A 41,216-nucleotide genomic window follows, 5' to 3' on the forward strand; every position below is an offset into this window, starting at 1 on the left:
GGCTTGTTCCACCATGGTCTGGATCCGTTCTTCCTGATCTTTAAGGCGGGTCTGGATACGTTTTTCATGCTGGCTGATCTTCATATGCAGTTCTACATCTTGCTTGAGCAGTTTTTCAAGCACACCGTCAGGTTCAACTAACGCAATAAATTCTTGCAATAATTGCCGATATGAAATCGTAGAAGGGTAGTGGTGCAGTGTTTGACTCATTTCTCTGACTTCATTGGTTTTGTAACCAATAAAGTAGAACGCATTACTGAGATCGCGTTGTTGGCGTTGCTGAATGATCTCCTGAACCAATTGGTGAAGTTTGTTTTCATTAATGGTGATCGCTTGGATCAGCGAAAACTCGGTCATGACACCTGCGATGGCTTCACTGTTAATGGCATTGGGTAACATTCGCGTTAATTGCCATTCCACCTCCTGGCGCAGTGGGGTCAGTTCATCGACCAAATCCTGATGGAGCCATCTGATGGTGTTTTCGGTTTGTGTTAGCGAGTACAAGTGTGTGTTACGCTGGTTTACTAAATTAGCATAAGCATCGATATCTTCCCGCAAGATTTCATGTTCAGTCTTTATCGATGGGTATGACTTTAGGCCGGCCGTGTCAGTGATCGCATTGGTGATCTGTTGCAGCTTGATGTTGATGTTCTGCTTCAGATCGTTATGCATGATGGGGTCAGTATTGTGGCTCAACAGAGAAAGGGTGGCCTGCAGGCCAGAGGTATTTCTTTCTAGCTGGTAACTTGCCTTGAGAGTTGGCATATTTTTGTCAACGATCGCCTCAATCTGGTTATCGATGGCTTCCCAGTTGACTACCGCAATCAAGCTTACGCTGACGGTGAGAAAAGCCATAAAGGCAATCGCGGCAATCAGGCGATATCCAATTGTTTTCCTGCGAAGCATCATTTGCTCCCTTCGCGCTCGGCAATGATCTTCTGGCTGAGAGCGATCGATTGCTCAAGTTGACTACCCATAATACGGCGCCAGGCATTAATGCATCTTGCAGTTTGCACGTCCGTACGGGATAGCGACAGTTCATGATACATATCGCTATTGGCCTGAGTTTCAGTGACCGGTGGGGTCGAAGCCAGACGGATCGCTAAATTGAATTGGCGGCGGTGTTCGTCTGTCAGGTTTTGCACCGTGTTGAGCTTGTGGATAAGCTGCCAAGCCTGGTTTAATAATACTAACTGGTGACTGATAGTTTGTTCAAATAGTTGTTTTACAAGTGCTTTCCGGTGACGCATAAGGGGCATATTCAGCGGTTGGCGTGTATAAGATGGTACTGTTTTCTGCTTTAAGCCATATTTGTGCAGCGAACTCGTCGGCAGTTTTGCCTGCACCTCATCAGAGAGTAAATATTTAATCAATGCCAGGCTATGCTTGGATTGATGGGTATTGTTGACGGCTGCGATATAACTCGGGATCTGCGGACTGTGATTCTGGTAATTGAATCCTATAAAAGGGAATTGTCTCTGGCTTTCGTAGGCGAAGCTGTCAATAACGGGACCAATACCTGCCAGACCACGAGAAATGGCATCGCTCACCCCAAAACTACGGGCAGAAATTGAAGCTAAGTTACCACCAATTTGTAATAGAAGTTTCCAGCCATCTTTCCAGCCATATCGTTGCAGAATGTTTTCAACCATCAGATGCGTGGTACCAGAGCGGTATGGGCTGCTCATGATCACATGCCGGAAATATTGGGGGTGGGTCAGATTTTCCCAATTGACCGGTATATCAAGATTATGCTTGGCTAGGTAATCTTTGTTCCACATCAAGCCATAGCCTGAGTAACCGAAGATAACAATGTTCGCTGACTGACTTTGCCTAAATGGCTGTATGAGTTGTGAATGAGTGATGTCAGCTGTAAGTTCAATTAGCTTATTTTGTTCAATCAAAGGTTGGAGTGTAAATTGCGATGATGAAATCACAATATCAATATCATGACCGTTTTTTTCCAGCAAGCGAACACCTGATTCTCCCCGGCGGTGAAGAACTTTGATCTTTGCATCTGGGTATTGCTTCTGAAACTCCAGAGTTATTGGTGTAATTGCTGATTCAGTAAACGTTGTCAGAATAATTAAATGATTCGTTGGTGCAGCAATGCAACCTGGCGAAATAATTAGCAATAACAGAAGCAATCGAATCATGATAGTTAATACTATATCCCTTTATTGGTAGGTTTTATATACAAGGTTAATTCGCGAGATTATACCTAAATAATGTCACTTATTTTCAATCTTCTAAGATGTTGGTGATTTTTATAGATGGGACGATCGAAATGTGTCATTAGTGACTCCTTGCTGGTGTGGGTATATACCCAAGTAACCTCAAGATGCTCGTTTCAGCGAGAATTTCCAGCTGCTAAGGTCAGGCGCTAATTTGCATTGTTAGTAGGTGTTTGTGGGCAATAAAACCGGAGTAGGGACTCCGGTTTTTAAATATATAGAAGAATATTAAGTGCAAATACTGCTAAATATAAATAGCACTAGGCATTCAAAATTTGTTGAATCTCAGTAGCGGATAAATGATATTGGCGGGGACAGTTGCGCCAAGTTTGCAGCATACGTTGGTATTTTTCTAACATTGGCACCTGACTGTTGAACTGGTGCTCAGATTTATCAAACTGAGGATACAGACCTTCTTCGTCAGTTAAGAATCGCACATAGTGAACCAGTTGTGATTCTGTGGCGGCATCAAAGCCCAGAAATTGCAGGCGGCGTGGCTCAACCAGTTGCTGGTTAGCCTCATCGAGCATTTTATAAGATTCCTGCAGCGCGTGATGCATCTCCATGAAGTCAATAACATTGCGGCAGGTTTCTTCAGGAAGGCAGCCGAAGTCTTTGTTCAGTTCGCGCATTTGCAGGCCATAACCGCGCTCAACAATGGTTTGAAGTCGGCGATATTTTTCTGCGTTTTCAGGGTTCATCTGAGACATCAGAGAATACTGGTTAGAAAGAATAAGACGTTGAGCGTTTGTCATTTCCATAATAAAAGGCCTTAATATTGTTATGTTCTGCGGTTGAGATTATCAGGTTAAGTTTAAAAAAGCTTGATCTGACGAGGCGTAGCCGTCGTTTTTGTACTAAATATAACCGAGTGATGAAAGCTTAAGCAATAAATCGATATATTGTTGATTTTTATGTATTTAACCTTATATTTTTTGGGGGTTTGTGTTGATCTTGCTTTCTACAATCGTAGTTTAGGAAAAGGGGGTAAGGCAATTGATGTGCAATGATAGTTTTACAGTGGGGAGCTATACCCAAACCACCTCAAGATGCAAGATTCAGAGCTTCCTCTGGGAACTCAATTCGAATGAAATGTGTGTAGGAATGGCGAGCCCTTTCAAACACATTTTGTGAAGAAGTGATTTTCCAGAGGAGCTCCCAAAGGGCGTGTTTCATTGGCTTTTATTCTGTGTTAGCCATTCTCTAAATAGATCTACTATTCACTCAAATGGCTGCCTTGACTAAAAGCCAATGAATTCTCGCTGAACTCTGCATTTTGAGGTGGTTTGGGTATATAAGAAAGAGCCACTAAATGTAGCCCTTTCGTGTTTGGATGACAATAAGCGTTCTTTGAATTTACTTGCTTAAAGGCGGTTAGCTTAAGCCTACAATATTGCCATTGTCATCCAGATCTAATGCCATATAAGCTGGCTTTTCGGGCAAGCCCGGCATGGTCATGACATTACCGCACAGCGCATAAACAAATCCCGCTCCCGCACAGAGTTTTAGTTCACGGACCGGCAGAAGAAAACCTCTCGGTGCGCCTTTCACGCTGGGATCATGGGTGATTGATAATGGTGTTTTTGCCAGACAGACCGCTAAATTATCATGGCCCTGAGCTTTCAGTTCTGCCAGTTGTTGTTTGGCCCGTTCAGACAATTCAATACCTTGGCTACCATACCCCACCTCGGCGACCGTCATTAGTTTCTCTTCTAAAGTCTGTGACAGGCTGTAAAGTGGTTTAAAGTCAGCCGGTGTTTCACAGGCTGTAACCACGGCTCGAGCCAGTGCAATGGCCCCGTCACCGCCTTTACCGAAAGCTTCGCTGATCGCCACATCAACATAAGTGCCAAAGTCCTGGGCATTAACCATTGCTTTTAGCTGTGCAAGTTCGGCATCGCTATCTTGCGGGAAGCGGTTAATGGCAACCACAACCGGTAAACCGTATTTGGCGGCGTTACGAATGTGCCATTTCAGGTTCTCAAAACCCGCGACGAGTGCTTTTTCATCCGGGGCGAAAATAGCTTCGGGCAGTGGCTGACCCGGACGTAAATCATACAGTCCTGAGTTGGCTTTTAATCCGCGCAGTGTTGCAACCATGACCGCACAATCAGGGCCTCGTTCGGCTTGTTGTGCTTTGATGTTACAGGCTTTCTCTAACCCCATATCAGAGCCAAAACCGCCTTCGGTAACGGTGAATTCACTTAATTTCAGCGCGATACGATCGGCAATGATGGATGAGTTTCCATGGGCAATATTGGCGAATGGTCCGGCATGAATAAGGGTCGGCACACCTTCCAGCGTCTGCATGAGCGTCGGCTCAATGGCTTCGCACAGAGTAACGGCCATGGCACCCGCAACGTGAAGATCGTCGGCAGTGATTGCCTGGCCATCAATATTATAAGCCAGTACGATGCGGCCGATTCGCGCACGCATATCAGCAAGATCTCTGGATAAGGCCAGAATTGCCATTAACTCTGAAGCAGCAGAAATATCAAAACCGTCTTCACGTTCCAAGCCATTAATGGTTTTTCCCGGCTCATTAAGTCCCACGGTGATCTTGCGCAGCGCACGGTCATTGTGATCCATGACTCGCTTCCAGACTATACGGTTAATATCGATACGCAGCGGTGTCAGCTCGGTTCGCCGGGCAAATTGCTCATAACCGTGGCGTTCTTCATGGTACAGGCGGGCATCAATTGCTGCCGCCGCAAGGTTATGGGCGGCGGTGACAGCATGAATATCACCAGTTAAATGCAGGTTTAGCTTTTCCATCGGGGCGACCTGGCTATAGCCTCCACCAGCCGCGCCGCCTTTCACGCCAAAGACCGGCCCCATCGAAGGCTGGCGAATACAGGCAATGACTTTTTTCCCCACTTTGGCTAACCCTTGCGATAAGCCAATGGTGGTGACCGTTTTACCTTCACCGAGAGGCGTCGGGGTGATGGCTGTCACTAGCACCAACTTCCCTTCAGGTTTATCAGCCAGGCGTTTAAGAATTGAAGGTTTAACCTTGGCTTTCAAGGAGCCTTGTGGTGTCAGGTCTTCAGGTTTAATACCTGTAACTTGGGCAATCTGGTCGATAGGAGTGAGTAGGGTGTCGCGGCAAATTTGAATGTCGCTTTTCATATGGGCTCATTTCCTCATAGCGATGACAACAGGGAATAGTGACAACGGATATACTGCATCAGATTGGATCAACAGGCTGCGCAATCGTTTGCGTCGTGTTTATACCATAATTTTATCATGGATAAATAGAGTAATGGCGAGATAAATGTTGGTATTTTACATGGGGCGTTCTGTGGCGGTCGAGGTCTGGGTTAATTGTGGCTGCTGCGGCCGGAGAAATTTTAGGCTGGTGTGATTTCGCTCATCGGTTCGTAATGTGGGGAGAGCCAGACGATTATCCCGAGAGGGACAATCGTCTGGCGGGTTTGTTTATCAGGCTACTTCACACTCTTGGGATGTATTATCTGAGGCTATAACGGGGACTTGTTTGCCATAGACCGGGCGAAGCGCTTTGATAATGTCATTACGGGTGATCATACCAACGAGTACCTCATCTTTTACAACAGGAAAACTGTGCGGACGGTTTACCACCATAGTACGGGCGCGTTCATTCAATGAAAGCGTGGTCAGTCGGGTTGCAATGCCGCCGCTTGTGACCGGGTACAGAATATTTTTGTCGATACTCATGTACTCAGCAATATCAAGAATCGTGTTATCCGGGCTAACGGTCTGGATTTCATGCTTCATTAAGTCTTGCACTTTGCTTTCAGCATTTGGCACATAGTCACTACACCAAAGGTCAACCAAGGTGTCATGGACAGAGAAGAAACCGACTAGACGCTGGTCGCTTGATAGTACCGGCGCACCTGAAAGCTCTTTGTTAATCAAGATATCAAGTGCTTCTGCAACAGGCATGCCTGGCTGAAGGGTCGTCGTTGCAGGGTGCATGTGGTCGTTAACAAGCAGGTTGTCCTGAAGCATAGTAGTGTCCTTATTTAAAACGGCAGAATTTGAGAAATCGGGTGTGATGATGGTAGCTGTTGCCTGGTGTTCTTTCGGCGAGCTGAAAATAGCCCAGTAGCTAAGCCCGACGAGAACCCCGCCGCCGACGATATTGCCCAGCGTAACGGGGATAAGGTTGGCAAAGATAAAGTTGTGGATATTGAGATCAGCATATTGTTCCGGTGATACACCGAGGTTTAGCCAGAATGAGTCTGGGGCGATGTTCTGGATAGTGATGCCCAGCGGCACCATAAACATGTTGGCGACGCTGTGCTCAAAACCGGTGCTGACAAACATGGCGACCGGTAAAACCATAATGGCCATTTTTGTCATCATGTTGCTTGAGCAAAACGTCATCCAAATGGCAAGACAGACCAATAGGTTACATAAAACACCCAATGAGAAAGCTTCCAAAGGCTGGTGGTGCAGTTTGTGCTGGGCAACGTTTAGCGCATTTAACCCCCACTGGCCGCCGTCGAGCTGGTACAGGCTGGCCATTGAGACCAGAAGCAATAGCAGCATCGCGCCCAGGAAGTTGCCGAAATACACTTTTGCCCACGTTTTTAGCATGTGTCCGGTGGTGATATGTTTATTGGCTCTGGCGATAGAAGACAGCACCGTACTGGTAAACAGCTCACCGCCACAGATGACGACTAAAATCAGGCCCATGCTAAAGGCTAATCCACCAAATAAGCGGTTGATCCCCCAGTTTATTTCGCCATTACCTGTCGTCACCGTGAGGTAAAAAACAAAGGCGAGTCCAATGAAAACACCGGCAGTGATCGCTAATGCGATTGTTTTACTCGTCGACTTTGATGCTTTACTCACGGCATATTTTTCAGCCTGTTTCATCATTTCCATCGGACTGTAATTGGAATCTGTATTTATTGCCGAGCTCATCGATATGATCTCCATTTCGATTCGACGACATTGCCGGGTGAATTAAACAAAAAGAGGGGTAACTGAGTCATTGCTTCTCCTTATATCGAGATGTATGTGTTTAACGTGACTTCAGCTTAAGGGGGGATAACGGTGTGAGTAAAATTGATTTTTTTCTTATTCCCAATCATAAAAATTGATATCAGATGATGGTAAAGTTCCGGTTAATCATAGGGTTCAGGAAGAAAGGAGTCGCAATGCGATATTCTTTGAAGCAATTGGCGGTATTCGAAGAAGTAGCCAGCTCGGGCAGTGTCAGTAAAGCCGCTGATGAGTTAGCGCTCACTCAGTCTGCAGCCAGTATGGCGCTAGCTCAGTTAGAGAAATTACTCGGCAGGCCATTGTTTGAGCGCCAGGGAAAGCGAATGGCGCTGACATACTGGGGGACATGGTTAAGGCCAAAGGCGAAACAGCTATTATTTGATGCCCAGCAGATCGAATTAGGTTTCTACGAGCAGCATTTAATCAGTGGCGAAATTACGCTGGCAGCAAGCCAGACAGCCGCAGAGCACTTGCTGCCTGAGCTTATCAGCAATATTGATAGTAACTTTCCGGAGTTACGTATTAACTTCAAAGTAAAAAATACAGAGAAAGTCATCGATGGTATAAAAAACTTTGATTATGAGTTTGGTGTCATAGAGGGGCGTTGTGATGATAGCCGTCTCCAGCAAGAAGTGTGGTGTCACGACCATTTAGTGATTATCGCATCTAAACATCATCCGTATGCGAAGTATGAAAAAGTCAGTTTTGCCCAGCTGGAGCAGGCCAAATGGGTCTTGCGTGAACAAGGGGCCGGCACGCGGAAAATTTTCGAGAGTGCAATCCATGGTGTCATTGATGATCTTGATGTCTGCCGTGAATATGAACAAGTCTCCGTTCTTCGTACTTTAGTCGCGAATGGTCTGTACTTGAGCTGCTTGCCATACCTCGACGTTGTCAAGTTTATTAAACGCGGTGAATTGGTTGCCTTGAATGTGCCAGAACTCAACATGGAACGGACATTGTCGTTTATATGGCGGGCTGATTCGGTCGAAAACCCGTTACGTGACTGTATTAAGCGTGAAGCTTTACGCATGATTAGAGAAACCAAAAGAGATATGTAATCCGTATCAATTTAATTGATATGCATCTATGCATTTGATTTATATGCACTGGTGTTTTATCGCAGACATTTGACCAGTTCTGCCATCAAACGTCGTCATTCCGTAAAGTGAGGAACGTATATATACGGAATCTAGGGAGCTCACGGCTAGAACTGGATCCCGGATACATTCCTCAATTCCGGGATGACATGTCGAGGTGTTTCGAAGAGTGGGTTTCCGTGGCTTCATATACAGGGTTAGCCACACCCCAGATAGAACCTCAACGTGTTCATATGGCGGGCTAGCATAAAGGCCGCGTCTGCATTTTTGGTCTGGTTTTGCTGTGAGAATAATGTATATAAAATTAATTGCCTATTGGTATTAGATCTTTTGATGGTTACTTGGGTATGACATTTGAAAAAGCGGTGCAGGAAGTTGAGTGAAAAATTCCTGCAAGTGGTTCAGCAATAAGCGCATCTTCTTGGAGTTGGCAGCTCTCGGCGGATAAACACCGTAAATATTGATATCACTCAGCTGATAATCTTCCAGGATCGGGGTGAGCTGTCCCGACGTTATCAACGGCAGGGCATCGTAAATGGGTAATCGCCCGATGCCATGGCCACCTAACACAAAAGCCGTTCTTGCCGATGCACTGTTGGTGGCAATGCTGCCTTGCATTCTGACATTGTATGAGCGGCTGCCTTTCGACAGCGTCTGAATACGAGACGCTTGTTTGTAGACGACCCATTCATGATTAGCCAGCTCTGCCGGTGTGCGGGGCAGGCCATATTGACTAAAATAGCTCGGGGCGCCACACAGAATATTTTTCATGGTCATTAGCTTACGGGCATACAAGCCCGAATCTGCGAGCGGTGCTCCCCGAATCGCTAAATCGACACCTTCCTGAATGATATTCACTACCTCATCGGTCAGGTTCAGATCGATTTCAATTTTGGGGTATTGTTTTTTGAAGGTATTCAGAGCCGGTACAATGGTATACATGCTGATATTGACCGGGGCGGTGATGATGAGTTTTCCTTCCGGCTCCTCGCGCAAATTTTCGATTTGCTGGTTGGCTGCGGCAGCTTCGTCACTGATATTCTTGCAACGCTGATAATAACGCTGGCCTGCGTCGGTCAGGCTAATACTGCGAGTGGTACGGTTTAGCAAGGGGATCCCAATATGAGTTTCGAGCTTTTTTAAATGGTAACTCACAACCCCGCGGGACAGGCCCAGTTGCCTTGCTGCAGCCGAGAAGCTGCCTTGCTCAACAATTTGTGCGAATACCACCATGCTTTTTAGTTGCTCAAAGGAAACATCCATTTTTACTCGACTTTTATCTGTTATTCATTGAATGAGTGATTGCGTATGTGTTAACAGTATCTACTGTTCGAATTATTAAAACAATGATTCTCAATTTATCACCATTGTTAGATTAATCGTTCAGGCATAGACTTTCATCACGCTCTTAATCGAACAAGACGAGGTTGATAATGAAAATTTTAATGGTGCTAACATCCCACGATAAGCTGGGTGATACTGATCATAAAACGGGTTTTTGGGTCGAAGAATTTGCCGCGCCGTATTACTGTTTTTTAGATGCCAATGCTGACGTTACTCTCGCTTCACCTGCAGGTGGGCAACCTCCGATTGATCCGAACAGTGAATTAGAGCAATCACAAACCGATGCCACAGTGCGTTTCAATAACGATGAGCAAGCGCAGCAGGTGTTAGCAAATACCTTAAAGTTGGCCGATGTAAATGAAAAAGATTACGATGCAATCTTCTACCCTGGTGGTCATGGGCCATTGTGGGACTTGGTGAGCGACAGCCATTCAATCGCGTTGATTGAAGCCTTTTGGCAAGCAGGAAAACCCGTGTCGGCGGTGTGTCACGCACCGGCCGTGCTGTTAAATGCGAAGACTCAAGACGGTGAATATATCATTTCCGGCAAAGCGGTAACCGGCTTTACAAATTCAGAAGAAACGGCTGTTGGTTTAGCCGAGGTAGTACCCTTCTTACTGGAAGACGAATTAAAAGCCCGAGGCGGACAGTTTGAATCGGCACAAGACTGGAACCCGCTCGCAATTCAAGATGGTATGTTAATTACAGGGCAAAATCCTGCATCATCAGAAGCGGTTGCAGAAGCACTTCTGAGCCTGTTAGCTAAATAAGCGAAGCGAATAGCCAGATAAACGATAGAACAATTGAGACAAATACTAATTAATCCCTTGGATACAAAGGAACGAGCAATGCTTAACTTCACGTTTCATAACCCGACGCAGATCTTTTTTGGCGAAGACCAAATAGCAGCTATCGCAAAAGAGATCCCCGCGGATGCTAAAATTCTCGTCACTTACGGTGGGGGGTCTATCAAAACCAACGGCGTATATGAGCAAGTCAGCAATGCGCTGAAAGAGCATAATTGGATTGAATTTTCAGGCATCGAGCCTAATCCGCAATATGACACTTTAATGAAAGCAGTTGAAGTGGTTAAAACCGAGCAAATTACTTATTTGCTTGCAGTTGGTGGTGGTTCAGTCGTTGACGGTACTAAATTTATTGCAGCGGCGGCCCGTTTTGAGGGGGATGAACCTTGGGATATTCTGGCGAAACATGCACAAGTAGAAGACGCTGTGCCGCTGTCGTGTGTGTTAACCCTGCCGGCGACAGGCTCGGAAAGTAATATCGGTTCCGTGGTCACCCGGGGTACGACCAAGCTGGCATTTATGTCGCCTCATGTGCGTCCGATCTTTGCCGTACTGGATCCTAAAGTGACTCTTAGCCTCTCTGAGCGACAGGTTGCGAACGGCGTGGTTGATGCTTTTGTCCATACCATGGAACAATACTTAACGTTCCCGGTGAATGCGAAAGTACAAGATCGTTTCTCTGAAGGTTTGCTGATGAACCTGATTGAGGAAGGACCCAAAGCTCTGGCAACACCAGATGATCTCGACGTGCGCTCGAATGTCATGTGGTCGGCAACGATGGCACTGAACGGCCTAATCGGTGCGGGCGTACCGCAAGACTGGAGTACCCACATGATCGGCCATGAGCTGACAGGTCAGTACGGTATGGATCACGCGCGTACATTGGCGATTATTCTGCCTGCGGTAATGAAAGTACAGCGTGAGCAAAAGCGCGGTAAATTAATCCAGTACGCACAACGTGTCTGGCACCTGTTTGACGGTACTGAAGATGAGGTGATTGATCAGGCTATCGCGAAAACAGAAGTATTTTTCAAAGCGATGGGCATGCCGGTACGTTTGAGCGATGAAGATCTGGATGCCGCAAGTGTTGAAACTGTGCTGGCGCAACTTGAACTTCACGGTATGACAGCATTGGGTGAACATGGCGACATGACACCAGAAGTTAGCCGTAATGTACTGGAAACCGCGCTGTAAGCATACTCAAATTCCCCTGAATTAATTAAGGCCTACCAGCGATATGCTGGTAGGTTTTTTTAACCAATTGTTTCTACTGATTTAAGGTTGTTCCGATTTTTGTGCCCATCCTCTTAGCGGTATTTTTTGAGACATTCAGCCCATTCCGATCTGCATGCCAACGGAGTTTTTCACCTGCTAGCAGTGTCGCTGGTGCTTGGGCTCTCAGGAAAAAGAGGTTGCTCCCAAAGACTGAAAAAAATGAAAATACATCTATTTGATTTCATTTGCCGTATCAATAACCGCTTAAAAAGTGAGCGTTCGATCTATGGACAAGGGGACAATTATCTATAAAATCCGGCCGTAATTGATACTGCTAGGGAAGATAAAATGATCATCAAAGGAAAGCCGGTAAGGGACTTTTCCCTCAAGCTTAATACTTTGTTTCGTGGGCTAGGGTGCCTGCTGCTACTGCTGCTGTTGATTAACTTGCATACGATTACTGACAATTTGTCTAACTCTGCTTTTGCGCTTCAACAGTTGACGGTACCGGCGAGCTCTGGCGAAGCATTGCCACCCATATCGGAAGATCCGTTAGCGACTTCTTCCGAAGCGAGTGCACAGCCTGGTGAGGCAACCACATCCGCTGAAGATGAGATTGTCGAGCTCAGGCAAGCGGCATTAGCGCGGTTTGCCAATAAGTTTAATTATCCTGGTTCGGTGGAATTCTATAGCCTGGCCAGCAACGAGAACTGGATGTTTAGCCCTGCGACGGTGATGAATAAAGACAATGTACTTAATCTCACGACCTGCGGCTATTATTCGGCGAAGAATGCCATGGGGGTTGCCGGGGAAAGGGTGCCATTTATTGTTGATCTTATTTATGATTTTTTAAATCAAAAATACAGCGTCCACGGTTATTTCGAAGATGAGAGATCTCGCTATTATCAGTTTGACGGTAGCAAAAAACCGGTTGAGTTAAACCGTAACCGGTTCAGAAATAAATGGGATGTAGCCTGTAAGCCGCTAAAGGTCGATAAGTACGACGATATACTTTCGCTCGCCACGGTCGGACGGTTCGAGCCCAGAGATGACACTACCTTCAAGCGACAGCTTAATGCGTTTGATGACAAGGTACAGGAAGAAATCGCAAGCTGCGTCGAAGATGAGGTACTCACCGCATCAGTGTCAGGTTTGTCTGCCCGTCAAAACCTTTGTCTGTTCAATGCCCAGTGCAGCATTCTGGAAGGGGTGGCCAAAAGTAAGTGTGACTTGGTTAATCAGACCTGTTCTGGTGATGATAAGTCGCTGCTTTGCAAAACAACGAGCAAGGCCCAGATAGCCAGTTAGCCTTAATATTCATCAGAATAAAAATACCCTTCGGAATAAGTGCAGAAGCAAGGCTGGGGATGAACGTCTTCCCGCTGCTCCTGCACTTTTAGTTTTCAGGCCGTTTCGCGTTAGTACATCACCTTGTGGCCATAGCTGGCGAGGATGTCTTTCATTTTTTCCATGGTTTCTTTTGATGGCGGGTTTACACCAGAGAGCGGGTAGTCATAACCCATGGCTTCCCATTTATGTTCGCCTAGCTGGTGGTATGGCAGCAGCTCGATTTTCTCGACGTTGTCCATATCTTTGATAAATTCACCCAGCATATGGGCAGAGCGTTCATCATCGGTATAACCCGGAACAATCACGTAGCGAATCCAGGTTTTTTGCCCACGCTTGTGCAGATGGCGGGCAAAATCCAGAACGCGCTTGTTAGGAACACCAACAAGATTTTGATGAATGGTATCGTCCATTTGTTTTAGGTCGAGCATGACCAGATCGGTTGCGTCCAGAACTTCATCAACGACATCGGTATGTTTACGGATATAACCGTTAGTGTCGAGACAAGTATGAATACCTTCTGCCTGAGCTGCCCGGAAAAAGTCGCGAATAAATTCAGGCTGAAGCATAGCCTCACCACCCGACGCTGTGACACCACCACCAGAGGCATTCATAAAATGGCGGTAAGAAACGGCTTCCTTCATGAGTTCTTCAACAGTGATTTCTTTCCCGCCATTAAGATCCCAGGTATCGCGGTTGTGGCAATACTGACAACGCATTAAGCAGCCTTGCATGAATACGATAAAACGGATGCCTGGTCCGTCGACGGTTCCGCAAGATTCGAAAGAGTGGATACGGCCTTTTACTGACATTGCTTAACTTCTCCGCATGGGGCGTGTTTTATACCTGTCATTTTATTACAGAATGGCAGGCTAAAGTAGCAATAATACAATGAGGCTGCTGTTGTCTGTTATAAGTAGACCTAAAACAAAAAAAGCCGGTCAGAGACCGGCTTTTTAACTTACTTTTAAGTGGCGAGTTTCGAGTATCTAGACTCTAGTTTCTCGCCACTCGTCACTAGCTCTAAATTATAGAGACTCAGTGAAAGTACGTGCGATAACGTCTTTCTGCTGTTCAACTGTCAGAGAGTTGAAACGCACTGCGTAACCCGATACACGGATAGTTAGCTGTGGGTACTTCTCTGGGTGCTTAACAGCATCTTCAAGAGTTTCACGGTTAAGAACGTTGACGTTCAGGTGCTGACCGCCTTCAATGCTGCCAGCTTCATGGTGGAAGTAACCATCCATCAGACCTGCAAGGTTAGCTTTTTGAGACTCAACTTCTTTACCAAGTGCATTTGGTACGATAGAGAAAGTATATGAGATACCATCTTTAGCGTCAGCAAACGGTAGTTTACCTACAGAAGTCAGTGAAGCTACCGCACCTTTCTCATCGCGACCGTGCATTGGGTTAGCACCAGGAGCGAAAGGAGCGCCAGCACGACGACCGTCTGGAGTGTTACCTGTTTTCTTACCATATACCACGTTTGAAGTGATAGTCAGGATAGACTGAGTAGGTACTGCATCACGGTAAGTCTTAAGCTTACGGATTTTCTCCATAAACGTTGTAACTAGTTCACAAGCGATGTCATCAACGCGAGCATCGTTGTTACCGAATTTAGGGTAATCGCCTTCGATTTCGAAATCGATAGCAATGCCGTCTTCGTCACGGATTGGTTTAACCGTCGCGTACTTGATTGCAGCTAGTGAGTCAGCAGCAACAGAAAGACCAGCGATACCACAAGCCATTGTGCGCTTAACGTCACGATCGTGCAGAGCCATTAGAGACGCTTCGTAGCTGTACTTGTCATGCATGAAGTGAATGCTATTTAGAGCAGTCACGTATTGCGTAGCAAGCCAGTCCATTAGCGTATCCATGCTTGCCATTACTTTATCGTAGTCAAGCACTTCGTCAGTCATTGGCGCTGCTTTAGGAGCAATCTGAAGCTTCAGTTTCTCATCAACACCACCGTTGATAGAGTAAAGCATCGTTTTAGCAAGGTTAGCACGCGCACCGAAGAACTGCATTTGCTTACCAACAACCATTGGCGATACACAACAAGCGATTGCGTAGTCATCTGAGTCCATGTCAGGACGCATCAGATCATCGTTTTCGTACTGGATTGAAGAAGTATCGATAGATACTTTTGCACAGAAACGCTTGAAGCCGTCAGGTAGCTGCTCAGACCAAAGAACAGTGATGTTCGGCTCTGGAGATGGACCCATAGTGTACAGGCTGTTTAGGAAACGGAAGTTAGAACGCGTTACCAGTGTACGACCGTCAAGGCCCATACCACCCATTGATTCTGTTGCCCAGATTGGGTCACCAGAGAATAGCTCATCGTACTCAGGCGTACGTAGGAAACGAACCATACGTAGCTTCATTACGAAGTGGTCAATCATTTCCTGTGCTTGAACTTCAGTGATTGTGCCAGCAGCAATATCACGCTCAAGGTAGATATCCAGGAACGTAGAAGTACGACCAAGAGACATTGCAGCACCATTCTGTGATTTAACTGCAGCCAGGTAGCCGAAGTAAGTCCACTGAATCGCTTCTTGTGCTGTAGTTGCAGGACCAGAAATATCACAGCCGTATTTAGCGGCCATAGTTTTAATCTGACCTAGTGCACGGTGCTGCTCTGCAATCTCTTCACGAAGTTGCATTGTCATCTGAAGGTCTTCGCCTTTCTCGAAACGCTCTTGCAGAGACGTAAACTGAGCGAACTTGTCCTTCATCAGGAAGTCGATACCGTATAGTGCAACACGACGGTAGTCACCGATGATACGACCACGGCCGTATGCATCTGGAAGACCAGTCAGAACACCAGACTTACGGCATTTCATGATATCAGGCGTGTAGATATCGAAAACGCCCTGGTTGTGTGTCTTACGGTACTCAGTGTAGATCTTTGATACCATAGGATCTAGTTCACGACCGTATACCTTGCATGAACCTTCAACCATACGGATACCACCGTTAGGGATGATTGCACGCTTAAGCGGAGCATCAGTCTGCAGACCAACGATAGTCTCTAGATCTTTGTTGATGTAGCCAGCATCGTGTGAAGTGATGGTAGAGATAACAGAAGTATCAAAATCAACAGGAGCGTGAGTGCTGTTTTCCTGTTTGATGCCTTCCATTACTTGAGCCCAAAGCTTAGCTGTTGCCGGCGTCGCTTCAGATTCTAGGAAAGACTCGTCACCTTCATACGGGGTGTAGTTTTTCTGGATGAAGTCACGAACGTTAACATCGTTCTGCCATTCACCTTCAGCAAAACCTTCCCAAGCTTTAGCAAATTGCTCTGCCATGATATACCTACCTTTTTAGTAGAAAAAATACGTACTGATTTTGAAGCCGTTGAGCTAATCACCATCGAATGGTGGACAGTACACTTCATTAACAATAATACGGATAACCAAATCTATCCGTTCAACGAAAAAAATGATTTCATTATTCGTATTAGTACTAATAACCAAGTTAAGAGAGGGCAGTGCAGCGCACTGCCCACATCACATTATAGTAGTGCTGGAATGCCGTACTTGCCTTCAAGCATACCTACCGCCAGCATCGCCATTAGACAGATGATAAGCACAGAGGCAGGGATAACAATACGGTCCATGAACGAAAGCTTCTTCGCGCGTTCTTTGTCACCAATCAGGCCGTTGTTATCTAACAGCATGGTTAGTGCCCATGCCAGTACCGGGTTGGCAACTGCAGAAGCAAAGATACAGATACCAGCAGATTGTGAATCTTTGGTGTCTTTGACCATTTGCATACCGGCTTCCAGTAGCGGCAGGAATACACCCACTAGCAGAGCAATACGCATTACTGGTGGCCATACTGCAACATCCATCGGGAAACCAAGGATTGCGATAAGCATTACCAAAGAGCCCAGAATGATAGCACCGCCAGGGATAGGACGCTTAGCGATTGCCGCCGGGATCATGTACGTACCCCAAGACGATGTGATGTTACCACCACCGACCGCAGTACCTACCATCTGACGGATAGAACACATAGTCATAGTGTCATCAACATCCATCAGTACTTTGTCAGTACCTTTAGGGTAGTTAAGTTCTTGGAAAATACGGTGGCCCAGGAAGTCAGGTGACCACATTGCTACCGCCAGAATGGCAAATGGCAATGATGCAATGAAGTGCTGCAGGTTTGGCAGACCAAGCATCCAACCTTCTTCCGTGCTGCCCCACCAGTATACAGGGTTCAGGTTTGGCAGGCCCATTTCGGTTTCGAAAGTAAGGTCAAAGCCAGCACCAAATGCCAGAGCAACCAGAAGTCCTGTTACGGCACAAGCCGGGATAGCTAACCAGCGCTTGTTGATACGGGCAAGGAATGCATAAAGCACGATGTTAACCGCCAGTACAACCAAGCCAATATAGCCTAGGCTGCCTTTGGCAATTTCGGCAGTTTCCAGGCCGGTTGCCCAAGTTTGGATCTGGCCGATTTGGCTCATTGCTCCGGTAAAACCAAGGAAGACCAACAAGCCACCGGCAACACCCTCACCGGTCAGATTGACCAGTTTAGAGCCGCCTTTGAAATAACTAAGTAGCAGACCGAATACACCAAGAAGGAGAGCAAGAGCAAGAGGGTGTGCACCGGCTAGGGCAATGGTACCGATCAACGGGATCATTGGACCGTGGTTACCTGCCAGGTTGGCGCGGGGGTTGATAAATCCGGATGCCAGAATACAGAAAAGAAATGCAGGAATGAGCATTTCAACGCGTGAAACTTCAATGGCGAACTCTTTGCCAAGGGTGATGTGTGGCCAAGCTTGAGTTAGACCTTCAGCCCAAGACATCATTACCGCAGAGTACATTGCGATAATACCGATAGTACCGGCTAAAGCGGGAACCAGATCTTCCCATTCAAAGCGGAAGTCACGGCCTGGCAGGTTTAAGCCAAAGCGGCGTGGTTTCATTATCTTGAGTTCGTTGTCAAGATAGTCAGATCGACTTGAGAAGTCAGAGGCAGGACGGTGTTGCTCCTGATAACTTCTTTCTTCAGATGACATAATTGCCTCGTTCTACGTTATAAAATAATTCTTGTGTTTATTACTGTAATCTAGCGTTCTTACCTGAGAACAAATTCTTCACTTCAGGCTCGAGCTATTTATTAGTGTAATATTATTTCACCAAATTTTGCTAAATTCTACAGCTTGGTCTCTTTAATGCAATTGATCTCGATCACTACGCTTAAAAAAATGTAGGAAAATCACTAAAAAAAATTGAGCGGAAATAGCGGTTATTATGATTAATGAAAGAATCCGTATCACAAAAATAAATATGTGAATGAGTTCATAGTTGATGGTTTTTTATTTAAGTGTTTATTTTATAATAACTTACGCCTTGTATCTCGTAATTTTCGGGTTACAGGTTTCCTGATACCAAAGGTGACAGGGGGAGTACAAAGTTTGAACGCCACGTTAGGAGGGTAGAACCAGAAAGAGGAATACCAGCAAAAGTTTGCTGGCATTGACATTGCTGGTTGGAATTAGCCCTTTGCTAACATAAATGTAATAAAATTACCGAATGTTCATTTTTTTGCGACTTGAAGTTTATGGTATGACGCCAGCAGCTGTTGATGTGCCGGGAATTGACTCATGGTCAAATCACCAGCCGTTAGACCATAAAAGCGTACCGTGCCTTCAATTGAGCCCCAAACAGCGGCCACAGTCTCTGCCCCATACTTGCGTTCGAATTCAGCCTTAACTTGTGCCGGATCTCGGTCTTCATCGAGTGCCAGCTTTAAGCTCGCAATAACACAGTGGAAGAACTGTGTTCGTGCCGGGCTGTAGGTTGATACGTTATAATCAATACACCAAGCGGCGATTTCTAAGGCCAATTCCAGATCACCGCCAGCGAGTGCCAATAGGCATTTCAGCTCACCAATTCGCAATGTCTGCCACGCTTCACCGGTTTGAGATACCAAACCAATAATCTCATGGAGAAGGACGGTATCATCGAAGCCTTCTTCGTCAAGAATCGCGTACATTTCAGCGTATTGCTCGCCTTCCCAATCCACACTTGGTAAAGCCAGAAGAGTCTCGCGTAACTCCAGCGCGATATTGTTGTTACTTTCGATCAGTACCTCGATAGGGTAAATTTCAGACCAGCCAGGAACGATAATACGACAGCAATCCACGCCCAGATGGTCGTAATCTGCAATATAAACGTCAGCTCTGTCTTCAGTTAACATCCCCATCAGATGAGCAAACTCTTCTTCCGAGCTACCCGTGAAGTTCCAGTCTGAAAATGCATTATCAGCATCGGCTTTAAACAGATCGCAAGAAACCATCGCTGTTGAATAACTAACAAGTGTAGCTTGATTATGGTGAATGGCGACTTCTTCAGTGTTGACACCAGGCTGTGGAACGGCCCCCGCATCGTTTGTTAGAGCAAAGGTTAGGGCTCGGTGCTGCAGTAATTCTGTCACCGCTCGTTCAAGGGCAACGTCAAAGCGAGGGTGGGCGCCAAAAGCGGTCAGGCACAGATCATTGCCGGGGATTGATAGCATCGCGCAAAGAACGGGGTATTTACCGCCGAGCGATGCGTCATAACAAACAACGGGGAAGCCTTTCGCAGATAATGTATCAATCGTCTCTTTGATGGCCGGAAAGCGATCCATCACGTCAGTAGGAATCTCAGGCAGGCTGATACCTTCGGCCATAATGCGGTTTTTGAGCCTGCGCGCAAATATTTCAGACAGGCATTGGCTACGCGCTTCGGTTTTAGTATTGCCTGCTGCTATACCGTTAGACTGGTACAGATTACCGATGATGTTCACCGGAATATAGACGGTTTCGTTATCGGTCTGACGCTCGAAGGGCAGGCTGCAAACCCCACGTGCCATATTACTTGACTGAAGATCAATCAGATCTGTGCCTAGCAGCTCCAGGGTTGGATCGTAAAACTGCGTTAAGCGCTCATCTAAAATACCTTCAGGCGGCAGGTTATCTTCATCAATATCAAACCACTTTTCATTGGGGAAATGAACAAATTCACTCACCGCAATGCCCTGGCCCAGATAGTAATCGGCATAGAAATCGTTGGTAGAGAGGCGCTCGAAAAATTTCCCCAGAGCCGATGCCAGTGCTGCTTTTTCCGTTGTGCCCTTACCGTAGGTGACGTTCATCGGAGCATCGACGTCACGGATTTGTACTGACCAGACGTTAGGTGCAGGGTTTAGCCAGAAGGCCTCTTCGATGTTGAAACCCAAATTATTTAATTGAGTCTGGTAACGTTCAATCGATTCTTCAAGCGCGGCTTCTTTACCCGGGATAAATGTTTGCATTATACGTCTCATCAGTAAAAGCTTTCCTCAGTATTGAGTGGCGCAAAGTATATACCCAAACCAACCGGGCGTCAGAAAGCTTAATGCAATGAGGTGGCCATCCAGTGTTAGAATCAGAGAGTTAATGGATTTGGTATGAAGTAGGGATCAAAGGTAAGTGATGAATGGTAAAGGCAAATCATTTCCACATAAGGGAATCGAATTATCTCCGCTGGGTAGGGTAAAAACGGTCATGAGTCGGTTTTTTATCGAGAGCCTGAAGCTGGGTGGTTTAATCAGCGTTGTTATGCTATCCAGTTTCAGGCTTCATGCCGAAGTCTCTGCCGAGGTGTATCAGGCGCTGACAAAAAGTGAACGCTATTTGCAGCGCAACCAGCTCGCCCTTGCGCTGAACATCCTGAATCAGCTCCAGCCCGGATCTGCCAGAGGCTATACAAACGAAGACAAGGCAAATATAGCCCGCATGAAGGGGATCATTTATCAGAATCAGCATCAGCCCAAACTGGCTTATGCTGCCTACCATCAAGCCTTATCCCTTAACGTGTTTCAAGGTGATGACCAGCTTATTCTCAGGCGGGCATTAGGCGGTCTGGCGTTGCAACAGGGTAAAAACCGCGAAGCCTATCACCATTATCAGGCCTATTTAGATGAATACCCTGATCATGCCCCGACGTTAGCGAATCAGGCTCAGGTGTTGTTATTGCTTGATCAACCAGAGCAAGCACTGGCACTTGCTGAGAAGGTGAATAGCAACAGTGATCTGCAGTCGAGGTTAACAGCCGGACAGGTGAAGCTGCGGGCTCAATACCAGTTACAGCGCTATTTAGACGTCGTTACCAGCAGTCAATATCTTCTCGCTCATTTTGACGCGCAGCCGGATTGGTGGTTATTACAGGCTGAGGCCTATCACCAGCTCGGGCAAAATCTGCGTGCCGGGCAGATCTTAGCGCAAGGCATTAAGCAAGGGGATGTGTCTCCGGCAGAAAGCTATCCGACGGCCGCGCGGTTTCTGGCTACGTCCGGTGATCCGCTGCAGGCCGCAGAATTATTGGAGAAAGCCATCACCCGGCAGCAGCTTACTGACAGTATTGCCTTACAGCGCCAGCGTTTGAATTATTACCTCCAGGCCGGGCTGTGGAATAAAGCCGAAGCGATGCTGAATCGTATTCAGGCAACAACACCTTCAGCCGATCTGGCTAAAATTCAGCTCGGAGTGTATGAGCAACAGCATCGATGGCTTGATGTTATACCGTTAGCTGAGCAATTAATTGATCAGGGAGGTGGCCAGCAACCATCACTCTGGCGCTCTCTGGGGATTGCGGCAATGAAATCGCAGCAGCTAACGCTGGCCGAATATGCATTTACTCGTTTAGCGAAGCTGGCACCGGACAGCGATGCGAAAGGTTGGCTGACGGTGATTGAATTACAGAAAACAAACTCGGAATAGTCATACACAATAGCGGCATAAACAATCTATATTGAGCGGCTGTTTTCTTCTTTTTTGTGTTAACCGAATAACTTGCCATATACCAATAAAGAGAATGCTGGCTTTTTGACTTACATCCCATCTTGATCCTGAATCGAGTGAAAGTTGTCACAGTTCATGATGTTAGTCTGTAGCAGAATTCACCAGTGCAAGGAAAAAATGCTTAATATTTATGCCGATAATTAAAAAACCTTTGTTATTTTAACCTGCATGGTTGTTGGTGAGCAGGCTGAAATTCAGAAGGAAGCAAAGAGGGATACGATGAAAGCAACAGTAGCATCTTATATTGACGGTATCCGCGATGAGTATATTGCCGCGGTGAAACGTCTGGTGGCAATACCGAGCGTCTATCAGGATGATAATAGCGGAAAACCATTTGGTCAGCCTATTGATGACTGCCTGACCGAAACACTGGCACTTTGCCAGGAGTTAGGCTTTACCGTCTATCAGGATCCGGACGGTTACTACGGTTATGCCGAAGTCGGACAAGGTGAGCAGATGATCGGCATATTAGGTCATCTGGATGTGGTTCCGGTTGGCGACCTATCGACTTGGGAATCAGCTCCTTTTGAGCCGGAAATCAGAGACGGGCGTTTATATGGTCGCGGAACGCAGGACGATAAAGGGCCGACACTCGCGGCGTTGTTTGCTGTAAAAGCCTTGCAGGAAAGTGGCGTTGAGTTCAGTAAACGCATCCGCTTTATTTTCGGAACCGATGAAGAGACATTGTGGCGCTGTATCGACCGTTACCTTGAGAAAGAAGAAACCCCTCAGTGCGGTTTCACGCCTGACTCTGTCTTTCCTTTAATTCATGCCGAAAAAATGCTGATCCAGTCCTGGTTACATGGAGCAGGCTCGCCTGATGTGGAATTAGATTGCGGTGGCGCATTAAATGCGGTGCCCGAGCTGGCTAAATACCAGGGGCCTTTGTGGGAGGAATTAGCCTTCGCTCTGGATGAGCTGGGTTTTGATTTTCACTGCGAAGATGGCGAAATAACCGTTATGGGTAAAGCGGCGCATTCGGCTTCTGCTGACGTAAAAGGGGTCAATGCGATTGCCCGTTTGTGTCTGGCTTTGCAGAAAATCGGTGTGATGCACCCAATGGTACGCTTTGTTGCTGAGCAAGTCGGCCAGGATGCCAACGCGACGGAAATATTTGGTCCGGTTGAAGATGTCAGCGGGCGGCTGACGTTCAATGTGGCGCAATTATACATTGATACCCAGACCAGTAAGCTCGGTATTGATATTCGGGTGCCGGTTACTTTTAGCAAAGATGACTATGACAACGATATTCAGGCCGTAGCGGAACAATATGGCTTGAAATACGAAGAATTTGATGTGTTGCCTTCTCTGTATATGCCGGCAGACAGTCCGGTAATTAAAACCTTGATGGCTGCATATCAGGAAGTGAGTGGCGATCTGGAAAGCCAACCAATGACCTCCGGCGGGGCGACGTACGCCCGCGCTATACCAAACTGTGTGGCTTATGGGGCGATATTTCCGGGACGTGACAAAGTGGAACACATGCCCAATGAATATTTGATTATTGATGACATGCTTAAATCGATGAATGTGTATGCAAATGCGATTTATCAATTGCAGGGAGTAAAATTATGACCACCGCAACGGAAGCTGGAAAAATGAAAAAATCATTCAAAATGCCCACGGTTTATACCATCCTGTTTATCATTATCGCGCTGGTTGCGTTACTGACCTGGATAATGCCGTCGGGTAAGTACGACTATATTGTCAATGGGACCGATCAGGTGATCCCGGCGGCTGAAGTGCTTGCTTACGACGGGGGCGAACGTTTGTTACCGATCCCGGGCAGTTACACTGAATTGGAATCGTCACCGCAAGGGGTGATTGATGTCTTGATGGCACCGATCAAAGGCTTCCATAAAGCGGTGGACGTCGCGTTATTTGTCCTGGTGATAGGTGGCTTCTTAGCGGTTACCATGCGAACGGGAGCGATGGATTCGGGAGTGGCGGCGATTGTCCGTAAATTCCGTGGCCGTGAGCAAATGATGATCCCGGTATTGATCACTCTGTTCGCCATCGGTGGTTCCACGTATGGTATGGCAGAAGAAACCGTGGCTTTCTGGGCGGTGATCTTACCGGTAATGGCCGTTGCGGGTTATGACCGTATGGTGGCTGCCGGCATTATTTTGCTAGGCTCTGGGGTCGGGGTGCTCGCTTCGACGGTTAATCCGTTCGCAACGGGTATCGCATCCGGTTTTGCTGATTTGCCTATCGGTGAGGGTATTGGCCTGCGTCTGATCCAACTCGTTATCTTGATCGCAATGGCTTCCTGGTATGTGATGCGTTATGCCGCCAAGGTAAAAGCAGACAAATCCAATTCAGTGCTGAGTGATATTGAATTTGATGATGAATTTTCTCATATAAAAGATGACAACGGCGAGTTCACCACCAAGCAGAAGCTGACCATGTCAGTGTTCTTTGGCGCATTCCTGGTGATGATTTACGGCGTGATCCCATGGGAAGATATGGGCATTACCGCGTTTCCGACCTTATGGTGGTGGTTTGATGAACTGTCGACGCTGTTCTTAGCCTCCGCTATTTTGATAGCGCTGATCAACCGTATGTCAGAAGGCGAGTTCATTAAAACCTTCCTCGAAGGGGCCAAAGATCTGATCGGTGTGGCACTGGTTGTCGCGGTTGCCCGTGGTATTTACGTGGTGATGGATAACGGTGTGATCATCGATACCATTCTCAACTGGGCTGAAGGCATGGTTACCGGGTTATCGTCCGGCGTTTTTGTTGTCGTGACCTATCTGGTTCACATCGTACTGAGCTTCTTTATCCCATCAACCTCAGGCCTGGCGACGGTATCTATGCCGCTAATGGCACCGCTGGCGGATTTCTCTGGTATTGGCCGTGATTTAATTATCACTGCGTATCAGTCTGCAAGTGGCTGGATCAATATTTTTGCGCCGACAGCAGGTCACCTGGTGGCTGGTCTGGCACTGGCGAAGATCCCTTATGAGCGTTTCCTTAAGTGGGTAATGCCATTTGTGATCATGGTGCTGGTGGTGACGATAATTACTCTGTTCGCAGGCGCTGCGATGGTTTAATTCTCGGGACGAGAATCTAGAAACGAGTATCTAGAAACGAGTATCTAGAAACGAGTATCTAGAAACGAGTATCTAGAGCCTAGTATCGAGTATCGAGTACCGAGAAAGAGCGAATCAAGGCGAGTGTTGATTATTGATCTCACTCGCCTTTTCTATATTCTCGAACCTCGAACCTCGAACCTCGAACCTCGAACCTCGAACCGAGTATCGAGAAAGAGCGAATCAAGGCGAGTGTTGATCATTGATCTCACTCGCTTTTTCTATATTCTCGCATCTCGCATCTCGCATCTCGTTATTCTTTCGGTCTCAGCGCCAGCACATGCAGCAGCCGTTCCGGAGTTTGCGGCCATACCAGCGGGTTGGCTTTGGGGTTGTTTTCATTAAACCAGCCGGTAAACCGCTGGGTGTTGTACTGATAAAACTGGACTGTATTGTACAGCGGTACCGTGATCTGCTGGCTGGCTACAATGTAATTGAGTTCGTGAAGAATGGCTAAACGTTTGTTGGCTGAGGAGGCCATAGGAAACTGAGCCAATAAAGCATCAATCCGATCATTGCGATAGAAATGCATCGCATAGCGCGGATATTGCGGAGCCTGGTAAGCGCTGTTAAATGCCATGTCAAAATATTTAAACGGCGTCGGTCCCTGGGGATAATTGGTCAGTGCCGTGACGTAATCGCCAGCAGTCAGTCTTTCGATAAATTCACTGTAGTTGACCTCTATTGGGCGTATTTTAATGCCTATTTCCTGCATCATTTCAGTCAACAGTAGGGCTGTTATATTAAAATCAGACCAACCGCGCGGAGTCAGGATGGTTAACTCTAACGGTTCTCCGGATGGTTGGTCTCGCCATTGATCGCCATTTTTATCTGTGACATCAATATAAGTCAGCCAATCTTCGGCCAGTTCGGGATTAAAGCTCATATATGGCAAGTATTTCTCTGTCACCACCGGATCGGCCCATCGGCTGAAACGCTGACTCATCCCTGATGCGAAACGCGATGGTTCGCCCTGACCAAATGCAGCGATATCGATTAAGCGCTGACGGCGAACAGCCATCGAGATTGCACGACGGAATTCAACTTTTGATATCACCGCTCTGAGTCCCGGATCGGCGGCTTTGAAATTAAACATCAGGCTGATGGTGCTGGCTGGAGGCAACCAGTATTTAAAATCTGGCGAGTAGGAGGCGTAATGGCGTTCTATATCTGGAATGAAAGAACCTGCCCAGTCGAATTCACCTTTGGCAATACGGGCAATAAAATCATCATTATTGGTGACTTTGGGGTAGCGTAAACAATCAATTTTTCTCTCATCAGCCTGCCAGTAGAAAGGGTTCTGGCACTGAAGATAGCCGTTTTCATCCATGTCCTCAATTTGGGTGAACGGACCGGTACCAATAGGGCTGGCATTGGCGAAATGGATCGGATCTGACACATTCTGCCACTGGTGTTTTGGTACGATAGGCAATAGCACTAAGGTATAGGCTGCGAGTGCATTTGGCTTATTAAGCTTAAAATAGACTTCTGTCGGACTACGCTTTTGTACCGCCCCCAGCCATTGATTAATGCCATGTGAGTCAAGTTCCGGGTGTGTTTTTGCCAGAAAAAAAGAAAACACCACATCATCGGCAGTGAATGGTTTTCCATCTGACCAGGTCACTCCCTCTCTTAGGCGAAAGCTGATCCCGCTTAAATCATCATCAAGTTGGTAACTAGTTGCAAGCCGGTATTCTGGTTGATTGTTCTGCAGTGAGTTAAATACAACTAAGGGCTCAAAAATGAATTCATGCGTGGTTGGCATGCTGGCTTTCGAGTAAGGGTTAAAATTCGCAATAATCTGATCTTTATACTCTGGAACCAAAGTGAGAATAGTGCGATTTTTTTCGATATTCTGAACAGCGAGCAGATCCGATGAAAACAGAGAGCCAGTCAGGGCTAACAGACAGCACACAATACGCCAGCTCAGTTGAAGTGAGACTCGAAACATAGACCAATCCGGTTATAGCTTACCGCAAGATAAAAGAAGACGATTTCATCGCGCTAACCTACAGCATGTAAATCTTATTGGCAAATCGCTAAATTACTGTATTAGTTGCGTAAGAATTCACTTTGCCCGACTATTTATGCTGCTCGCATCAGGTTAACAAAATGTTGCCAATCGTGTGTCGTGGTGATACCTTCGATGAATAGCTTGTAAAGTAGCTAAAAATTTTGTGAGTAATATCAGGCTGAGCCCATCATTAATCAGGTTGGTATTTTCTCCGTTTTATGGAGCAACAGGAGTTAGCGCATGGCTGGAGTAGTGGCCCTTGAGAACAATACCGTGGCGCTTGAAGTAAAGGACCTACATAAATCTTTTGGTCAAAACGAGGTCCTGAAAGGGGTTTCTCTGACCGCTCACCGTGGTGACGTCGTCTCTATTATCGGTTCTTCCGGTTCAGGTAAGAGTACTTTTCTTCGGTGTATCAATCTGCTTGAAACCCCAACCCAAGGTGAAATCTGGGTGAATGGCGAACTTATCAAAATGAAAAACAATCGCCGTGGCGAGTTTCTGCCGGTAGATGAAAAGCAAGTACAGCGTATTCGTTCGCGGCTGGCGATGGTATTTCAGGGCTTCAATTTATGGTCGCACATGACGGTGCTAGGCAATGTTATTGAAGCGCCTGTTCATGTCTTAGGTGTACCTAAAGCGGAAGCTATCGAAAAAGCGGAAGAGATCTTAAAGAAAGTTGGTCTTTATGACCGCCGTCACTACTATCCGGGGCACCTTTCTGGTGGTCAGCAGCAACGAGCAGCGATTGCCAGAGCGTTAGCGGTCGATCCTGAAGTCATGTTATTTGATGAGCCGACCTCAGCCCTTGATCCTGAATTAGTGGGTGAAGTGTTAGGTGTTATGCAGGATCTGGCCCTTGAAGGACGGACCATGCTAGTGGTTACCCATGAGATGGCATTTGCCCGAGATGTCTCTAACCATGTGATGTTCTTACATCAAGGCCTGGTGGAAGAGCAGGGCCACCCTGAAAAACTATTCACCAATCCCGAGTCGGAACGACTAAAACAATTTATCTCGTCAATCTATTAAAGTGAGATGTCGAATAACGATAATGATTGAATGGCCGTCTGAGTTTATTTGGAAACGTACGGCAGTAAACACAACAGGAGAAGCAAGATGAAAAAATGGATTTTAGCTGCTGCAATGGTGTCAGCGTTGAGTGCAGCATCGGTTCAGGCGAAAGAGTGGAAAGAGGTGCGTTTCGGTATTGAAGGCGCATATCCCCCCTTTAGCTGGACTGAGCCGAGCGGCGAGCTGAAAGGTTTCGATGTCGATATGGCTAATGCACTGTGTAAAGAGCTGCAAACGAAATGCAAAATTGTTGCGCAAGACTGGGACGGCATCATCCCATCTCTGCTGGCACGTAAATACGATGCCATTATCGCGGCAATGTCGATCACCGACGAACGTAAGAAGAAAGTCGATTTTACGGGCAAATATGCGCTGATCCCAAACAAGTTTGTGGCCAAGAAAGGCACCAAACTTGACTTTACCAAAGACGGTCTTAAAGGGGTGAAAGTCGGTGTTCAGCGTGCAACCACTCATGACAAATACCTGACCGATAACTACGGTGATTCTGTCAGCATTGTTCGCTATGGTTCATTTGATGATGCTTACCTGGATCTGAAAGCTGGCCGTATCGCGACCGTTCTCGGTGATGCGTCAGCACTGGAAGAAGGTCTGATTAATAAAGCGGGTGGTGACGCTTATGAATTTATCGGCCCGTCTTTAACGGATCCGCAATGGTTCGGTGACGGTTTCGGCATTGCTCTTCGTAAACAAGATAAAGATTTGACCGCGAAGCTGGATGTTGCAATTAAATCTTTGCGTGAGAAAGGCATTTACCAAGAGATTGCCGCAAAATACTTCGCTTACGATGTGTACGGTCAGTAAAACCTCATAGGGACGAGTTTCGAGAGGCGAGTATCGCAAGCGGTGGCTCTGGTTACTTGCTACTCGCCCCTAATTACTTTCCCCTTTGCAGTTTAAAGGAGTCCTCCCTTTGTTGGATTTAAAAGGATATGAATGGTCATTGGCAGAAGGGGCGTGGGTAACCTTACAGGTTGCGCTAATGTCTCTTTTCCTCGCAATGATCCTGGGTATGCTTGGCGCATTGGCTAAAGTTTCCCCTTATCGCTGGGCAAGGGCGATTGCCACGTTTTATACCACCGTGATCCGCGGTATTCCTGATTTAGTCTTAATGATGCTGATTTTCTTCGGTGGGCAGATGCTGCTCAACGACAGCTTGTATCGTGCTAATGAATGGCTGAATGAGTATTTTAGCGCTGGAGAACCGGGTCATGAGTGGACCGCTTATCTGCCGGACTACATTGAAATTAGCCCATTTGTAGCGGGTGTGTTGACCATCGGATTTATCTTTGGTGCCTATATGGCTGAAACCTTCCGTGGTGCGATCCTTGCGGTTGATAAAGGCGAGCTGGAAGCGGCAAAGGCCTATGGCATGAGTGGCTTTTTAACGTTTCGCCGCGTGTTGCTGCCGCAGATGATCCGCCATGCGCTGCCAGGGTTTGGTAATAACTGGCTGGTGTTATTAAAAACAACCGCCCTAGTGTCAATTATTGGCTTAGATGACATGGTGCGTAAAGGGTCGCTGGCTGCCGGTACTACCCAAATGCCGTTCACTTTTTACATGACAATAGCGGTTATCTTCCTGCTCTTTACGTCCTTGTCGACCTCTGTGCTTAAGTGGGCTGAGCGTAAATCCAGTATTCATACGAGGTAAGTGATGGATTTCTCAATTTTTACAGAAAGCTGGCAACTCTACCTTGATGGCTTCATTACCACAGTATGGATGGTATTTGTTTCGTTGCTGATCGGCCTGTTTATTTCTATTCCCGTTGGTATCGCGCGTAACAGTAAAAATCCGCTACTTTCGTTACCGGCCTGGGCATACATTTATTTCTTTCGTGGAACACCGCTTCTGATTCAGTTGTATTTGATTTACTACGGTCTGAGCCAGTTGATTAATGTGCAGGATACCCTGTGGCAAGAAGCTTGGTTCTGTGCGTTAGTTGCCTTTATTTTGAATACCGCAGCGTACACCGCAGAAATAGTACGCGGTGCGATCAATAGTATGCCGAAAGGAGAAATTGAAGCTGCGAAAGCGTATGGCATGAGTATCCCGCTGGCATTTCGCCGAGTGATCCTGCCAAGTGCACTGCGCCGTGCTTTACCTGCCTACAGTAATGAAGTGATTTTTATGGTTCACGGCTCGGCTGTCGCCGGCATCGTCACGATCGTCGATCTGACTGGTGCCGCACGTATCGTCAATTCCCGTTACTATGCGCCATTCGAATCATTCCTGTTTGCCGGTATGTGCTACATGGTTTTGACATTCCTGATCATCTGGGGATTCAGAAAACTGGAAGGGCACTGGTTAAAGCATTTAAGGCCGTTGGCGTAATCCAGTATCGAGTAGCGAGGATCTAGTAGCGAGTAACGAAGATCTAGTATCTAGAACCTCGTATCTCGTACCTCGTCTCTCGCACCTCGAATCTAGTACCTCGTTCCTTACTTAAAGCTTGACCAGATCGGCGCGTGATCAGACGGCTTTTCAATGCCTCGCAGCTCATAATCGATGCCCGCTTCTATGCAGCGCTCTGCCAGCGAAGGGGTGGCCAGTACCACATCAATACGCAGGCCGCGGTTGTCGACAAACCCTTTGGAGCGGTAATCAAACCACGAGTACTGATCATCTACATCAGGGTGCAGCTGTCGGAAGGTATCAACAAACCCCCAGTCGAGCAGGGTTTTCAGCCATTCACGCTCAATCGGCTGGAATGAGCATTTACCGGTTTTCAGCCAGCGCTTGGCATTAACCGGGCCGATACCAATATCGAGATCGATAGGGCTGATGTTGATATCACCCATTACGACTAATTCTTCTTCATTCGTATGATGGGTGTTGAGGTAATTCATTAAATCGGCATAGAATTTTGCTTTTGCCGGGAACTTGGTTTCATGGCTGATGTTGTCACCCTGCGGGAAATAGCCATTTAAGACGGTGACTTTTTTACCATCCTCCTGCTCGAAGGTCGCCATGATCATGCGGCGCTGGGCATCCTCATCATCCGTCGGGAAGCCTTTTTGCACTTCAACAGGTTCTTGCTTGCATAATAAGGCAACCCCGTAGTGAGCTTTTTGACCGTGGTGATAAACCTTGTAACCCATAGCTTCGACATCAGCGAGGGGAAAGGCTTCATCGTGAACTTTGATTTCTTGCAAGCCGATCACATCCGGCTGATGCTTATCGATAAGGGCTTGTAGCTGATGAAGGCGAGCACGAAGACCGTTGATGTTGAAGGAGATGACTTTCATTCTATTATTCCAATTATTATCAGTCGTTAACGGATGATAATATTACCGGGGGAACAAAAGAACAATGGTATTGTCACGGGTTGGTCTCATTTTTTATTGTGTAGTTAATTTATACTCCATTGTGAGATACGTTCAATTAAATATAACTATACTATTATGAATAAAATTAATAATCTGGATATTCGTTTACTTAGGCTTTTTATTATTATTGTTGAAAGTGGCGGCTTTTCATCCGCTCAGTTCAAATTAAATATGCATCAATCAACAATTAGTACAAAAATGGGAGATTTGGAAATACGGTTAGGCATGAAGTTATGTCAACGTGGTCGAGGTGGTTTTAAACTTACCGCTGAGGGGGTTAAAGTCTATGAAATTAGTAAAAAACTGTTTGAGCAAATGGAAATATTCAATCAGCAGATTGATGAAATAAAAAATATTACCAGGGGCAACATAAAAATAGCATTAACTGATAATTTAGCAACCAACCCAACATGCCGTATACAATCAGCGATAAGGCATTTCTGTAGCCATCACCCACATGTTAATATCGAGACGATTGTTTCAGACTCATATAATATCGAGATGTTGTTGTTAGAGAATAAGGTTGATATGGGTATAACATCCTCAGAAATTAACAAGGCAGGGTTAGAATACAGCTACCTTTTCAATGAGCATCAATCATTATATTGCTTGCCATCACATCCAATATTATTACAAAGAAGTATTAAAATAGATGACATTGCATCCAATCCTGTTGTTGAGCGCGGTGTCTCACATAACATTACCCCATTAAGCCATAGAGATGACGTTGTTAAAACAGCAAATACGACTAACATGGAAGCAACGGCTCACTTAATTTTATCTGGTCACTTTATCGGTTATTTACCTGATCACTATGCCGCAATTTGGAGTAACAGGGGGGAGATGGTAAAAATACCAGTACCCGAAGAACTTGAATATTACACAGATTTTTATCTGACGTTGAATAATAAAAACACGCTTTCCATCTCGGCTAAGAATCTGGTGAAAGAGATTTTTGATGCTCATGGTTTGCATTCAGAGAATGGGTTAGAGTTAGACACTGAAGCTGTAAATTAAACGGTAAAAAAGCCTATAGTCAAAATAGGCTTTTCTTCGTGTTGTGATAATTGTCATTGTTCTGACGACCTCTTGAAATATTATTCGTTATAATTGTATTTTATTTCCATGAAAATGTTACTTTGTGGTTTTCGGATGTATACATTTTAAACTTGCTATTTAACCTCTTAGCTTTCTGTATATAAATAAGTGTTACTTAAAACACGATTTAATCAGGGGTTAATAATGTTTAAATACCCGTGTTTATCCATAGATCTGACCGTAATAGAAAGCAATACACGTAACTTAATTCAGCTATGTAAGGAAAGGGGGGTTGATCCTGTAGGGATCACGAAGTTGACTTGTGGAGCGCCAGAGGTAGCGCAAGCGATGATTGCTGGTGGTATCAGTATTATTGGCGACTCTCGAATTGAAAACTTAAAGAAACAAAAAAACATCCCAATAAAAAAAATGTTACTTCGCCTTCCTGCGATTAGCGAAGCCCGGGAAGTTGTGCGCTATGCTGATATCTCTCTTAACTCAGAGCAAAATACGCTTCAAGCGCTATCGGATATAGCCGTTGAAGAGAATAAAATACATGAAATTATCATTATGCATGATCTTGGTGATTTACGGGAAGGCTGCTTCAATAAGGAAGACACGTTTCAGTTAGCCCGTAAGGTATTGTCACTACCGGGTCTTAAATTAACCGGTATTGGATCAAACCTGGCATGTTATGGTGGCGTTGAACCGACCAATAAAAATCAAAACGACTTGATCCATATTGCTGAAGACATTGAGAAAGATCTGAATATTAAATTCTCAGTTATTTCAGGAGCAAGTTCATCAGGACTCTTTCTTCTTGCGGCAGGAGAATTACCAGCAAGAATCAATCAGCTGCGTTTAGGTGCCTCACTTATTATGGGGATTGGCTTAAATGATGACCCCATACCTGAAACATCACAACAGGCAATGAAGCTTCAGGTTGAAGTTATAGAAATAAAAGAAAAGCCATCAGTACCGATAAACTCTACAGCCCTGGATGCTTTTGGTAATAAGCCCGTATTCGTTGACCGAGGAGACAGGAAACGAGCAATTTGTGCGATAGGAAAGCAAGATATCGATATATCGGAAATTACCCCCGATGATGAAGATATTATTGTTATCGGCGGGAGCAGCGATCATTTGATCCTTGATATATCCGATTCAAAAGAAAACCATAATGTGGGGGGTATTATCTCGTTCTCTCTGTCATACGGTGGAGTGCTGCAATGTATGACGTCAGAATTTGTTCATAAGAATTACATCTGTAAATAACTAAATAATAAATTTATCTGTATGGATATTTTGAGGGAATTCGCATGATAAAAATAAGAAAGTTTCCAAATGCATTTACCATCCTATTTATGTTGATCGGTACATTCGCTGTACTTACTCATATTTTACCGGCTGGTCAATATCAACGATTATTTAACGAGAGTCTAGGCCGGGATGTGCCTATACCGGGTTCTTACGCTCATATTGATGCATCGCCACAGGGGGCATTCGATACCCTGATGGCACCTATATCCGGCTTCTATGATCCCGCCACCAATATTATCGGGGCGATGGACGTGAGTCTGTTTGTATTAATGGTGGGTGGTTTTCTTGGTGTGATCACTAAAACGGGGGCAATCGATACGGGGATCACGCGTATTATGATGCGCCTGAAGGGGAGGGAGATCATTATGATCCCGATCCTGATGACCTTGTTTGCCCTTGGCGGGACAACCTATGGGATGGCAGAAGAAACACTGGCTTTCTATGGTTTGTTGATCCCGATTTTTATCGCGGCGGGGTTTGATGCCCTGGTGGCTGTGGCAGTGATCTTTGTCGGCTCTGGTATCGGTACTCTGGGCTCGACTATTAATCCTTTTGGTAATGTGATTGCGTCCAATGCTGGCGGCGTTGACTTCCTGGATGGATTTGGTATTCGCCTGGGTATCCTTATTATTGCGTTGGTTATTGGCTGCCTGTACGTGATTCGCTATGCCAAAATGGTAAAGAAGGATCCGCAGAAGTCACTGGTTGCTAACATGCACCAGAAAAACATCGATCACTTCCTTAGCCATAATACGGATAATCAGGATGATGTTAACCTGACGGCGACCCAGAAATGTGTCCTGACACTGTTTGCTATGACCTTTGTGATCATGATCTGGGGTGTTTCTTCACTGGGTTGGTGGATGGCTGAAATGAGTACGCTGTTCATCTTCATGGGGATCCTGTGTGGCATGATAGCTCGCCTGAGTGAAGATGATTTGATCAACTCCTTTGTTGCGGGTGCGGCAGATTTAATCGGCGTGGCGCTTATTGTCGGTGTTGCCCGTGGAATCGTGGTGGTTATGGAAGCCGGTAATATTACTGACACCATTCTTTACTATGCCGAAGGGCTGGTGGCTGATAAAAGCTCTATCCTGTTTATCAATGTGGTGTATTGGATAGAGATGCTGTTGGCTTTTGTCGTTTCATCAACGTCAGGTCTTGCTGTCATGAGTATGCCGGTACTGGCACCGCTGGCTGATTTTGCCAATACCGGGCGTGAGCTTGTGGTAACCGCCTTTATGTGTGGTATCGGTACGGTGTTATTTGTGACTCCAACCTATGGGGTATTGATGGGCGGGCTGGCTATTGGCCGGGTGTCATACATTGCATGGCTGAAATTTATTGGCCCACTGGTCGCGTTCTTTATTGTGCTGAATACTCTTATGTTATCTCTGGGAGCTGGCGTGCTGGGCTAAGCATTTTACAAAAAGATGAAAGCAATTTAATACCACCGAGCAATTATTTGGCCTGTTAGCAAGAATTAATAGCATAAGATAATTATACGGGTTGGTAGAAGCCAAAGAAGCGAGATGCAAGGTTCTTGTTTCAGGAAAATCTGTCTATTCAAAAAGCGCTGAGATGAGATCATTCATCTGGGCGCTTTTTATTGCCGCTCAGAGCGAAGCGTCATCCACTTTAGTATTTCTTCTGGGTGATCGTATAACGTGCAAGTCTGTGTCTGTAACTTCAACAATCAGAAAGCATTTTGGTCTGGCTGGGGTGTTTTTTGGAATGAGTGTCACATTTATGGTGTGATTGGATATATATGTATGATAGGTTGAAAGATTGTCATTTGATATACCTAATAAAAATGAAGCCAATCGATAATCTTGATATCCGCCTATTAAAGCTCTTTCATATTATTGCTGATAGCGGCGGTTTTTCTGCAGCCCAAGACCAATTAAATATGCATCAATCTAGCATAAGTAAAAAAATGGGGGATTTGGAAACTCGATTAGGCTTGACATTATGCCAACGTGGGAGAAGTGGGTTTAAATTAACCAAAGATGGGTTGCAGGTTTATGAAACAAGTAAAAAATTGTTTAATCATATCTCTGACTTTCAAGTTAAAATTGATGAAATTTGTAATGTCTCTAATGGAAGTATCAATCTTGGTTTTACGGATAACTTAGCAACTAACAAAAATTGTCGGATTCAAACAGCGATTAATACCTTTTGTAATACGCATTCAAAGGTTAATATTAATACCAAGATCTGCGACTCAGCTTTGATTGAAAAAAGCTTACTTGAGCATAAACTTGATGTTGGTATAACTTCACCTGAAGTACTTAAAAGCGGCCTTAAATATTTATATATTTTTAATGAACAACAGCAATTATACTGTTCACCATTACATCCAATATTGGCGTTAAACCGAGAAGTCACAGTAGAAGATATTCTGGCACACCCTGTTGTTGAGCGTGGGCTGAACCATTATGTTACTCCACTTAGCGATGCCGGTGATCATCTGTATAAGTCTACGACGACTAATATGGAGGCCACGGCTCATATGATTCTGTCCGGTTATTTTATTGGCTATCTTCCTGAGCACTATGCACAGATATGGATTGATCGTGGTGAGATGGTGAGAATTCCGGCTATTCATAGCTTGGAATATACCCCTCGATTTTATCTGACTGTTAATGAGAAAAACGATCTATCGTATGCTGCGAAAGCGCTAGTCACAGCAATATTAGATGCGCATGAAGTAAATACTAATTTCGAGTGAGGGCATTTATTAAGAAGAACGAACTGGTAAATTTGTTCTTCTTAGTAAAATAGCGGTACTCAATAGATTGCTTATTGTGTTAATATAAGTCATATGTACTTTGTGTAGATGTAAAGAATAATCACAACATTGTATGTGTTATGCGTTAATCCTATCAGCTGGTTTATTAAACGCTATTTGTTTACTTTATTAAATAGCAAAGTAAACATCATAAAGTTACTATTTAATAGTTGAAATAAATCTATATAACTACCGCTTCTTTTGATTGTGGTCATTTATAGGTTAGCCCATATGTCATATCCCTCTTTATCGATCAACCTTCGAATAATCGAAAATAATACCCGTGAGCTGGTTCGTCTTTATTGTGATAAAGGGGTAATACCTATTGGGCTCTCCAAGCTGGTAGATGGTTCGGAACCGATTGTTCGTGCGATGATACTTGGCGGTATCCAAACTATCGGGGATACGCAAATTCAAAACCTGATGAAGTTAAAAGATCTTCCGATCCGGAAAATGCTGCTACGACGGCCGTTGCTCTCGGAGGTAGATCATCTGGTACACCATGCTGATATTTCTCTTCACTGCGAGCGTACGGTACTAGAGGCGCTGTCTCTGGCAGCCGTTAAGGCGAATAAGCGGCATGAGGTTATTATCTTGCATGATCTGGGCGAAGATACGCTTGATGACTCAGAAACTGAGAGCCTTGCGCAGTTGGTGCTGATGCTTCCCGGATTGACCTTCATTGGTATTGGCAGCCATTTGGGATGTTACCATGAGGTTGAATCCATGACCGACAGTGGCACTCTGCCAGTGCATCACGAAGAGCATGCTGAATGGGCGAGTTGTCGCAATTTAGATGCTATTTCGGACGCTGGCGTAGCAGGTATTGTCTTGATGATGCCAAGAGAAGGCACACCGAGGTTCAACCAATTACGTCTAGGGGCGTCGTTGATCATGGGGGAGGGATTAAATGATGAGCCTGTCACCGATATCTCGCAAGCACCGATCTATTTACAGGCTGAAGTGATTGAAATTAAAAAAAAGTCTTCAATTTATCTTCATTCTCTTGAGTTAGATACTCTAGACGATGAATTCTATTTCGCTGATCGTGGTGCAAGGTTAAGAGCCCTATGTGCGATCGGTAAACAAGATGTCGATATTCGGCAGTTGACGCCGGTTGATGATGGGATCACCATTGTCGGTAGTAGCCATAATTTCCTAATACTTGATATCACTGATGCGACTTCTTGTTATCAGGTTGGAGATGCGCTTAGTTTTTATCTTACATACGGCGGTGTATTACAATGTATAACATCGGAGTATGTCCATAAACGCTACAGTTTTGCATAACGGCGATATTGATTCTAACCATTGATGGTCTTTAACGTTCAGCGGCAGCGAGTGTGCCGTCAGCTTATTCAAAAATTTCGACTATCACCATCAATCCATTCCCGCCGATCTTGCCGATAAATCCACATATACTCTAATCACGGTTGAGAATTTGTTAAGGGTTTGGGCATGGGGAAGTTAATTGACGGTGTATGGCATGATGTTTGGTACGAAACCAAATCTAATGACGGCAATTTTGTGCGAGAAGATGCGGGCTTTCGTCATTGGCTGACCAATGATGGTGAACAGGGACCGGAAGGACAGCAGGGCTTTAAAGCGGGATCAGGCCGTTACCACCTCTATGTATCACTGGCTTGTCCCTGGGCCCATCGAACCCTAATTTTCCGGCAGTTGAAAGGCCTGGCCCCTCATATCGATGTGACGGTTGTCAGCCCTGACATGCAGGAAAATGGCTGGACGTTCATCCCCCCTGAGCCTTTATACGGCTTTCGGTTTCTGCACCAGTTGTACACCAAAGCCAAACCGGACTACACCGGGCGAGTCACAGTACCTGTACTGTGGGATAAACAGACCCAGACAATTGTCAGCAATGAATCATCAGAAATTATTCGCATGTTTAATACGGCGTTTAATGATCTGACCGGAAACCATGCCGATTACTACCCGCAAGCACTTAAGACCGGGATTGATCAGTGGAATGACTATATTTATCCGGCTATCAATAACGGCGTTTATCGTTGTGGCTTTGCGACCACACAAGAAGCCTATGAAGCCGCTTTCAGCGATTTGTTTGCGGCGTTGGATAAGGTAGACGCGCACCTTGCAACCAGCCGCTATTTAGTCGGCGAGCAGATCACCGAAGCAGATTGGCGTTTATTTACAACCCTGATACGTTTTGATGCCGTCTATGTCGGGCATTTCAAATGTAACCTGAAGCGCATCGCTGATTACACGAATATTCAGGGCTACCTTAAAGAGCTGTATCAATTTGCGAATGTCGCTGAAACGGTCGATTTCAACCATATCAAACGCCATTACTATTTCAGCCATCAGATGATAAATCCAACGGGAATCGTCCCTGTCGGTCCAGAACTGGATTTCGATAGTCCTCATGGCCGTGACCATCGCAACTAAGCCGCAGTGTGCTCGTCGACGTTCTCGGTCAGCATACTCGCCAACAGCTGGTATTTCTGATGGCGCTGCAACTGTGACGTGACTGTATTTTTCTGTTGCGGATGAGCATACCGGGTTGCCAGCTGTTCAAATAGACTGGCGCGCCATAGTTCAAGCTTTTCTGGCAGCGGCATGATACTCACGGCCTGAATACTCTGCTTAATGTTGTCCTCATCGAGTCGATTAAGCTGATACAGGCATTGCAGTCGTCCAAGATGGGCCTCACTACAGTAAGGATAACGGATCAGGATATCATCGTAACGTAGCAAGGCGTTCTGAGTATGACGGGTCTGCATGCCGTTATTCAGGTCTTCATTGGCCAGGGCTAATTCTCTGACTAAAGCCTGAACACCGTTAATTAACGGCGTATTTTGCCTTAGTGCGTAGAGACGGTTCTGGCTATGGCCGTCAAAACGATCTCTGAGTTTTAATACGTTATCAATCTCAGCAATTATTTGGGTTTCTCCGAGCACGATGAGTGGAGGCAGCGCTTCAGCCAGAATCACGGAAGGTAGCTTTGTGATGGTATAAAAGTAGCTGGATAACCCGACCATCAGGCGACGTTTGGCTTTTAGTGATTGCTGCTGGGCTAGCGAGAATCGCCCTAGGGTAATATGGCCAAAAGTGGTTAAAAAAGGTTGCTGTTTGGGTAGTAAACGGTTGTAAGCGCGTTGATGAATGGCTTTTAATTGTTGAAGCAGTTGTCTTTGTATTTTACTGGAAGTCTGGGCAAAGAAGTGCTGCTCAAATATGGCGGTAAATTCGGCGAAACAGATGATCCAGTTGACATCAATAATCGGAAGATGGGTAGCTAGGGTTTTTCCTGATTCAATTAAATGGTCGGTCTTACCGAGATCAGCGGCCAGCTGGGCAACCTGCAGAGCTCGGTGGCTGACGCTCGGGGTGAATTTTAACGCACGTTCAGCCGTTTCCAACGCATCATAATACTGTTTGTTTTCTTGCTGATAATTGGACAGGCGATCGTAGGCTTCTACACACAGAGGCGCACTCACAATTAATTGTTCCAGAATTGCAATGGCCTGAGCAATATTGCCGTCATGATGTGCAATCTGTGCTTCAGTGATGGTGATTTTGTGGGTTGGGTTTTGGGAGTGAAGCAGTTGGGTGAAGCGTTTAGCCTGCTCCCAGTCTCCTTGCTCTATCAGTAAATCAAGCAATAAGGCTTCAATCTTATGGTTATGCCCATTCTGCCGTAGAAGCTGTTTACATAACTGAATGGCTTGCGGAATATCGTGGCATGCCATCGCCTGATATATCGACTGACGCTGGGCGCAGTCGACACACACTTGAGTGATTTTTTTGGCGAGTCCTGCCATGGTAATGGGCTTGGTGATAAAGCAGTCAGGCTCGATGGTCATCGTCGTTAAGATCACCTCGATTGAATGATCGCCTGAAATCATGATGATGCCGCAGTCAGGAGCAAGTAACTTCTTTTTGCGGAGTAACGTGGCCAGTTCGCTACCATTTAAGGCGTGGTCTAAGTGAAAATCTATCAATAGCAACTGATAGTGGTTACTCATGCAATAGCGAATGGCTTCTTCATAAGTATTAGCAATATTAATGAGATGGATATTTAAATTACCAAGCAGGCTCTTTAGTAGTGTCGAAGCTGACTTCTGATCATCAACGATCAGTACTTTTAGTTTTGTCCATTCAATGAACTGAGAGAGATTTGATTGATCATTCTTTTTCAGCATCATGCATCCTTGCTGCTTTTTATGCGCCCATTTGTTATGCGCTCATTTGCATTGTAATTCCTTTTAGCCATATTTGCTTATTGTAGTTGTGAAAAAGTCGTTTGTGGGGGAATTGACTCAGATAAAAGGGGAAGGGAATGGTTGAAGCTCAGGAATAAATTCGAGTGTCTAGTAACGAGAATACGAAAAAGCCAGCTGCTTGCGCAACTGGCTTGAATGATGGTGGAGGGGGAAGGATTCGAACCTTCGAAGGCGGAGCCGTCAGATTTACAGTCTGATCCCTTTGGCCACTCGGGAACCCCTCCACGGGGTGTATCTAATTGTTCGGCTTCTTTAGGCCGGAAAAACGTAATCTGTGGCAAGCTTACATTCTTCGAAATAATGGTGGAGGGGGAAGGATTCGAACCTTCGAAGGCGGAGCCGTCAGATTTACAGTCTGATCCCTTTGGCCACTCGGGAACCCCTCCACGGGGTGTATCTAATT

General features: G+C 45.8%; 30 protein-coding genes and 2 tRNA genes (1 of these 32 running past the window's edge). 17 read left to right on the top strand and 15 right to left on the bottom strand.

Going from position 1 to position 41,216, the window contains the following annotated elements:
- From C9I89_RS15560 to focA, 5 genes are all read right to left on the bottom strand, one after another.
- Nucleotides 1–906, bottom strand: partial view of an ATP-binding protein gene (locus tag C9I89_RS15560; RefSeq protein ID WP_107284237.1) — the 5' end (the start) only. The gene continues 1,455 nt to the left of window position 1, outside the view; the window shows 906 of its 2,361 coding nt (coding positions 1–906); its start codon is at nt 904–906; its stop codon lies off the left edge, out of view.
- Nucleotides 906–2,156 (bottom strand): ABC transporter substrate-binding protein, encoded by a 1,251-nt coding sequence (locus C9I89_RS15565; protein WP_107284238.1) that lies wholly within the window; start codon nt 2,154–2,156, stop codon nt 906–908. Before C9I89_RS15565 ends, C9I89_RS15560 begins: the two co-directional genes overlap by 1 nt.
- 338 nt (nt 2,157–2,494) lie before the next feature.
- The gene (locus tag C9I89_RS15570; protein ID WP_107284239.1) at nt 2,495–2,995 is read right to left on the bottom strand and encodes a YfbU family protein; all 501 of its coding nucleotides are present in this window, start codon (nt 2,993–2,995) and stop codon (nt 2,495–2,497) included.
- Between the two features lie 613 nt (nt 2,996–3,608).
- Nucleotides 3,609–5,363, bottom strand: a complete 1,755-nt coding sequence (locus C9I89_RS15575) for a formate--tetrahydrofolate ligase (RefSeq protein ID WP_107284240.1) — start codon at nt 5,361–5,363, stop codon at nt 3,609–3,611.
- A 312-nt stretch (nt 5,364–5,675) separates the two neighbouring features.
- Complete coding sequence (gene focA, locus C9I89_RS15580; RefSeq protein WP_107284241.1) at nt 5,676–7,145, bottom strand: formate transporter FocA; 1,470 nt, start codon at nt 7,143–7,145, stop codon at nt 5,676–5,678.
- Nucleotides 7,146–7,381: 236 nt separating this feature from the next.
- Here focA and C9I89_RS15585 point away from each other — a divergent pair, with 236 nt between their 5' ends.
- A complete protein-coding gene (locus C9I89_RS15585; protein ID WP_107284242.1) occupies nt 7,382–8,287 on the top strand; it encodes a LysR substrate-binding domain-containing protein in 906 nt (301 codons plus the stop codon).
- 360 nt (nt 8,288–8,647) lie between these two features.
- Here C9I89_RS15585 and C9I89_RS15590 read toward each other — a convergent pair whose 3' ends face one another.
- Nucleotides 8,648–9,589 (bottom strand): LysR family transcriptional regulator, encoded by a 942-nt coding sequence (locus tag C9I89_RS15590; RefSeq protein ID WP_107284243.1) that lies wholly within the window; start codon nt 9,587–9,589, stop codon nt 8,648–8,650.
- Between the two features lie 170 nt (nt 9,590–9,759).
- Between C9I89_RS15590 and C9I89_RS15595 the strand changes: the two genes are divergently transcribed.
- From C9I89_RS15595 to C9I89_RS15605, 3 genes are all read left to right on the top strand, one after another.
- Entirely contained in the window at nt 9,760–10,440 is a 681-nt protein-coding gene (locus C9I89_RS15595; protein ID WP_107284244.1) for a type 1 glutamine amidotransferase domain-containing protein, read from the top strand.
- 78 nt (nt 10,441–10,518) lie between these two features.
- Entirely contained in the window at nt 10,519–11,670 is a 1,152-nt protein-coding gene (locus C9I89_RS15600) for an iron-containing alcohol dehydrogenase (protein WP_107284245.1), read from the top strand.
- Between the two features lie 369 nt (nt 11,671–12,039).
- Entirely contained in the window at nt 12,040–12,999 is a 960-nt protein-coding gene (locus C9I89_RS15605; protein WP_107284246.1) for a hypothetical protein, read from the top strand.
- Nucleotides 13,000–13,109: 110 nt separating this feature from the next.
- Here the strand turns inward: C9I89_RS15605 and pflA are convergent, their stop codons facing one another.
- The 4 genes from pflA to ycaO all read right to left on the bottom strand — a co-directional run bounded on the left by pflA (nt 13,110) and on the right by ycaO (nt 20,346).
- Nucleotides 13,110–13,850, bottom strand: a complete 741-nt coding sequence (gene pflA / locus C9I89_RS15610) for a pyruvate formate lyase 1-activating protein (protein ID WP_107284247.1) — start codon at nt 13,848–13,850, stop codon at nt 13,110–13,112.
- A gap of 216 nt (nt 13,851–14,066) precedes the next feature.
- Entirely contained in the window at nt 14,067–16,346 is a 2,280-nt protein-coding gene (gene pflB / locus C9I89_RS15615; protein ID WP_107284248.1) for a formate C-acetyltransferase, read from the bottom strand.
- Nucleotides 16,347–16,552: 206 nt separating this feature from the next.
- Entirely contained in the window at nt 16,553–18,067 is a 1,515-nt protein-coding gene (locus tag C9I89_RS15620; RefSeq protein WP_107284249.1) for a DUF3360 family protein, read from the bottom strand.
- Nucleotides 18,068–18,588: 521 nt separating this feature from the next.
- Complete coding sequence (gene ycaO / locus C9I89_RS15625) at nt 18,589–20,346, bottom strand: 30S ribosomal protein S12 methylthiotransferase accessory factor YcaO (protein ID WP_107284250.1); 1,758 nt, start codon at nt 20,344–20,346, stop codon at nt 18,589–18,591.
- Nucleotides 20,347–20,578: 232 nt separating this feature from the next.
- On the opposite strand from ycaO, the gene C9I89_RS15630 reads away from it, so the two are divergent.
- The 3 genes from C9I89_RS15630 (at nt 20,579) to C9I89_RS15640 (ending at nt 24,927) form a co-directional block, all read left to right on the top strand.
- The gene (locus C9I89_RS15630) at nt 20,579–21,793 is read left to right on the top strand and encodes a tetratricopeptide repeat protein (RefSeq protein ID WP_170107714.1); all 1,215 of its coding nucleotides are present in this window, start codon (nt 20,579–20,581) and stop codon (nt 21,791–21,793) included.
- Nucleotides 21,794–22,093: 300 nt separating this feature from the next.
- On the top strand, nt 22,094–23,449 hold the full coding sequence (locus C9I89_RS15635) for a M20 family metallopeptidase (protein WP_107284252.1): 1,356 nt from the start codon (nt 22,094–22,096) through the stop codon (nt 23,447–23,449).
- A complete protein-coding gene (locus tag C9I89_RS15640) occupies nt 23,446–24,927 on the top strand; it encodes a YfcC family protein (protein WP_107284253.1) in 1,482 nt (493 codons plus the stop codon). The genes C9I89_RS15635 and C9I89_RS15640 overlap by 4 nt, the downstream gene beginning before the upstream one ends.
- A gap of 292 nt (nt 24,928–25,219) precedes the next feature.
- Here the strand turns inward: C9I89_RS15640 and C9I89_RS15645 are convergent, their stop codons facing one another.
- Nucleotides 25,220–26,917, bottom strand: a complete 1,698-nt coding sequence (locus C9I89_RS15645; RefSeq protein WP_107284254.1) for an ABC transporter substrate-binding protein — start codon at nt 26,915–26,917, stop codon at nt 25,220–25,222.
- 303 nt (nt 26,918–27,220) lie between these two features.
- On the opposite strand from C9I89_RS15645, the gene C9I89_RS15650 reads away from it, so the two are divergent.
- The 4 genes from C9I89_RS15650 to C9I89_RS15665 all read left to right on the top strand — a co-directional run bounded on the left by C9I89_RS15650 (nt 27,221) and on the right by C9I89_RS15665 (nt 30,407).
- Nucleotides 27,221–28,012 carry an ABC transporter ATP-binding protein gene (locus C9I89_RS15650; RefSeq protein ID WP_107284255.1) on the top strand — a complete coding sequence of 264 codons (792 nt, stop codon included), beginning with the start codon at nt 27,221–27,223 and terminating at the stop codon, nt 28,010–28,012.
- An 87-nt stretch (nt 28,013–28,099) separates the two neighbouring features.
- Nucleotides 28,100–28,876, top strand: a complete 777-nt coding sequence (locus C9I89_RS15655; protein WP_107284256.1) for an ABC transporter substrate-binding protein — start codon at nt 28,100–28,102, stop codon at nt 28,874–28,876.
- Between the two features lie 109 nt (nt 28,877–28,985).
- Nucleotides 28,986–29,726, top strand: a complete 741-nt coding sequence (locus C9I89_RS15660; RefSeq protein WP_107284257.1) for an ABC transporter permease — start codon at nt 28,986–28,988, stop codon at nt 29,724–29,726.
- Between the two features lie 3 nt (nt 29,727–29,729).
- Nucleotides 29,730–30,407, top strand: coding sequence for an ABC transporter permease (locus C9I89_RS15665; protein ID WP_107284258.1), 678 nt, complete (start codon nt 29,730–29,732; stop codon nt 30,405–30,407).
- Nucleotides 30,408–30,514: 107 nt separating this feature from the next.
- On the opposite strand, the gene xthA is transcribed toward C9I89_RS15665, so the two are convergent.
- Complete coding sequence (gene xthA / locus C9I89_RS15670) at nt 30,515–31,321, bottom strand: exodeoxyribonuclease III (RefSeq protein WP_107284259.1); 807 nt, start codon at nt 31,319–31,321, stop codon at nt 30,515–30,517.
- A 156-nt stretch (nt 31,322–31,477) separates the two neighbouring features.
- On the opposite strand from xthA, the gene C9I89_RS15675 reads away from it, so the two are divergent.
- The 6 genes from C9I89_RS15675 (at nt 31,478) to C9I89_RS15700 (ending at nt 38,975) form a co-directional block, all read left to right on the top strand.
- A complete protein-coding gene (locus C9I89_RS15675) occupies nt 31,478–32,419 on the top strand; it encodes a LysR family transcriptional regulator (RefSeq protein WP_107284260.1) in 942 nt (313 codons plus the stop codon).
- A gap of 225 nt (nt 32,420–32,644) precedes the next feature.
- Complete coding sequence (locus tag C9I89_RS15680) at nt 32,645–33,715, top strand: alanine/ornithine racemase family PLP-dependent enzyme (protein ID WP_107284261.1); 1,071 nt, start codon at nt 32,645–32,647, stop codon at nt 33,713–33,715.
- Between the two features lie 44 nt (nt 33,716–33,759).
- Nucleotides 33,760–35,178: a YfcC family protein gene (locus C9I89_RS15685; RefSeq protein WP_107284262.1), complete on the top strand. Its 1,419-nt coding sequence runs from the start codon at nt 33,760–33,762 to the stop codon at nt 35,176–35,178.
- 350 nt (nt 35,179–35,528) lie between these two features.
- Nucleotides 35,529–36,491, top strand: coding sequence for a LysR family transcriptional regulator (locus C9I89_RS15690; RefSeq protein ID WP_245905502.1), 963 nt, complete (start codon nt 35,529–35,531; stop codon nt 36,489–36,491).
- 291 nt (nt 36,492–36,782) lie between these two features.
- Nucleotides 36,783–37,841, top strand: a complete 1,059-nt coding sequence (locus tag C9I89_RS15695) for an alanine racemase (RefSeq protein ID WP_107284264.1) — start codon at nt 36,783–36,785, stop codon at nt 37,839–37,841.
- A 168-nt stretch (nt 37,842–38,009) separates the two neighbouring features.
- The gene (locus C9I89_RS15700) at nt 38,010–38,975 is read left to right on the top strand and encodes a glutathione S-transferase family protein (RefSeq protein ID WP_107284265.1); all 966 of its coding nucleotides are present in this window, start codon (nt 38,010–38,012) and stop codon (nt 38,973–38,975) included.
- On the opposite strand, the gene C9I89_RS15705 is transcribed toward C9I89_RS15700, so the two are convergent.
- The 3 genes from C9I89_RS15705 to C9I89_RS15715 form a co-directional block, all read right to left on the bottom strand.
- The gene (locus C9I89_RS15705) at nt 38,972–40,735 is read right to left on the bottom strand and encodes a response regulator (protein ID WP_245905503.1); all 1,764 of its coding nucleotides are present in this window, start codon (nt 40,733–40,735) and stop codon (nt 38,972–38,974) included. The genes C9I89_RS15700 and C9I89_RS15705 overlap by 4 nt on opposite strands.
- A 217-nt stretch (nt 40,736–40,952) precedes the next feature.
- Nucleotides 40,953–41,037, bottom strand: a tRNA-Tyr gene (locus tag C9I89_RS15710).
- 77 nt (nt 41,038–41,114) lie between these two features.
- Nucleotides 41,115–41,199 (bottom strand) — tRNA-Tyr (locus tag C9I89_RS15715).
- Nucleotides 41,200–41,216: the final 17 nt, after the last annotated feature.

Origin of the sequence: Photobacterium lipolyticum, from assembly GCF_003026475.1 — a bacterium.
GTDB lineage: Bacteria > Pseudomonadota > Gammaproteobacteria > Enterobacterales > Vibrionaceae > Photobacterium > Photobacterium lipolyticum.

What these genes read in the sequence shown, in the direction of transcription:
- C9I89_RS15585 (WP_107284242.1), top strand. Translation starts at nt 7,382, where the DNA reads ATGCGATATTCTTTGAAGCAATTGGCGGTATTCGAAGAAGTAGCCAGC.
- pflA (WP_107284247.1), bottom strand. Translation starts at nt 13,850, where the DNA reads ATGTCAGTAAAAGGCCGTATCCACTCTTTCGAATCTTGCGGAACCGTC.
- C9I89_RS15620 (WP_107284249.1), bottom strand. Translation starts at nt 18,067, where the DNA reads ATGTCATCTGAAGAAAGAAGTTATCAGGAGCAACACCGTCCTGCCTCT.
- C9I89_RS15595 (WP_107284244.1), top strand. Translation starts at nt 9,760, where the DNA reads ATGAAAATTTTAATGGTGCTAACATCCCACGATAAGCTGGGTGATACT.
- C9I89_RS15645 (WP_107284254.1), bottom strand. Translation starts at nt 26,917, where the DNA reads ATGTTTCGAGTCTCACTTCAACTGAGCTGGCGTATTGTGTGCTGTCTG.
- C9I89_RS15650 (WP_107284255.1), top strand. Translation starts at nt 27,221, where the DNA reads ATGGCTGGAGTAGTGGCCCTTGAGAACAATACCGTGGCGCTTGAAGTA.
- C9I89_RS15565 (WP_107284238.1), bottom strand. Translation starts at nt 2,156, where the DNA reads ATGATTCGATTGCTTCTGTTATTGCTAATTATTTCGCCAGGTTGCATT.
- C9I89_RS15690 (WP_245905502.1), top strand. Translation starts at nt 35,529, where the DNA reads ATGTATGATAGGTTGAAAGATTGTCATTTGATATACCTAATAAAAATG.
- C9I89_RS15630 (WP_170107714.1), top strand. Translation starts at nt 20,579, where the DNA reads ATGAGTCGGTTTTTTATCGAGAGCCTGAAGCTGGGTGGTTTAATCAGC.
- C9I89_RS15680 (WP_107284261.1), top strand. Translation starts at nt 32,645, where the DNA reads ATGTTTAAATACCCGTGTTTATCCATAGATCTGACCGTAATAGAAAGC.
- C9I89_RS15600 (WP_107284245.1), top strand. Translation starts at nt 10,519, where the DNA reads ATGCTTAACTTCACGTTTCATAACCCGACGCAGATCTTTTTTGGCGAA.
- C9I89_RS15570 (WP_107284239.1), bottom strand. Translation starts at nt 2,995, where the DNA reads ATGGAAATGACAAACGCTCAACGTCTTATTCTTTCTAACCAGTATTCT.
- C9I89_RS15590 (WP_107284243.1), bottom strand. Translation starts at nt 9,589, where the DNA reads ATGGATGTTTCCTTTGAGCAACTAAAAAGCATGGTGGTATTCGCACAA.
- ycaO (WP_107284250.1), bottom strand. Translation starts at nt 20,346, where the DNA reads ATGCAAACATTTATCCCGGGTAAAGAAGCCGCGCTTGAAGAATCGATT.
- focA (WP_107284241.1), bottom strand. Translation starts at nt 7,145, where the DNA reads ATGAGCTCGGCAATAAATACAGATTCCAATTACAGTCCGATGGAAATG.
- pflB (WP_107284248.1), bottom strand. Translation starts at nt 16,346, where the DNA reads ATGGCAGAGCAATTTGCTAAAGCTTGGGAAGGTTTTGCTGAAGGTGAA.
- C9I89_RS15655 (WP_107284256.1), top strand. Translation starts at nt 28,100, where the DNA reads ATGAAAAAATGGATTTTAGCTGCTGCAATGGTGTCAGCGTTGAGTGCA.
- C9I89_RS15640 (WP_107284253.1), top strand. Translation starts at nt 23,446, where the DNA reads ATGACCACCGCAACGGAAGCTGGAAAAATGAAAAAATCATTCAAAATG.
- C9I89_RS15605 (WP_107284246.1), top strand. Translation starts at nt 12,040, where the DNA reads ATGATCATCAAAGGAAAGCCGGTAAGGGACTTTTCCCTCAAGCTTAAT.
- C9I89_RS15575 (WP_107284240.1), bottom strand. Translation starts at nt 5,363, where the DNA reads ATGAAAAGCGACATTCAAATTTGCCGCGACACCCTACTCACTCCTATC.
- C9I89_RS15705 (WP_245905503.1), bottom strand. Translation starts at nt 40,735, where the DNA reads ATGATGCTGAAAAAGAATGATCAATCAAATCTCTCTCAGTTCATTGAA.
- C9I89_RS15695 (WP_107284264.1), top strand. Translation starts at nt 36,783, where the DNA reads ATGTCATATCCCTCTTTATCGATCAACCTTCGAATAATCGAAAATAAT.
- xthA (WP_107284259.1), bottom strand. Translation starts at nt 31,321, where the DNA reads ATGAAAGTCATCTCCTTCAACATCAACGGTCTTCGTGCTCGCCTTCAT.
- C9I89_RS15665 (WP_107284258.1), top strand. Translation starts at nt 29,730, where the DNA reads ATGGATTTCTCAATTTTTACAGAAAGCTGGCAACTCTACCTTGATGGC.
- C9I89_RS15675 (WP_107284260.1), top strand. Translation starts at nt 31,478, where the DNA reads ATGAATAAAATTAATAATCTGGATATTCGTTTACTTAGGCTTTTTATT.
- C9I89_RS15700 (WP_107284265.1), top strand. Translation starts at nt 38,010, where the DNA reads ATGGGGAAGTTAATTGACGGTGTATGGCATGATGTTTGGTACGAAACC.
- C9I89_RS15635 (WP_107284252.1), top strand. Translation starts at nt 22,094, where the DNA reads ATGAAAGCAACAGTAGCATCTTATATTGACGGTATCCGCGATGAGTAT.
- C9I89_RS15685 (WP_107284262.1), top strand. Translation starts at nt 33,760, where the DNA reads ATGATAAAAATAAGAAAGTTTCCAAATGCATTTACCATCCTATTTATG.